Annotated in this window: 54 protein-coding genes (2 of these 54 running past the window's edge); 23 read left to right on the forward strand and 31 right to left on the reverse strand. The window is 69.8% G+C overall.

What is annotated here, in order from left to right; all coding sequences use genetic code 11:
• A protein-coding gene (locus ABZU72_RS14820; protein WP_355019601.1) for a HAMP domain-containing sensor histidine kinase crosses the window boundary here: on the forward strand, window positions 1-113 show its final stretch. The gene continues 1,729 nt to the left of window position 1, outside the view; only the last 113 of its 1,842 coding nucleotides appear in the window; the start codon falls outside the window, past its left edge; the stop codon is at window positions 111-113.
• A gap of 209 nt (window positions 114-322) precedes the next feature.
• Window positions 323-2,056, forward strand: coding sequence for an ATP-binding protein (locus ABZU72_RS14825; RefSeq protein ID WP_355019602.1), 1,734 nt, complete (start codon window positions 323-325; stop codon window positions 2,054-2,056).
• Here ABZU72_RS14825 and ABZU72_RS14830 read toward each other — a convergent pair.
• Window positions 2,053-3,402, reverse strand: coding sequence for a dipeptidase (locus ABZU72_RS14830; RefSeq protein ID WP_355019603.1), 1,350 nt, complete (start codon window positions 3,400-3,402; stop codon window positions 2,053-2,055). The genes ABZU72_RS14825 and ABZU72_RS14830 overlap by 4 nt on opposite strands.
• Before the next feature lie 9 nt (window positions 3,403-3,411).
• Window positions 3,412-3,768: a sterol carrier family protein gene (locus ABZU72_RS14835; protein WP_355019604.1), complete on the reverse strand. Its 357-nt coding sequence runs from the start codon at window positions 3,766-3,768 to the stop codon at window positions 3,412-3,414.
• 63 nt (window positions 3,769-3,831) lie between these two features.
• Here ABZU72_RS14835 and ABZU72_RS14840 point away from each other — a divergent pair, with 63 nt between their 5' ends.
• Genes ABZU72_RS14840 through ABZU72_RS14850 form a run of 3 tightly spaced genes read left to right on the forward strand, consistent with a single transcriptional unit; the run spans window position 3,832 to window position 5,928 of the window.
• Window positions 3,832-4,560 (forward strand): hypothetical protein, encoded by a 729-nt coding sequence (locus ABZU72_RS14840; RefSeq protein WP_355019605.1) that lies wholly within the window; start codon window positions 3,832-3,834, stop codon window positions 4,558-4,560.
• A gap of 10 nt (window positions 4,561-4,570) precedes the next feature.
• Window positions 4,571-5,359 carry a serine hydrolase gene (locus tag ABZU72_RS14845; RefSeq protein WP_355019606.1) on the forward strand — a complete coding sequence of 263 codons (789 nt, stop codon included), beginning with the start codon at window positions 4,571-4,573 and terminating at the stop codon, window positions 5,357-5,359.
• 8 nt (window positions 5,360-5,367) lie between these two features.
• The gene (locus ABZU72_RS14850; protein ID WP_355019607.1) at window positions 5,368-5,928 is read left to right on the forward strand and encodes a GNAT family protein; all 561 of its coding nucleotides are present in this window, start codon (window positions 5,368-5,370) and stop codon (window positions 5,926-5,928) included.
• Here the strand turns inward: ABZU72_RS14850 and ABZU72_RS14855 are convergent.
• On the reverse strand, window positions 5,908-6,864 hold the full coding sequence (locus ABZU72_RS14855) for a YafY family protein (RefSeq protein ID WP_355019608.1): 957 nt from the start codon (window positions 6,862-6,864) through the stop codon (window positions 5,908-5,910). The genes ABZU72_RS14850 and ABZU72_RS14855 overlap by 21 nt on opposite strands.
• A gap of 212 nt (window positions 6,865-7,076) precedes the next feature.
• Here ABZU72_RS14855 and ABZU72_RS14860 point away from each other — a divergent pair, with 212 nt between their 5' ends.
• The 3 genes from ABZU72_RS14860 to ABZU72_RS14870 are packed head-to-tail and all read left to right on the forward strand — an operon-like array spanning window position 7,077 to window position 10,462.
• A complete protein-coding gene (locus ABZU72_RS14860; RefSeq protein ID WP_355019609.1) occupies window positions 7,077-8,102 on the forward strand; it encodes an ATP-binding cassette domain-containing protein in 1,026 nt (341 codons plus the stop codon).
• Window positions 8,099-8,905, forward strand: a complete 807-nt coding sequence (locus tag ABZU72_RS14865; protein ID WP_355019610.1) for an ABC transporter permease — start codon at window positions 8,099-8,101, stop codon at window positions 8,903-8,905. The genes ABZU72_RS14860 and ABZU72_RS14865 overlap by 4 nt, the downstream gene beginning before the upstream one ends.
• A 54-nt stretch (window positions 8,906-8,959) precedes the next feature.
• Window positions 8,960-10,462 (forward strand): DHA2 family efflux MFS transporter permease subunit, encoded by a 1,503-nt coding sequence (locus ABZU72_RS14870; protein WP_355019611.1) that lies wholly within the window; start codon window positions 8,960-8,962, stop codon window positions 10,460-10,462.
• A 3-nt stretch (window positions 10,463-10,465) separates the two neighbouring features.
• On the opposite strand, the gene ABZU72_RS14875 is transcribed toward ABZU72_RS14870, so the two are convergent.
• The gene (locus tag ABZU72_RS14875) at window positions 10,466-11,521 is read right to left on the reverse strand and encodes a CAP domain-containing protein (protein ID WP_355019612.1); all 1,056 of its coding nucleotides are present in this window, start codon (window positions 11,519-11,521) and stop codon (window positions 10,466-10,468) included.
• Window positions 11,522-11,541: 20 nt separating this feature from the next.
• Complete coding sequence (locus ABZU72_RS14880) at window positions 11,542-12,273, reverse strand: TetR/AcrR family transcriptional regulator (RefSeq protein WP_229788632.1); 732 nt, start codon at window positions 12,271-12,273, stop codon at window positions 11,542-11,544.
• A 103-nt stretch (window positions 12,274-12,376) separates the two neighbouring features.
• Here ABZU72_RS14880 and ABZU72_RS14885 point away from each other — a divergent pair, with 103 nt between their 5' ends.
• Window positions 12,377-13,126 carry a DUF2306 domain-containing protein gene (locus ABZU72_RS14885; protein ID WP_355019613.1) on the forward strand — a complete coding sequence of 250 codons (750 nt, stop codon included), beginning with the start codon at window positions 12,377-12,379 and terminating at the stop codon, window positions 13,124-13,126.
• On the opposite strand, the gene purL is transcribed toward ABZU72_RS14885, so the two are convergent.
• Both purL and ABZU72_RS14895 read right to left on the reverse strand, forming a co-directional pair.
• On the reverse strand, window positions 13,045-15,333 hold the full coding sequence (purL, locus tag ABZU72_RS14890) for a phosphoribosylformylglycinamidine synthase subunit PurL (protein WP_355019614.1): 2,289 nt from the start codon (window positions 15,331-15,333) through the stop codon (window positions 13,045-13,047). The genes ABZU72_RS14885 and purL overlap by 82 nt on opposite strands.
• A 41-nt stretch (window positions 15,334-15,374) precedes the next feature.
• The gene (locus ABZU72_RS14895) at window positions 15,375-16,043 is read right to left on the reverse strand and encodes a hypothetical protein (RefSeq protein ID WP_355019615.1); all 669 of its coding nucleotides are present in this window, start codon (window positions 16,041-16,043) and stop codon (window positions 15,375-15,377) included.
• 182 nt (window positions 16,044-16,225) lie between these two features.
• Here ABZU72_RS14895 and ABZU72_RS14900 point away from each other — a divergent pair, with 182 nt between their 5' ends.
• Together ABZU72_RS14900 and ABZU72_RS14905 are read left to right on the forward strand one after the other, a co-directional pair.
• A complete protein-coding gene (locus ABZU72_RS14900; RefSeq protein WP_355019616.1) occupies window positions 16,226-17,617 on the forward strand; it encodes a sulfatase-like hydrolase/transferase in 1,392 nt (463 codons plus the stop codon).
• A gap of 59 nt (window positions 17,618-17,676) precedes the next feature.
• Complete coding sequence (locus ABZU72_RS14905; RefSeq protein WP_355019617.1) at window positions 17,677-19,029, forward strand: glycoside hydrolase domain-containing protein; 1,353 nt, start codon at window positions 17,677-17,679, stop codon at window positions 19,027-19,029.
• A 44-nt stretch (window positions 19,030-19,073) separates the two neighbouring features.
• Here the strand turns inward: ABZU72_RS14905 and ABZU72_RS14910 are convergent, their stop codons facing one another.
• From ABZU72_RS14910 to ABZU72_RS14930, 5 genes are all read right to left on the reverse strand, one after another.
• Complete coding sequence (locus tag ABZU72_RS14910) at window positions 19,074-19,682, reverse strand: hypothetical protein (RefSeq protein ID WP_355019618.1); 609 nt, start codon at window positions 19,680-19,682, stop codon at window positions 19,074-19,076.
• Window positions 19,669-21,465, reverse strand: a complete 1,797-nt coding sequence (locus ABZU72_RS14915) for a M91 family zinc metallopeptidase (RefSeq protein WP_355019619.1) — start codon at window positions 21,463-21,465, stop codon at window positions 19,669-19,671. Before ABZU72_RS14915 ends, ABZU72_RS14910 begins: the two co-directional genes overlap by 14 nt.
• Before the next feature lie 10 nt (window positions 21,466-21,475).
• Window positions 21,476-21,895, reverse strand: a complete 420-nt coding sequence (locus ABZU72_RS14920; RefSeq protein WP_355019620.1) for a hypothetical protein — start codon at window positions 21,893-21,895, stop codon at window positions 21,476-21,478.
• A 101-nt stretch (window positions 21,896-21,996) separates the two neighbouring features.
• The gene (locus tag ABZU72_RS14925) at window positions 21,997-22,503 is read right to left on the reverse strand and encodes a general stress protein (protein ID WP_355019621.1); all 507 of its coding nucleotides are present in this window, start codon (window positions 22,501-22,503) and stop codon (window positions 21,997-21,999) included.
• A gap of 24 nt (window positions 22,504-22,527) precedes the next feature.
• A complete protein-coding gene (locus tag ABZU72_RS14930; RefSeq protein ID WP_355019622.1) occupies window positions 22,528-23,079 on the reverse strand; it encodes a TetR/AcrR family transcriptional regulator in 552 nt (183 codons plus the stop codon).
• A 187-nt stretch (window positions 23,080-23,266) separates the two neighbouring features.
• On the opposite strand from ABZU72_RS14930, the gene ABZU72_RS14935 reads away from it, so the two are divergent.
• A complete protein-coding gene (locus tag ABZU72_RS14935) occupies window positions 23,267-24,709 on the forward strand; it encodes an MFS transporter (protein ID WP_355019623.1) in 1,443 nt (480 codons plus the stop codon).
• A 66-nt stretch (window positions 24,710-24,775) separates the two neighbouring features.
• Here ABZU72_RS14935 and ABZU72_RS14940 read toward each other — a convergent pair whose 3' ends face one another.
• Window positions 24,776-28,267: an alpha-N-acetylglucosaminidase TIM-barrel domain-containing protein gene (locus ABZU72_RS14940; protein WP_355019624.1), complete on the reverse strand. Its 3,492-nt coding sequence runs from the start codon at window positions 28,265-28,267 to the stop codon at window positions 24,776-24,778.
• Window positions 28,268-28,413: 146 nt separating this feature from the next.
• Between ABZU72_RS14940 and ABZU72_RS14945 the strand changes: the two genes are divergently transcribed.
• Complete coding sequence (locus ABZU72_RS14945) at window positions 28,414-29,664, forward strand: ROK family protein (RefSeq protein WP_355019625.1); 1,251 nt, start codon at window positions 28,414-28,416, stop codon at window positions 29,662-29,664.
• On the opposite strand, the gene purQ is transcribed toward ABZU72_RS14945, so the two are convergent.
• Window positions 29,630-30,301, reverse strand: coding sequence for a phosphoribosylformylglycinamidine synthase subunit PurQ (purQ, locus tag ABZU72_RS14950; protein WP_355019626.1), 672 nt, complete (start codon window positions 30,299-30,301; stop codon window positions 29,630-29,632). The two genes, ABZU72_RS14945 and purQ, sit on opposite strands and share 35 nt — an antisense overlap.
• Window positions 30,298-30,549 (reverse strand): phosphoribosylformylglycinamidine synthase subunit PurS, encoded by a 252-nt coding sequence (gene purS / locus ABZU72_RS14955; protein WP_179659934.1) that lies wholly within the window; start codon window positions 30,547-30,549, stop codon window positions 30,298-30,300. The genes purQ and purS overlap by 4 nt, the downstream gene beginning before the upstream one ends.
• A gap of 79 nt (window positions 30,550-30,628) precedes the next feature.
• On the opposite strand from purS, the gene ABZU72_RS14960 reads away from it, so the two are divergent.
• Window positions 30,629-31,879: an MFS transporter gene (locus ABZU72_RS14960; protein WP_355019627.1), complete on the forward strand. Its 1,251-nt coding sequence runs from the start codon at window positions 30,629-30,631 to the stop codon at window positions 31,877-31,879.
• A gap of 43 nt (window positions 31,880-31,922) precedes the next feature.
• Here the strand turns inward: ABZU72_RS14960 and ABZU72_RS14965 are convergent, their stop codons facing one another.
• Window positions 31,923-33,485: a long-chain fatty acid--CoA ligase gene (locus tag ABZU72_RS14965; RefSeq protein ID WP_355019628.1), complete on the reverse strand. Its 1,563-nt coding sequence runs from the start codon at window positions 33,483-33,485 to the stop codon at window positions 31,923-31,925.
• A gap of 117 nt (window positions 33,486-33,602) precedes the next feature.
• A complete protein-coding gene (locus ABZU72_RS14970; protein WP_355019629.1) occupies window positions 33,603-34,511 on the reverse strand; it encodes a phosphoribosylaminoimidazolesuccinocarboxamide synthase in 909 nt (302 codons plus the stop codon).
• Window positions 34,512-34,594: 83 nt separating this feature from the next.
• Here ABZU72_RS14970 and ABZU72_RS14975 point away from each other — a divergent pair, with 83 nt between their 5' ends.
• Window positions 34,595-35,581 (forward strand): sulfotransferase, encoded by a 987-nt coding sequence (locus ABZU72_RS14975; RefSeq protein WP_355019630.1) that lies wholly within the window; start codon window positions 34,595-34,597, stop codon window positions 35,579-35,581.
• Here ABZU72_RS14975 and ABZU72_RS14980 read toward each other — a convergent pair.
• Entirely contained in the window at window positions 35,565-36,461 is an 897-nt protein-coding gene (locus ABZU72_RS14980; RefSeq protein ID WP_355019631.1) for a hypothetical protein, read from the reverse strand. The two genes, ABZU72_RS14975 and ABZU72_RS14980, sit on opposite strands and share 17 nt — an antisense overlap.
• 159 nt (window positions 36,462-36,620) lie before the next feature.
• Here ABZU72_RS14980 and ABZU72_RS14985 point away from each other — a divergent pair, with 159 nt between their 5' ends.
• Window positions 36,621-37,217: a hypothetical protein gene (locus ABZU72_RS14985; RefSeq protein WP_355019632.1), complete on the forward strand. Its 597-nt coding sequence runs from the start codon at window positions 36,621-36,623 to the stop codon at window positions 37,215-37,217.
• On the forward strand, window positions 37,217-37,816 hold the full coding sequence (locus ABZU72_RS14990) for a nucleoside deaminase (protein WP_355019633.1): 600 nt from the start codon (window positions 37,217-37,219) through the stop codon (window positions 37,814-37,816). The genes ABZU72_RS14985 and ABZU72_RS14990 overlap by 1 nt, the downstream gene beginning before the upstream one ends.
• Window positions 37,817-37,827: 11 nt before the next feature.
• Here ABZU72_RS14990 and ABZU72_RS14995 read toward each other — a convergent pair whose 3' ends face one another.
• Window positions 37,828-39,036 carry an MFS transporter gene (locus ABZU72_RS14995; protein ID WP_355019634.1) on the reverse strand — a complete coding sequence of 403 codons (1,209 nt, stop codon included), beginning with the start codon at window positions 39,034-39,036 and terminating at the stop codon, window positions 37,828-37,830.
• A gap of 85 nt (window positions 39,037-39,121) precedes the next feature.
• Between ABZU72_RS14995 and ABZU72_RS15000 the strand changes: the two genes are divergently transcribed.
• The gene (locus ABZU72_RS15000) at window positions 39,122-39,454 is read left to right on the forward strand and encodes a transcriptional regulator (protein ID WP_355019635.1); all 333 of its coding nucleotides are present in this window, start codon (window positions 39,122-39,124) and stop codon (window positions 39,452-39,454) included.
• Here the strand turns inward: ABZU72_RS15000 and ABZU72_RS15005 are convergent.
• A complete protein-coding gene (locus tag ABZU72_RS15005) occupies window positions 39,451-40,029 on the reverse strand; it encodes an antibiotic biosynthesis monooxygenase (RefSeq protein ID WP_355019636.1) in 579 nt (192 codons plus the stop codon). The genes ABZU72_RS15000 and ABZU72_RS15005 overlap by 4 nt on opposite strands.
• 58 nt (window positions 40,030-40,087) lie before the next feature.
• Between ABZU72_RS15005 and ABZU72_RS15010 the strand changes: the two genes are divergently transcribed.
• The gene (locus ABZU72_RS15010) at window positions 40,088-40,405 is read left to right on the forward strand and encodes an antibiotic biosynthesis monooxygenase (protein WP_355019637.1); all 318 of its coding nucleotides are present in this window, start codon (window positions 40,088-40,090) and stop codon (window positions 40,403-40,405) included.
• Here ABZU72_RS15010 and ABZU72_RS15015 read toward each other — a convergent pair.
• The 3 genes from ABZU72_RS15015 to purB are packed head-to-tail and all read right to left on the reverse strand — an operon-like array spanning window position 40,392 to window position 43,172.
• The gene (locus tag ABZU72_RS15015; protein ID WP_355019638.1) at window positions 40,392-41,291 is read right to left on the reverse strand and encodes an oxygenase MpaB family protein; all 900 of its coding nucleotides are present in this window, start codon (window positions 41,289-41,291) and stop codon (window positions 40,392-40,394) included. The two genes, ABZU72_RS15010 and ABZU72_RS15015, sit on opposite strands and share 14 nt — an antisense overlap.
• A 40-nt stretch (window positions 41,292-41,331) precedes the next feature.
• Entirely contained in the window at window positions 41,332-41,706 is a 375-nt protein-coding gene (locus ABZU72_RS15020; RefSeq protein ID WP_355019639.1) for an NUDIX domain-containing protein, read from the reverse strand.
• Window positions 41,707-41,741: 35 nt separating this feature from the next.
• On the reverse strand, window positions 41,742-43,172 hold the full coding sequence (purB, locus tag ABZU72_RS15025) for an adenylosuccinate lyase (RefSeq protein ID WP_355019659.1): 1,431 nt from the start codon (window positions 43,170-43,172) through the stop codon (window positions 41,742-41,744).
• Window positions 43,173-43,211: 39 nt separating this feature from the next.
• Here purB and ABZU72_RS15030 point away from each other — a divergent pair, with 39 nt between their 5' ends.
• From ABZU72_RS15030 to ABZU72_RS15040, 3 genes are read left to right on the forward strand one after another with little or no spacing between them, the layout of a single operon-like run.
• Window positions 43,212-44,426, forward strand: a complete 1,215-nt coding sequence (locus ABZU72_RS15030) for a DUF4032 domain-containing protein (RefSeq protein ID WP_355019640.1) — start codon at window positions 43,212-43,214, stop codon at window positions 44,424-44,426.
• A 25-nt stretch (window positions 44,427-44,451) separates the two neighbouring features.
• Window positions 44,452-45,738, forward strand: a complete 1,287-nt coding sequence (gene purD / locus ABZU72_RS15035; RefSeq protein WP_355019641.1) for a phosphoribosylamine--glycine ligase — start codon at window positions 44,452-44,454, stop codon at window positions 45,736-45,738.
• 22 nt (window positions 45,739-45,760) lie between these two features.
• A complete protein-coding gene (locus ABZU72_RS15040) occupies window positions 45,761-46,045 on the forward strand; it encodes a hypothetical protein (protein ID WP_355019642.1) in 285 nt (94 codons plus the stop codon).
• A gap of 4 nt (window positions 46,046-46,049) precedes the next feature.
• Here the strand turns inward: ABZU72_RS15040 and ABZU72_RS15045 are convergent, their stop codons facing one another.
• The 5 genes from ABZU72_RS15045 to ABZU72_RS15065 form a co-directional block, all read right to left on the reverse strand.
• Window positions 46,050-46,295: a DUF559 domain-containing protein gene (locus ABZU72_RS15045; RefSeq protein ID WP_355019643.1), complete on the reverse strand. Its 246-nt coding sequence runs from the start codon at window positions 46,293-46,295 to the stop codon at window positions 46,050-46,052.
• A gap of 782 nt (window positions 46,296-47,077) precedes the next feature.
• Entirely contained in the window at window positions 47,078-48,376 is a 1,299-nt protein-coding gene (locus tag ABZU72_RS15050) for an adenylosuccinate synthase (RefSeq protein WP_355019644.1), read from the reverse strand.
• A gap of 157 nt (window positions 48,377-48,533) precedes the next feature.
• Window positions 48,534-49,487 carry a helix-turn-helix transcriptional regulator gene (locus tag ABZU72_RS15055; RefSeq protein WP_355019645.1) on the reverse strand — a complete coding sequence of 318 codons (954 nt, stop codon included), beginning with the start codon at window positions 49,485-49,487 and terminating at the stop codon, window positions 48,534-48,536.
• 186 nt (window positions 49,488-49,673) lie between these two features.
• Window positions 49,674-51,140, reverse strand: coding sequence for a lysine--tRNA ligase (gene lysS / locus ABZU72_RS15060; RefSeq protein ID WP_355019660.1), 1,467 nt, complete (start codon window positions 51,138-51,140; stop codon window positions 49,674-49,676).
• Window positions 51,141-51,235: 95 nt separating this feature from the next.
• A complete protein-coding gene (locus ABZU72_RS15065; protein ID WP_355019646.1) occupies window positions 51,236-51,649 on the reverse strand; it encodes a DUF3151 domain-containing protein in 414 nt (137 codons plus the stop codon).
• A gap of 87 nt (window positions 51,650-51,736) precedes the next feature.
• Here ABZU72_RS15065 and ABZU72_RS15070 point away from each other — a divergent pair, with 87 nt between their 5' ends.
• Complete coding sequence (locus ABZU72_RS15070) at window positions 51,737-53,215, forward strand: DHA2 family efflux MFS transporter permease subunit (protein WP_355019647.1); 1,479 nt, start codon at window positions 51,737-51,739, stop codon at window positions 53,213-53,215.
• Here ABZU72_RS15070 and ABZU72_RS15075 read toward each other — a convergent pair.
• The 3 genes from ABZU72_RS15075 to ABZU72_RS15085 all read right to left on the reverse strand — a co-directional run.
• Entirely contained in the window at window positions 53,207-53,866 is a 660-nt protein-coding gene (locus ABZU72_RS15075) for a cache domain-containing protein (protein ID WP_355019648.1), read from the reverse strand. The two genes, ABZU72_RS15070 and ABZU72_RS15075, sit on opposite strands and share 9 nt — an antisense overlap.
• Window positions 53,863-54,585: a GntR family transcriptional regulator gene (locus tag ABZU72_RS15080; RefSeq protein ID WP_355019661.1), complete on the reverse strand. Its 723-nt coding sequence runs from the start codon at window positions 54,583-54,585 to the stop codon at window positions 53,863-53,865. Before ABZU72_RS15080 ends, ABZU72_RS15075 begins: the two co-directional genes overlap by 4 nt.
• A 330-nt stretch (window positions 54,586-54,915) precedes the next feature.
• Window positions 54,916-55,597: the final stretch of a fibronectin type III domain-containing protein gene (locus tag ABZU72_RS15085; RefSeq protein WP_355019649.1), read on the reverse strand. The gene runs 992 nt beyond the window's last position; only the last 682 of its 1,674 coding nucleotides appear in the window; its start codon lies beyond the right edge, outside the window — the gene reads right to left on this strand; the stop codon is at window positions 54,916-54,918.

Below are 55,597 nucleotides of genomic sequence, written 5' to 3' on the forward strand. Positions count from 1 at the left end.
ACCGGGTCGCGCGCCGCCACGACGGCCGCGTCACGCTGCGCTCGGAGCCCGGCACCGGCACCCGCGTCTCCCTCGTCCTTCCGTTGGCCAACGACGCCACCTCGCATGGTTAACCAAACGTCACAATCTGGTCGAGACGGTCGCCTACGGCTGCACAGCGCGCGCGTTTCGTGCAACACTCCGTGGTGCCCAGGTCCTCAGGACTGCCACGCAGTTGCAACACCCTCCCTGACCGACCTACCCGAGAGCAAGGATGCCCCCACCACAGTCAGTCGATGCCCTCGACGTGCCTGCGAGCACGCCGAGCAGGACGTCGCTGCCGGTGGCAGATCCCGCACTCCAGATGATCTCCGAAGGCATCTGCGAGCTGCTCGGCTTCGGCATCTCCGCGATCAACGTCGTCCGCGGCGACGAGCTCGAGGTGGTCGCGGTCCACGGCTTCACCAGCGGTCTGAACGCACACGGGCGACGGCAGACGGCCGAGGAGATCCTCGGCACCCGGTGGGCGCTCTCCGACCTGCGTGACAACCTCTCCCGCGGCGAGAACTGGGGCTCCTGGCGGTTCGTCCCCCAGGAGCGGGTGAACCTTCACGAGGGCAGCTGGGTCTCCACCACCAACATGATCGACGCCCCCGACGCGTGGCACCCCCACGACATGCTGATCGCGCCGATCCTCGGTGACGACGGCTCCATCCAGGGCTGTCTCTCGGTCGACATGCCGGTCAGCGGCCGACGGCCCGACTTCACCCAGCGCCGGGTGCTCAACCGGTTCGCGAAGCGCGCCCAGCGGGTCGTGCGCGGCTACCTCGAGCGCGAGCGGCTCTACGAGCGCGCCGCGAACCTCGAGACCGCCAAGGAGTTCCTGCGCGACGCCAGCTCCAAGCTCAGCCTCGCCGACGTGCTCGACGCCAGCCACGACGCGCTGATCCGCGGTCTGGGCGCCGACGGGATCTGGATGGCGACCAAGGGCCCCCACAACGAGATGGTCGTGCACGCGACCCCGGGCCTCGACTGGGACCCCGACCCGGGCCTGGCCGCGCTCACCTCGCGGAACACCTCGCGTTACTGGGCGGAGGGCACCTACTCGATCCTGTGCCGCGAGCGGATCGCGGACTCCTCGGAGTGGAACGAGCAGGCCACCGTCGCCAACAAGTTCTTCGAGACCCTGGGAGCGGAGAGCGCCCTGGTCGTACCCGTCGGCGCCGACCATGAATGGCTCGGCCACATCGTCCTGCTCCGCTCGCCCGGGCGGCCCACCTGGACCGACGCCGAGGGCCGGCTGGCGATGGAGCTGGGCCGCGACTTCGGACGCATCGTGCTCACCGCCAACGCCTACACCCAGGAGCGCGACCTCGCCCAGCAGCTCGCCCACGCCGACCGCGAACGCAACCGGCTGATCGAGGCCGTCGCCCGCGAGCTCCGGATCCCGGTGAACGCGCTCGGCACCTCGCTCAACGCGCTGGCCGGCGAGCACGCCAACACCCTGCCGTGGATCGTCCAGGTGGAGACGCTGACCGTACGCAGCGCCCAGATCGAGGGCATCGTCAGCGACCTGCTGCTCCTCTCCCGAATCCGCGACCCAGCCAACGCCCCTGGCGAGACCACGATCGAGGTCTCCGAGATGCTCGACGACGTGCTCGACGAGCTCGATCCCGACGCAGCGCAGAAGGACATCGAGTGCGTCCTGACGACCCCGACCGGACCTGCGTACGTCGTCGGTGACCCGCGCGAGCTTCGTGCGGCCTTCCTGCACCTGGTGAAGAACGCGCTGACCTACAGCTACCGCGGCTCGCGGGTGCAGGTGATGCTCTACAGCGCCGGCAGCGAGGTCACGATCATCGTCGCCGACGCCGGCGTCGGCATCGCCTACGAGGAGCAGCCGGAGGTCTTCGACCCGTTCTACCGAGGCTCCAACTCCGCGCTGGGTGGTTCACGCGGAGCTGGGCTCGGGCTGACGTTGGTCGAGCAGATCACCAGGCGCCACCACGGGTTGGTCGAGCTCGACTCACGCCCTGGTGAGGGCACCCGGGTGGCGCTGACGCTGCCTGGGAGCTAGGAGCTTCCCAGCTTCTGGAGCAGCAGCGCCTCGGCGACGACGACCCTCCGGAACTCGGCGAGGTGGAGCCCCTCGTTGGCACCGTGGGCGCGGGTGTCGGGGTCCTCGACGCCCGTGACCAGCACGCTGGCCTGCGGGAACGCCTCGAGGAACTCCGCGATGAACGGGATCGAGCCGCCCACGCCCATGTCGATCGGGGCGGTGCCGTCCCAGGCCTCGGTGAAGGCGGCACGGGCCGCGTCGTAGGCGGGGCCGGTCGCGTCCAGGGCGATCGGCTCACCGGTGTCGACGACCTTGGTGGTGAGCTCGGCGCCCCACGGGACGTGCTTCTCCAGGTGCTGGGTGAGGGCGGCGACGGCGTTCTCGCCGGTGTCGCCGGGGGCGATCCGGATGGTGACCTTGGCGCGCGCGGTCGGGGACAGCGTGTTGGAGGCGCCGTCGACCTTGGGGGCGTCCAGACCGGTGATCGTGATCGCCGGCTGCGTCCACATCCGCTCGACGGCGCTGCCCTTGCCGACCCACTGCAGGCCGGCGAGCGCCCCGGACTCGGCGCGGAGCCGCTCCTCGGGGTAGTCGACGTCGGCCGCCGGACCCGAGACGAGCCCCTCCACCGCGGGAGCGCCGTCCTCGTCCCAGAGGGTGTTGAGGAGGCGTACGAGGGCCATGATCGCGTCGGGAGCCAGACCGCCCCACATGCCGGAGTGGACCGCGTGACCCAGGGTGCGGAGCTCGACGTCGACGCGGATCAGACCGCGCAGCGACGTCGTCAGGGCCGGGACGCCGATGTCCCAGTTGCCGGAATCGGCGATGACGATGACGTCGGCCCTCAGCTTGTCCTGGTGCTTCTCGAGCAGCTGGGGCAGCGTCGCAGAGGCCACCTCCTCCTCGCCCTCGATGAAGAGGCGCACGGTGACCGGGAGGTCGTCACCCAGAGCCCGGACCGCGCCGATGTGGGCCGCGATGCCGGCCTTGTCGTCGGCCGCACCGCGCCCGTAGAGCCGGTCGCCGACCTCGGTGGGCTCGAACGGCGGGGTGTCCCAGTCGGCGTGGTCGTTCTCCGGCTGGACGTCGTGGTGGGCGTAGAGCAGCACCGTCGGGGCACCCTCGGGGCCCTTCTTCTCACCGACGATGGCCGGCGGGGCGCCGTCGAAGGCGCGTACGATCTCCACGTCGAAGCCCTCGGCCGCGAAGAGGTCGCGGGTCTTCTCCGCGCTCTTCTCGACCTCGCTCAGGCGCTCGGGGTCCGCGCTGACGGACTCGATCCGCACCAGGTCCTCGAGGTCCTTGCGGATCCCGGGAAAGAGGTCGTCTACACGGGCCTTGATGTCTTCGGTGGAGAGGGTCATAGGGTGAGATTACAAGGGGAGGTACGGCGACAGGTCGGTGCGTTCTCCTGAGGCCCTTACCCGGCCCTGATCGACGGCATCGGACCAGGTCATCGCCCCGGTGGCGAGGGTGATCCAGGTGACCGCGTCGGTCTCGATCACCGCCGGCGGCGTGCCGCGGGTGTGCCTGACCCCTTCGATGCACTGCACCGCGGCGTACGGCGGGACGCGCACCTCGACACTCCTGCCCGGCGCGCGCTCCTCGAGCACGGCGAGGAAGTGCTTGGCGAGGAGGCGGAGATCTGCCTTGGCGGGCTCGTCGGCGCGTACGCGATCCAGAGCATCGGCCACGTCGGCGGCGGCCGCGGGCTTGAGTCGTGCTGGCACATCGACACCCTATCTGCGGCAGTTGCCCACCGCGGCGGCGCGCGACCACTACGCTCCGTTGACGTGGGACTGGAGAGACTCGAGTCGGAGATGGTGCTGAAGACCGTCGAGACGCTGCACGGACGGATCGCGGCACGCTTCCCCGACCGCGGTCTGGTGAAGGTCGCCGAGGAGCTGGCCGGCCTGATCAGGGAGTCCTCCGGCGTCGGGGACCGGCTCCGGCAACGGTTGGTGTGGACGCGCGCGGCCTCCCGCGTGCTGATCGTTGCGGTCCTCGCGCTGACGCTGGCCGCCATCATCTGGGGCCTGGCGACGGCGTTCGGCGACGAGACGCTCACCGGGGTCCAGTGGCTGCCGCTGATGGAGAGCACCGTCAACGACCTGATCTTCGCCGCGGTCGCGATCTTCTTCCTCTACACGATCCCGGAGCGGCTGCTGCGGTCGCGCGCGCTGAAGCTGCTGCACCGGCTGCGCTCGCTGGCCCACATCATCGACATGCACCAGCTCACCAAGGACCCCGAGCGGCTGCGTACGGGGTTCAAGGAGACCTCGGCCAGCGTCCAGTTCACCCTCGACGCCGACCAGCTGATCCACTACCTGGAGTACTGCTCCGAGCTGCTCAGCCTCGTCGGCAAGACGGCCGCGCTGTGCGCCGAGGACTCCCAGGACAACGTCGTCCTGGACACGGTCAGCACCGTCGAGGGCCTCACCGTCGACCTCTCCCGCAAGATCTGGCAGAAGATCCAGGTCGTCGGCGAGCTGCGCGAGGACCAGTCATCCTCAGCTGTTTAGGCTCCGTTGCATGAGTTCACGGACGGAATGGTCGATCCTCGCGGTCGACACCGGCTCCGGTGAGACCCTGGTCGAGTCCACTCCGGACCTGCTGCTGCCGGCCGCCAGCGTCGCCAAGATCTTCCTGCTGCACCACCTCGCCGAGCTGCTCGACGATGACCCGTCGCTGGGGCAGCTGCTGCTGCGCAAGGACAGCGTCACGCCGGTCGCCGACAGCGGCCTGTGGCAACACCTCGACGCCCCCTCGCTGACCATGAACGACTGCGCCCGGCTGGTCGGCGCGGTCTCGGACAACCTGGCCACCAACGTTCTCCTCGACCACGTCGGCCTGGCTCCGGTCCAGGCCGTCGCGCGGCGGCTGGCCGCGGGCGGGTCGATGCTGAACGACTCGGTCCGGGACGTACGCAGGCCCGAGGACCCGCCGATGCTCTCCGTCGGCTGTGCCGCCGACTGGGTCGCCTACTTCCGTACGCCGCACCCCACCGTCTTGTCCTGGCTGGCGCCGTCCACCGACCTGTCGATGGTCTCCGCGGCCTTCGGCCTGGACCCGCTGTCCCACACCGACCCTTCCCCCACCGATCTGGGCGACCTGCGGGTATGGAGCAAGACCGGCACCGACGACGGCGTCCGCGCCGAGGTCGGGCTGCTCGACGTCGGTGGCCGGCAGGCGGCGTACGCGGTCATCTGCCGTTTCCAGGGTGAGGTCATCCCGGTGCTGGCTCAGATGCGGGCGTACGGCACGCTGATCCTGGATGCGTTGCAGGGCGGCTACGCTCCAGGTCCCGGTCCGGCACGGTAGGAGATCAGTTGTTCAGCATCGACCTCGGGAACGGCGCGGAGATGGTCCTGCGTGACCGATCGACCGACTTCGCCGTCCACAAGCTCATCAACGCCAACCTCGACCACCTCCGCGAATGGGAGCCGTGGGCTCACGGACAGCAGACCATGCTCAGCGTCGCCGGGTTCGGCACCTACCTGCTGGGCCAGTGGGTCCAGGGCGAGGCGATCCCGTGCGTCATCCGCCAGGACGGCGAGGTGGCCGGGGCCACGACCGCGCGGATCAACCTCTACGAGAAATCGGCCACGATCGGCTACTGGCTGGGCGAGGCATACGAGGGCCGCGGCCTGATCACCCGGGCCGTCTCGGCGCTGCTGGACACCCTCTTCAACGAGTACGACATCGCCCGGGCGATCATCGACACCTCGGTCATGAACAAGCGCAGCCGTGCGGTCGCCGAGCGTCTCGGCTTCACCCACGAGGGCACCATGCGCGGCGCGCAGGCCTATCCGGGCGGGCGCCGGGACCTGGTGGTCTACGGGCTCCTGCGCGAGGAGTGGCCGGCCCGATCAGGACGTGACGGGGCCTGAGCGGACGAACCGCTCCCCCGCCTGCTTGACCAGCTCGGCCAGCTCGGCGGGCTGCTCGACCGTGAAGTCGGCCTCGACGCCGGCGAGGATCATCATCGGCCAGCTCAGATCGTCGACCTGCATCCGCAACCGGCAGCCACCCTCGGCGGGCTCGACCTCGCCCCAGCGCCCCACCCGCCGCGCGACCACGTCAGGCTCGATGCCGAAGAGGACGCAGACGTCGTGGGCTGCCGGGCGGGCGCGGATCCCCGCCTGCACGTACGTCGCCGCGTCCCCGCCCGGGATCTCGCGGGGACGGAACATCTGGCCGGTGGTCATCGGGTCGCTGACCCGGTCGACGCGGAAGGAGCGCCAGTCCTGGCGGACCCGGTCGTAGGCGAGGAGATACCAGCGGTTGCCGAGCGTGACCAGCCGGTGCGGCTCGACGCGGCGCTGGGTCGGCTCGGCCTCGGGCGCCTGATAGGTGAAGGTGAGCACCTCGTCGTCGCGGCAGGCCTGCGCCAGGATCCCGAGCACGCCGGCGTCCAGCGGCACCCGGCCGCCCCACGGGATGGAGTCGGTCTGCGAGGTGACCGCGTCCATCCGCCGTCGCAGCCGCGGCGGCATCAGCGCGACGACCTTCCCCAGCGCCTGGGCGGAGATGTCCCCCATCCCCGCGACCATGCCGGCAGCCGCGGTGCGCAACCCGACCGCGATCGCGACCGCCTCCTCGTCGTCGAGCAGCAACGGCGGCAGCGCATTACCGGCCCTGAGCTGGTAGCCGCCGGCCACTCCTCGGGTGGCGTCGACGTCATAGCCGAGGTCGCGCAGCCGCTCGATGTCGCGCCGCAGCGTACGGTCGCTGACCTCGAGGCGTACGGACAGCTCCGTGCCGGGCCAGAAACGGTGGGTCTGCAGCAGGGAGAGGAGCTGCAGCATCCGGGCGCTCGTACTCATGAGTCCGACCTTAGATGCCATTCCGGTCAGTTCGTGGCCTGATTTCCCGGGAACCTGGTCGAGCCCGCGGGACGGTCGGCTCGCCCCCTCCTCGAGCCGACCGACGCCGCGCTACCCCTTTCATACCCACTCGTCGGACTTCTAAACCGGAACTCGGAAGAAAGTTTCGAAAGAGGACAGAAGCTGACCGGATGACTTCAGAGACTGGAGACATGACGAACCACAGCAACCAGCGGCCGGTGATCCGCACTCAGGCGCTGACCAGGCACTTCACCCGAAGCAAGAAGACCGTCGAGGCCGTACGCGGGCTCGATCTCGAGATCCACCAAGGCGAGCTCGTCGCCTTCCTCGGCCCGAACGGAGCGGGCAAGTCCACCACCTTGCGGATGCTGACCACCCTCATCCCGCCCACCTCCGGCACCGCCGAGGTAGCGGGCCACGACGTCGTCCGCTCACGCGGCGCCGTCCGGCGCTCGATCGGCTACGTCGGCCAGGGCAACGCCGCCGCGTTCATCCAGCGCGGCCGCGACGAGCTGATGTCCCAGGCTCGCGCCCACGGCATCCCGCGCGCCGCCGCGAAGGCGCGCATCGAGGAGCTGCTCGTGGCCTTCGACCTGCAGGAGTACGCCGACCGCCCGGTCCAGACGCTCAGCGGCGGCCAGCGGCGGCGGCTCGACATCGCGATCGGGCTGCTCAACCACCCCGAGGTGCTGTTCCTCGACGAGCCGTCGACCGGCCTCGATCCGCAGAACCGCGCCAACCTGCAGGAGCAGATCCGCCGACTCCACGAGGACGGCACCACGATCGTGCTCACCACCCACTACCTCGAGGAGGCCGACGCGCTCGCCGGACGGGTGATCGTCATCGACCACGGCGTGGTGATCGCCGACGACACCGCCACCCGGCTCAAGGAGAGGCTCGGCGACCTGGTGCTCCTCGGTTTCGGCACCGAGGCGGACGCCACGGCCGCCGCGGCCCGCGCCGAGGCGGCGCTGTCCGGTCCGACCGTCATCGAGCGTGCCGGGACACAGGTCTCGATCCGCACACCGCGCGGTGCCGACAGCGCGCCGGCGTTGACCATCGACCTGGCCGCCCACGGCACCCCCGCGATCCGGATGGAGGTCCACACCCCCACCCTCGACGACGTCTTCCTCGACCTGACCGGCCGCAGCCTGCGCGAGTCGTCCCAGTCCACCTCCCAGTCCGCCACCACCCAGACCGAAGGAGCAGCAGCATGACCACCCTCACCGTCCCGACCGCACAGGTACGGAGCACCACCCGAGTGCCGAGCCGCCCGACCGGCTTCCTCACCGACACCTGGACCGTGCTGCTCCGCGAGCTCACGCCCAAGCTGCGCCAGCCCGCCTCCATGCTCTTCGCGATGATGCAGCCGCTGGTCTTCCTGGCCCTCTTCGCGCCACTCCTGCCCGCCGTCGAGAGCGGCAGCGCGCTGCAGTGGTTCGTGCCGGGCATCGTCGTCATGACCGCGCTGATGGGCGCCTCGATGACCGGCGCCGACCTGACCGCCGAGATCCGCTCCGGCTCCCACGAGCGGCTGCTCGTCTCGCCTCTCTCACGGCCGTCCCTGCTGGTCGGGCGGGCCCTGAAGGAGGTCGTGCCGGTGCTGTTCCAGACGGTCGTCATCCTCGCCGTGGTGACCCCGTTCAGCTTCGACCTCCACCTCGGCGGAGTCCTGGTCGGAGCCGTCATCGTCTCGCTCTTCGCGATCGGCCTGGGTGCGCTCAGCTTCGCCCTGGCCACCGCCGCGAAGGAGCAGGACTGGGTCTTCTGGACGGTCCAGCAGATGCTGATCTTCCCGCTGCTGCTCCTCTCGGGAGTCCTCCTCCCCCTCGACGGCGCGCCCGGCTGGCTGCGGTTCCTCAGCGACATCAACCCGATGACGTACGTCGTGGAGGCCGAGCGGGCGCTCTTCGCCGGTCAGTTCCAGGCCGATGTCGTCATCGGCGGCTTCGTCGCGGCCGCTGCCGTCGCGGTGGGCGGGGTGCTCGTCGGCGTACGGACGATGGAGAGGTCGAGCTGAGGTCGGGCCGAAACCCCTTGACCTCAAGTTCACTTTAGCTTCCACACTGGACGCATGACGCCCCAATCCCGCACGGCCCCGAGCCCGACAACGATCGTGCTCACCGTCATCGCCGGCACGGTGATGATCCCGATCGACATCACGATCGTCGCGGTCGCGATCGCCCGTCTCTCCCAGGAGACGGGCGCTTCGCTACCGGTGATCCAGTGGGTCGCCACCGGCTACACGCTCGCCCTGGCAACGGTCATCCCGGCCGCGGCCTGGGCGATCAGCCGGTTCGGCGCCCGCCAGGTCTTCCTGACCGCGATCGGCGTCTTCACGATCGGATCCGGCCTGGTCGCGGCCTCGTGGAACGTCGAGTCGCTGATCGCGTTCCGGGTGCTCCAGGGGCTCGGCGGCGGATTCGTCATGCCGGCCGCGATGACCCTGACGCTGCGCTCGGCGCCGCCCGAGGAGCGTGGCCGGCTGATGGCCCTGATGGGCCTGCCGGTGCTGGTCGGTCCCGTCTTCGGGCCGGTGCTGGGCGGCTGGCTGCTCGACACGATGTCGTGGCGGTGGATGTTCCTGATCAACCTGCCGCTGGGTCTGATCGGCCTCGTCCTCGGGATGCGCAACCTGCCGCGTCTGGAGCGCGGCCCGAGCGCCCGCCTGGACGTACGCGGCCTGCTCCTGCTTCCGCCCGCGATGGCTCTCCTCGTGCTGGGCACCTCGTTCGCGGAGGGCACGCTGTTCGAGGCTCAGGTGCTGGTCCCGATCGGGGCCGGGATCGTCCTGGTGGCGCTCTTCGTCCGGCACGCGCTCCGCGCCGCCGCTCCCCTGCTGGACATCCGGCTCCTCGCCCGACCCCTGACCGGCGGCAGCGCCGCGCTGCTGGTCTGCTTCGCCGGCGGCTACTTCGGCTCGATGATCCTGGTGCCGCTCTACTGGCAGGTCGTACGCGGCGAGTCCGCGACCACCGCAGGACTGCTGATGGCTCCGGCCGGCATCGCGGCCGGGATCATGATCCAGGTCTCCGGCCGCCTCATCGACCGTTTCCCGCCGCTGCCGGTGATCGGCTCGGGCATCGTGATCTCCACCCTGGGCTTCGGCGCCCTGGCGCTCCAGCTGAGCGCGGACGCGCCGATGCTGGCCCTGGCCACGACCCATGCCATCGCGACCGCGGGCGCCGGGTTCGTGATGCTGCCGACCATGACCATCGCCACCCGTTACCTCGAGGACAGCGCCATCCCGGCCGGCTCGACGATGATCAACGTGCTGAACCAGGTCGCCACCGCCCTGTGCACCGCCGGCGTCTCGGTGCTCCTGGCCGCCGCGCTCTCGTCCCGCCTTCCCGGACTGGGCAGCGACGGCATCGGAGCGCTCAGCTCCCTCGCTCCCGCCGAGCGAGCAGCGGTCGCGCCACTGGCCGCCGAGGCCCTGCAGGTCGCGTTCTGGCTGCCGGTCACGATGATGGCGATCTCGGGCGTGGTCGCATTCCTCGTCTTCCGGCGTACGCCGTCGGCTCGGAGCGTCTCCGTCGGCAGCCCGCGGCCTGTCCCCGCCGCGGTCGCCGACTAGTTCCTACCAGGGGCGGCGGTCGCCGGGATACTGCTTGGGGCCGCCCGGGTTGGGGCGACCAGGGTTCGGGCGACCAGGGTTCGGGTAACCCGGGTTGGGGTGACCGGGACCGGGTCCGGCGGGATGGACCTGGCCCCGATAGACCGGTCCGCCACCGGGGTACGGCCCGACGGGCCGGGCGTGCCGAGGGCCCTGCATGTCAGGCCGGGGCGGTTCGCGGCGCCGGCGCCGGGCCAGAAGCAGAGAGATGAGCAGCCCCAGCCCTGACAGCGCGAGCAGCCCGACGGCGATCTCGACAAAGCCGATCCCGAACAGCCCGCTGGAGGCAGGGGTCGGACCGTCCGAGGCGTCGGTGAACGTCACCGGGCCCGCCGTCTCCGAGTCGCCCACGGGCGGGGCCGAGGAAGACTCCGACTCGGAGGCTGACGCCGAAGGCGACGTCGACGGAGACGCGGAAACGGACGCGGAGGGCGTACGCGAGGGGGTGGGCGAAGCCGTCGCCGACTTCTTGGGCTTCGCGGTCTGCCGGGGAGTCGGGGCCTTGGTCTCCGCTGGGGCGGTCGGCGCCGGCGCACCGGTGGCCTTCGGCTTCTCGGTCGGCCGCACGCCCGGCGGGTACTTGGCGAAGACCTGGACGCCCCAGGTGGTGTTGTCGACCTCCACGAAGGAGATCCCGATGTGGGTGTAGTCGCCCAGGATGTTGGCCCGGTGCCCATCGGAATTCATCCAGCCCCGGTGCATCTCCGCGCCGGTCCGATAGCCCATGGCGACGTTCTCCCCGACTCCCTGCCACCCCTCCGGCACCTGCTCGGCGAGGTCGGGGTTGTGCGAGAGCGCCCGGTCGGCAGCGATCTTGTAGGCCCACTTCCGCGCCAGACCGTCGAGTGCGGAGTCGCGCGTCAGCGGGTCCAGGCCCGCGTCGGCACGAGCGGAGTTCGCCAGCCGCTTGATCGTTCCGCCCTCCCCCGCGGACGCCGGACCAGCGCTGACGAGCAGCGCGGCAGCAGCCAACAGCAGAGCGAGGACATAGGACACGGGGCGATGCAGGTGGGGGAACATCCCCGCCAGGGTATCTACCTTTACTTGGGAGTGCTGCGCCCGAGGTGGCGCTCGATGTGGGCCGCGATCCCGGCCATCAGCAGGCTCTGCCCAAAAGCCGACGGGTCGTCGGAGTCGGACTCCGCGCCAGGCCCAGCAGGCCGCCAGGCGGCCATCGACTCCATCAGGTTCGGGAAACGCTCCGGATCCGCGTACGTCACGAGCATCTCCTCGAACCTCGCATAGGGGTTGTCCTCGAACCGGGCAGACTCGACCTCGATCCTCGCCTCACCCAAGGCGTACTGCGAGATGATGCCGAGAATCGCCATCTTCTCCTCCGGGGGCAACGTCACCTCTCGGAGGTAGTAGAACCCGAGATCGATCCAGGCGAGGCGGTTCGGTCCGGGAAGCGTGCCGACGAGGGGCAGATCGAGGAACCACGGCCGACTCAGAGACAGGTCGACCTGCGCGCGCATCCAGGCCGCCAGACCATCGCGCCAGCCCAGGTCGCGCGCCGGCTCCACCAGCTCCGCACAGAGCCGGTCGGCGAGCAGGATGAGCAGCTCGTCCTTGTTCTTCACGTGCCGATAGAGCGCCATCGGCGAGCAGCCCAGCGCCTCGGCGACCCGAGCCATCGAGACGGCAGCAAGACCCTGCTCATCAGCGATGACGTACGCGGCCTCGACGATCTGGGCGGCGCTCAGCGCCGGCTTGGGGCCGCGCCGGCCGGGCGGGGACTTGCCCCACAGACGAGGGATCAGGTCGGAACTCATCACCTCCATCATGCCCTGCTCCCTCCAGAAACGGGTTGACCGGCCCTTTCTTCTGCGTACTCTATAAACTGTTAATCACGTACGCTATTAGATCGGACGGCTCATGAGCACTTTGAAACGACCTTTGGCGCGCCAGTGGTGGGTCTTCCCGCTGGCCGCCGCGACGGTGATCTTCCTGGTGACGGCGCTGCCGCGGTACGTCGGACTGGACCCGTCACAGTCGCTCGTCGAGACCGACCGCGGGCCGGCCTTCTACCCCGCGCTGGTGACGCACATCTTCTTCGGCTCGGTGATGCTCTGCTGCGGCGTACTCCAGCTGTGGCCGTGGTTGCGCGCCAACCATCCAAAGGTGCACCGCTGGACCGGTCGCACCTATGTCGTCACCGCGATCCCCACCGGCGTGGGTGCACTGGTCACCAGCCAGTTCCCCGCCGCAGGACCGTCCCAGCAGGTCGGCAACACGTTCCTGGCCGTGCTGTTCCTGCTGTTCACCGTGCAGGGCTACCGGGCCGCGCGGCAGCGTCGCTTCAAGGACCACCGCGAATGGATGTACCGCAGCTATGCGATGGCGTTCTCGATCATCGCCAACCGCTTCTGGGGCACCGTCCTGATCATGATCTTCGTGCCGGACCTCGCGAACGGCGCCGACCTCGGCACCGACGACCCCACCCTCGCCAGCGCCGCCGCGGCCTCAGCGTGGGTCAGCTGGGTCGTGAACCTGCTGATCGCCGAGTGGATCATCCACCGCAAGCCGCGCCGGCGACGCACCGATCAGGCCAGTGCGTCCCGCAGGGTCGAGCGCCAGACACCGGTGAGCTCCTCGAGCGGGATCTCGACGCTGCCGCCGTCATAGGAGACCGAGTACGCAGCGCCACCCGTCACACCGAGCTGCGTCGACGCGACCCCGTGGCGCTCGGCCAGCGAGGTGAGCCGCTCGACGTCGGCGGCCTTCACGGTGACGATCGCGCGGGCGACCGACTCCGAGAAGAGCGCGACGAACGGGTCGCCGGCGAGCGTGACCGAGACGCCGATGCCCGACGACATCGCCGGCTCGGCCAGCGCCTGCATCAGGCCGCCGTCGGAGAGGTCGTGGGCGGAGGTGACGAAACGCGCCTCCAGCAGCAGCTCGGCGAGCGCCTTCTCGGCCGCCAGGTTCACCTTGGGCGGCAGCCCGCCGAGGTGACCGTGGACGACGTGGGCCCACTCCGAGCCGGAGAGCTCCTCGTGGGTCTCACCGAGCAGGACGACGACCTCGTCGGCCGCCTGGAAGTCCGAAGGCGTACGCGTGGTGACGTCCTCGATCACACCGAGCGTCGCGACCACCGGCGTGGGGTGGATGGCGGTCTCGCCGGTCTGGTTGTAGAGGGAGACGTTGCCGCCGGTAACCGGGATGCCGAGCTCGAGGCAGGCGTCCTTCAGACCGCGGGTGGCCTCGGCGAACTGCCACATCACGTCGGGGTCCTCCGGGGAGCCGAAGTTGAGGCAGTCGGAGATGGCCAGCGGCTTGGCGCCGACGGACGCTACGTTGCGGTAGGACTCGGAGAGGGCGAGCTGGGCGCCGGCATAGGGGTCCAGCTTGGCGAAGCGCCCGTTGGCGTCGGTGGCGAGCGCGACACCGAGGTTGGTCGACTCGTCGACGCGGATCATGCCGCCGTCGGCAGGCTGGGACAGGACGGTGTTGCCGCGCACGTAGCGGTCGTACTGCTCGGTGATCCAGGACTTGTCGCACAGGTTCTCCGAGGCGACCAGCTGGAGGACGGTCGAGCGGAGCTCGTCGGCCGAGGCCGCACGCGGGAGCTTCTCGGCCACGTCGGCCTGCAGCGCGTCCTGCCACGACGGGCGGGCGTAGGGGCGCTCGTAGACGGGGCCGTCGTGGGCCACAGTGGTCGGGTCGACGTCGACGATGGTCTCGCCGTGCCAGTCGACGCGCAGCCGGCCCTCGCCGGTCACGGTGCCGATCACGGCCGCCTCCACGTCCCACTTGGCGCAGATGTCCATGAAGGTCGCCTCGTCCTCGGGCGCGATGACCGCCATCATCCGCTCCTGCGACTCGCTCATCAGGATCTCCTCCGGAGCGAGCGTCGAGTCGCGCAGCGGCACCCGCTCGAGGTGCACGTGCATGCCGCCGTCACCGGCAGCGGCGAGCTCGGAGGTGGCACACGAGATGCCGGCCGCACCGAAGTCCTGGATGCCGCGCACGATGCCGGCGGCGAAGAGCTCGAGGGTGCACTCGATCAGCAGCTTCTCCATGAACGGGTCGCCGACCTGGACGCTCGGGCGCTTGGCCGGACCGTCCTCGTCGAACTCGACGCTCGCGAGGATGGAAGCGCCGCCGATGCCGTCGCCGCCGGTGCGCGCGCCGTACATGATCACCAGGTTGCCGGCGCCCGACGCCTTGGCGAGGTGGAGGTCCTCGTGACGCAGCACACCGACGCAGAGCGCGTTGACCAGCGGGTTGCCGAGGTAGGAGGCGTCGAAGACCGCCTCGCCGCCGATGTTGGGCAGACCCAGGCAGTTGCCGTAGTGGCCGACGCCCGACACGATCCCGGGCAGCACCCGGTGGGTGTCGGGCTCGGACAGGGGACCGAACCGCAGCGGGTCCATGACGGCGACCGGCCGCGCGCCCATCGCGAGGATGTCGCGGACGATGCCGCCGACGCCGGTCGCGGCGCCCTGGTGGGGCTCGACGTAGGAGGGGTGGTTGTGGGACTCGACCTTGAAGGTGACCGCATAGCCCTGCCCCACGTCGAGCACGCCCGCGTTCTCACCAATGCCGGCGAGCATCTTGCCGGCCGGGGTCTCCTGCGGGATCTCGCCGAACTGCTTCAGGTGCACCTTGGAGGACTTGTAGGAGCAGTGCTCCGACCACATCACCGAGTACATCGCCAGCTCCGCGCCGGTCGGCCGGCGGCCGAGGATGCTCTTGATCTCGGCGTACTCGTCCTCCTTCAGGCCGAGCTCGGCCCAGGGCTGCTCTCGGTCGGGATCACCGGCAGCGTGGTGCACGGTGTCCAGGAGCGGAAGATCGGACTCAACGGCAGCGGACGAAGTCTCGGTCACGGGCAGAAATCTACGTCAGAAGTGCCCAATCCCCCGAGTCCTCAGCGGGGCAGCCCGCGCCACTGCCGCAGGTCGCGGATCTCACCGAACTCATGGAGCGCCTGCCGAGCCACCTCGCCGTCCCCGGCGTAGGCGGCGACGCTCCAGCCGTGACCCTGCACCATCTCGGCGGTGACCCAGGAGGCCTCGCCGTGCGGGGTGGGCAACCGGCGCGGGCGCCAGGAGAGCGACATCGCGCCGTCGAGGCGCTGCTCGATCCTCGGGGTCGAGCCGGTGGCGGCGTACTTCCTCTGACCGGTCTGCCACTCGCTCCAGTAGGCGTAGTGGAGGTAGACCTGGGTGCCGCGCCAGGACATCGAGCACTCCACGAAGAGGCGATGTCCTGAGCTTGTCGAAGGGTCGCCATCGCCGGTCTCCCCCTGGGCGCAATCACCACTCCGGAAGGCGTCCTCGTAGCCCGGGAAGACCCACTTCAGGCCGTCCGCACCGCGCGGGTCCGGGCACCGGGTCAGGGAGCCGGAACCGCTACCGTCCCAGCAGACGTATGGCGTGTTGACCTGCTTGGTGGTCGAGCTGACCTGGTCGGCGACCGCGAAGGGCCCGATCACCTCGCCGCCGTGAGCGACATGGATGATCCCGGCGACCGTCAGCGCGAGCATGACCGTGATCGCGAAGAGGACCGGCGTCACCCGATCGCGTCGCTGCCGCACAGGTCCCCACCCCCTTGGCGATCCATTCCTTTACCAAGGTAACGCCGCCAGGCGGGTTTGGTTAGGGCCCATATGCACCAGGACCAACGTCCCGTCGCGTCCGCCGACCGAGACCTCTGCCCGCGGGCTGGACCAACCCCTAGTCTTCTATTCGTAGTTATTCACTATAGAAAGGCCATTTGGTGTCCTCCCCCAACACGTTCAGCCGACGCAGCCTGCTCGCCACCGGAGCCGGCGCGGTCGCCGCCACCGGCCTCGCCACCCCCGCCAACGCAGCCACCGAGGTTCCGTTCAAGGCCCGTAAGGTCAACCGGCCCAAGCGCAGGCCCAACCTCCTGGTCATCCTGGGCGACGACCTCGGCTGGGCCGATCTGTCCGCCTACGGCTCCCCCGACATCAAGACGCCCAACCTGGACCGGCTCGCGGCCTCGGGCGTGCGGTTCACCGATGCGTACTCCGCCTCCTCGGTCTGCTCCCCCACCCGCTTTGGCCTCTACACCGGGCGCTACCCCGGTCGCCTCTCCGGCGGCCTGCCGGAGCCGATCAGCTCGCCCAACGAGCTGCACGGCATCCCGCTCGACCACCCGACGCTGGCCTCGCTGCTCAAGGACCAGGGCTACGCGACCGCACTCTTCGGCAAGTGGCACTGCGGCTTCCTGCCCTGGTACAGCCCGACCCGGGTCGGCTGGGACGAGTTCTTCGGCAACTTCTCCGGCGGGATCGACTACTTCTCGAAGTTCAGCCACAACGGGGCGTACGACCTCTACGAGGACGAGGTGGAGGTCGAGGACCTTCGCTACTACACCGAGATCGTCACCGAGAAGGCCGTCAGCTTCATCGAGCGCGACCACGACGCCCCGTGGCTCCTCAACCTCAATTTCACCACCCCGCACTGGCCCTGGGAGGGCCCCGAGGACAAGGCGGTGAGCGATGAGCTGACCGCCCGGATCGAGAACGGCGAGAAGGGCGTGCTCTTCCACAACGACGGCGGCTCGCTGGCGACGTACAAGACCATGGTCGAGGACCTCGACCAGTCGATCGGCCAGGTCATCCGGGCGCTCGAGCGTACCGGCCAACTCCGCGACACCGTCGTCTTCTTCGCCAGCGACAACGGCGGCGAGCGGTTCTCCAACGTGTGGCCGTTCACCGGAGCGAAGTCGGGCCTCAACGAGGGCGGCATCCGGGTGCCCACCATCCTGAGCTGGCCCGGCACCCTGCCCGGCCGCCAGGTCAGCGACGAGCCCGCGGTCACGACCGACTGGACCGCGACCTTCCTGGAGCTCGCCGGCGCGACGCCGTCGCCGGAGTATCCGCTGGACGGCACCAGCCTGGTGCCACTCCTCTTCGGCGGCCGGCCGCGCGAGACCCAGGACCTCTTCTGGCGCATGCGCGGCCAGCGGGCCCTGCGCCGCGGCTCGCTGAAGTACCTGCAGCTCGACGGCACCGACCACCTCTACGACCTGAGCGAGGACGTACGCGAGCAGGCCGACCTGGCCCGGAAGCGGCCCGAGGATCTGGCGGAGCTCCGTGCGGCCTGGGAGAAGATCGACGAGACCCTGCTGGCGTACTCCTGACCCGTGGCTGGGCGAGTCCACTGGTAACTAAGTGACGGTTGTGACTACCGTGACGAAATATGGGGGACTTCACCAGGTTCAAGTACGTCAGACGGGCACTCGGCGCGGGCTTGATCTCGGGCGTCGTCGGCGTCGCGGGGCTGGCAACACCCAGCCCCGCGGCGGCCGCGAACCCGGTCACTCCGGGCAACTTCACCGGCTATGGCTTCGACCAGTGCCAGGCGCCGTCGCAGGCGGCGATGGACAGCTGGTGGAAGCACTCGAACTTCGGCGCGGTCGGCATCTACATCGCCGGCAACTCGCGCGGCTGCCGCACCCAGACCAACCTCAGCGCGACCTGGGTGCGCAAGCAGCAGGCCCGTGGCTGGCGGCTGCTGCCGATCACGCTCGGTCCGCAGGCCTCGTGCAACCCGCACTTCCCGCGCTACCGCGACGATCCGCGGATCAGCGCCCGCTCGACCGACCAGTACGCCACCGCCAAGCGCCAGGGCATCAACCAGGCCAACGCGACCGTGGACGCCGCCAGGCGCTACGGCATCGCCGCCGGGAGCACGATGTTCTACGACCTCGAGGGTTTCGACATCGGCAACAAGCGCTGCCGTGAGTCGGCGATGTGGTTCGTCTCGGCCTGGAGCCACCGGATCAAGAAGCTCGGCTACCGCCCCGGGATGTATTCGAGCGCGTCGTCGGGGATAAAGGCGATGTACGCCGTCTGGCACGCCCAGCCGCGCGGCTTCGTCTACCCCGCGGACCTGTGGATCGCCGACTGGGACGGCCGCGCCGGCACCTCGACCCGGTACATCCCCGACAAGCCCTGGAACCCGCACCGCCGCGTCAAGCAGTACCGCGGCCCGCACAAGGAAACCCACGGCGGCACCACCATCGAGATCGACTCCAACTTCGTCGACCTCGGCCGGGGCTCCTACGCGCGGCCGGTGACGCATTGCGGCGGCGTGCCGGTCAGCTTCACCAGCTATCCCGCCCTCAAGCCGCGCACCAGCTCCTACACTCCCTCGCCGATCTACACCAAGGCGCTCGAGTGCATGCTCCGCGAGCGCGGGAACTTCGGCGGCCCCATCGACGGGACGTACGACCGGGGGCTGGTGAGCTCGGTCAACGCCTGGCAGCGCTCGCACGGCCTGACGGTGCGCAAGACCTGGACCCAGGGTGCCTGGAAGACGCTGTGGGCGGCCAACAGCCGCCCGCTCCTGAAGCGCGGCTCCGCAGGCGAGAGCGTCCGCGACCTCCAGCGCGCCCTCAGCGCCACCTCCGCGCCGGAACGCCCGAAGATCACCGGCGTCATGGACTGGAACACCCAGGTCGCCCTCGTCGCCTACCAGAAGCGCCTCGGCCGCACCGCGAACGGCATGGCCACCGAGGTGACCTGGTACGACCTAGCCCACGGCCGCTGACCGAGGTTGTGAAGCTGAGCGTGGCCCATGGACCACGCTCAGCTTCACAACTCCTCGGGCTCTGAGCAGAAGATCTGCTGTGACTCCGCGGCCGAGTCGGAGTGGGCGAGCCCGGTCACCTCGGCCGGGACGCCGTCGGGGTAGAGGTCGCGGAGGTCGAGGACACCGACACAGAAGATGACCTCTTCGACCGGGTCCGGAAGCTCCGGGACGGAATCGTCGTCGAACGGTCGGTACTCCTCGAGCGGCAACGGCACGCGTACGTCCCGCTTCAGCTCCTCGCCCGCCGCCAGCTTGACCCAACCGACCGCCGGCATCTGCGCGAACGACTTGTCGTCCGGCAGCGCGAAGACCCGCTTGCTGACCTCGGCCCGGCTCCCGCCGCTGCCCAGGACGTAGACGGTGTCCGCCGAGGCCGGCTGCAGCGCCCCGTTGGCGTACGTCGGCACCGAGTCGACCACGTAGACGTCGGTGTCCGCGTCGTTGACCACCCGATAGCTCACCTCGAGCGCGCCACCCGTCCGGGTGATCTCGGACTCGAACCGGACCCCCTCGATCTCGCGCTCCCCTTCCGGGGCCTTCGCGCAGCCGCCCAACATCAGGCCTCCCGCCGTCAGCAGCGATGCCAGGAGCATCAACCTAGTAGTGGTCACGGTGCGGAGCTCCCATCTCGTCGCGGAGCCCGTTCTCGGTGTAGACGTACGGGTGGTCCGGGTCGATCTGCTCCGGGGTGCTGGGGTCGTTGTCGTGATCGACGGGAAGACCGGCAGCCTCGCGCTCACGGTTGTTCGTCCCCTGGTTCTCGGGGTCGTCGCCGTGATATTCGCCGGGCTCGAGCGTGTCGTGCATGTAGTCGTAGACGTGCGCCATCTCGTGGTACAGCACCGCGACCGGCGGGCCGTCGACGGGCGTCTGGGGAGCACGGTTGCCGGTGTTCATCGTGTCGATGTCCGGCATGTACTCGATCTCGTTGCCGCCCATCGGTCCGTTGGAGGCCGAGCTGTTCGGTGTGTCACCGACGTACTCGCGGATGGTCAGGTTCTCCTGTCCGATCCCGAACACGCCCGAGTCGTCGTGTCTCCGGTCCAACGCGGCGAGCATCTGCTGGCCCGTCGGCGACGCGGCAAGCATCTCGAGGTCGGCGCGGGTGCGAGCGACGAACTCCGGGGAACCCTCGATCTTGATCCACTCCGGGACCTCGGTGATCTGGACCGTCACGTGCTGCTCGACGTCCTCGTCGGTGTCGCCGGACTCGCTGTGGGCCTTGTCGTCACCCGAGCCTCCGTAGGTGGTGTCGGTCCCCCGCCCGGCGTACGTCACGTCGTCTCCGGCGCCGCCGTGGATCCGGTCGTTGTCGTCACCGCCGGAGGCGATGTCGTTGCCGTCGCCGCCGACGAGCAGGTCGTCGCCATCGGCCCCTTCGAGGTAGTCCTGGCCGCGACCGCCGCTGATCCGGTCGTTTCCGGCCATTCCGTAGACGGTGTCGTCGCCGCCCGCTCCGGTGGCGAGGTCGTTGCCGCCCTGGGCGTCGATGTAGTCGCGATCGGTGCCACCCGAGACCCGGTCGTCGCCGTCGCCGGCGAAGATGTGGTCGCGGCCCTGGCCGCCGAGGATGCGGTCGCTCCCGCTGCCGCCGTTGAGCCGGTCATCACCTCGGCCGCCGAGCAGCGAGAGGTTGACATTGGTGCCCTGCGGGACGTTGATCTCGTCGTTGCCCTCGCCGGCGCGGATGACGATCTCGTTGCCGGGAGGCACGTCGTACATCTGACCGTTGACGGTGACGACCTGCTTGCCGGTCAACGGGTTGATCCCGACCGTGACCACGTCGTCGCCGCTGCCGGTGTTGATGTACGTCTTCCCGTCGACGTTGATCATGCCGACCGAGTCCACGTCGGCGGGGAGGTGGAACGGGTCCTGTCCGGCCTCGGCGATCGCCGCCATGCTCGTCGACAGCCCGTGCCAGGCAGCGGTGGTGTCGACCAGCACCTGCCGGTCGGCGTTGAGGTCGCGATCGAGGCCGGTCCGGATCTCGGAGGCACGCGCGATGGCGTCGGTGACCAGCTTGCTGTCCTCGGGGGTCTCGGGCTCGAACCGGATGTCGCCCGACGGGCTGCCCTGGTGCGGGATGTGGGCCACCGTCGCCCAGGACTGGTCGAGGTGGCCTTGGGCGATGCGTACGGTGCCGGCGATGCGCGCCGTCGACGAGGACGCTTTGTCGGCGAGCTCGCGTGCCTTGTCGAGGTCGGTCAGGAGCGTCTTGCGATGCCCTTCGTAGGACTCGGCCGTCTGGCCCTCCCAGTCGGCGACGACGTCCTTCGAGCCGCTGATGAACGCCTCGGTGACGCCGTCGAGCGCCTTCGCGATCGAGGTCCAGCCACGCGATGCGTCATCGATGGACGCCGCGTCGTCCCACAGCTTCCAGGTGCCTTCGGACATCTCTGGCTCCTCAGCGCGGGGTCGGGGTGGGGCCCGGCGACGGGCTCGGAGTGGGTGAAGGAGGCGGCGGCCCCGGGGTCGGCTCCGGAGGCCGCGGCGTCGGACCCGGCTCCAGCGAGTTGCTCGACTGGGCGGCCCGGGCGACCTCCTCGTCGGTCGCGGAGATGTCGAACGCACACAGCATGAGGGCGTCGGCGTCCGCCTCGAAGACAGCCGCGAACGACTCGAGCGCGCTGGACGCGGCCTCGACCAGCGGCCCGTGCGCAGCCGTGGTGTCGTAGCCGCCCTGGGTGTTGCCGGCGTCGCGTGAGGCGACCACGAGTGCGCCGGCGTTGTCCGTGGTCGCGCCGGTCAGGTCCATCGCCCAGTCGATGCAGCGGTCAGCGAGCTTGACGAGCTCGGCGGGACGTACGTTGATCTGAGATGACATCGGGGCCTCCTTCTCCAACGGAGTTCTTCCCCGGAACACGCGTGGCTACACGCGAACGCCGCGCCTATCTCACGATCCGAGACACTGGAGAACGGTGCCCGTCAGGAGAACGGGTTGGGGAGGGCACCCGGGAGATCGGCGAGGAGCTCGCGGGCACGGGCGGCGACCTTGTGCTCGACGAGGACCTCGTACTTCGTCGGCACGATGACCTTGACGCTCGAGAAGTCGCGGGTGCCGCGGGTGGCGGCATAGCCGATCAGCGACCAGATGAGGCCGAAGACGATGCCGAGGAGCACCGTCGAGAGCAGGACGAAGAGGAAGTTCTCGTTGCTGAAGAGCGACATGATCAGGCCGACGAAGACGCCGAGCCAGGCGCCGGAGAGGACGCCGGCGAGGGCGACCTTGCTCCAGGTGAGGCGACCGGTGATCCGCTCGATCTGCTTCAGCTCGGTGCCGACGATCATGCAGTTCTCGACCGGGAACTCCTTGTCGGCGAGGAAGTCGACCGTCTTCTGCGCGGCGGCGTAGTCGTCATAGGTCGCGAGCGACTGGGGAAACTCCAGCTTCAGCGGGCTCTGCGGGCCGTTGACCGGCGAGGTGAAGGACATAGCCCCAGTGTGCCCCAGCAGAGGTCAGTTCTTGAGGACGCCGTTCGCGATGACGTCGAGCATGGGACGTACGTCCTTGGGCTCGAGCGAGGAGTGGTCGGCCATGGTCGCGACGCCGCCGAGGAGGCGGCACACGTCGAGGTTGTCGACACCCTCCCGCAGCGCGCCATGCTCGGCCATCTCCGTCAGGACGCTCTCGTTGGCGTCGGCGTAGGTCTGGCACTTGGTGCGCAGCGGGGAGTCCTGGCAGCCGAGCGAGGCGGTGATCTTGGCCGCGGCGCCCTGGTGGCGGGTCAGCAGCGAGACGTACTCCTCGAACCAGGCGAGCAACTTCTCCCGGCAACCGCCCTCGGTCGCCATCGCCTTCTCGACGTGGGCGGAGACCTCCTCGATCCAGGTCGCCATGATCGCCTCGTGGAGCGCCTCACGCGTGGGGAAATGGCGGTAGAGGGTGCCGGGACCGACGCCCGCACGCCGAGCCACCTCGTCGAGAGGTGCGTCGAGACCGCGCTCCTTGAACACCACATGGGCGACCTCGATCAGCCGCTCGCGGTTGCGCTGCGCGTCGGCTCTCATCCGGACCTCCTCAGTGGCTCCCGCAGGGCTGCGGGGGCCTCACGTTAACAGCAGCCTCCGCCACATCAGCACTGCACTCGTCCAAAAGGCGTTGCTAACCGGAGACACTCTCCGGTAGTGTTCCAATCAAGCGGAGGCTTCCTCCGCTTCACTGTACTCCTCTTCCGTCTCCAACAGGAGCTCTTGAATGACATCCACCGTGGCACCACCCAAGCCACCCGCGGCCGCCAAGGCCGCCGCCGGCGCCGGGATCGCCCTGGTCCTGGTCGCCCAGCTGATGATCGTGCTCGACGCGGCAGTCGTGAACGTCGCGCTCCCCCGGATCGCCGACGACCTCGAGTTCACCCCGGCGGCACTCACCTGGGTGCTCAACGGCTACACCCTCGCCTTCGGCGGCCTGCTGCTCCTCGGCGGTCGCCTCGGCGACGTCTTCGGCAGGCGGCGCATGTTCGTCGCCGGCCTCTCCGTCTTCACCCTCTTCTCCCTGGCCGGCGGGTTCGCGCCGACCGACGACCTGCTCGTCATCGCCCGCGCCCTGCAGGGCTTCGGTGCCGCGATCGCCGCGCCTCAGGTGCTCGCCCTGCTGACCACGTCGGCGAAGGACGAGGCCGGCCGTGCCCGGGCGATCGCGCTCTTCTCGGCCGTCTCCTCCAGCGGTGCCTCGATCGGGCTGATCCTCGGCGGCATCCTGACCGACATCGCGTCGTGGCGCTGGACGCTGTTCATCAACGTACCGATCGGGCTCGTCGTGCTCGCCCTCGTCGGCCGCCTCGTCGCCGAGACGGCCCCGCGACCGGGACGCTTCGACATCGTCGGCGCCGTGACCGCCACCGGTGGTGCGGCCGCGATCGTCTGGTCGCTGATCGGCGCCCCGGAGCACGGCTGGACCTCCGCGCGCACCCTCGGCGGGATCGCGATCGGCCTGCTCCTGCTGGTCGCCCTCGTGCTCACCGAGCGCCGCGTCGCCCACCCGCTGCTGCAGCTCCACCTCTTCAACAGCCACCGCCGTGTCGCCGCGTTCATCGCCGCGGTCGGCCTGGTCGGGGCTCAGTTCGCGACGTTCTACCTGACCGTGATCTACCTGCAGGGCGTGCTGGGCATGGGGCCGCTCGCCTCCGGGCTGGCGTTCCTGCCGCTCACCCTGATGATCTTCGCGATGTCGCGGGTGGCGCCTCGGATCGCGGCCCGGATCGGGATGTCGCGGGTGCTGGTCCTGGGTGCCACCGGCCTCACGGCGTCGTTCCTGTGGCTGAGCACGCTCTCGGAGACGAGCACGTACGCCGGCGCCGTCCTGGCCCCGTTCCTGCTCAACGGCGCCTTCGCCTCGCTCGTCTTCACCTCCACCACGGCTCTCGGCCTGGAGGGTGTCGACGCCGCCCACGCCGGCTCGGCGTCGGGTCTGGTGCAGACGATGCAGCAGCTCGGCGGCTCGATCGGGCTGGCCGTGATCGCCTCTGTCTACGTCGCCAACGGCACCCCCGGCGAGGTCGTACCCGGGATGCGCGAGGCCTTCTACGCCGCGGCTGCCTTGGGCACTCTCGGCATCATCGCCTCGCTGAGCGTGGTGCTCCGGCGACCCTCCGGGACACCTTCGTACGTCACCGGGCGGGCAGCGGTCGAGGTCGACTGATCCATCGCGTACCGACGTTCGGCCCCGGCTTGCGATCGCAAGCCGGGGCCGATTCGTACGCCGGGGTCAGTCGCCGTAGACGGCCAGCTCCTGCAGGTGCAAGGTGTAGGCGTTGCTGGTGTTGCTCGTGCCGGTCACCCGGACGTATCGGAAGGTCCCGCTCACCGGATACCAGTCCCCCACGTCGGTCTGCGGGGAGTCCGCGGTCTTGGCGGCGATGGGCGTGTAGCTGATGCCGTCGACACTTCCCTCCACGGTGTAGCGGTAGGACCGCCCATCCGCGTAGTAGGGCGTCACCCTGACCCCGGACACCGGGCGTGCGTCACCCAGATCGACCTGCAGCCACGCGGGCTTGCCGGCGCACTGCGCCGGGTCGCACAGCCAGTTGGTGTGCAGCTTGGCGTCGACCGCCCGGTCCGGCTTCGCCGTGCCCTGACTGCTGGACGCAGTGGCTGGCTTGCCCTCGCTGAGCGGCGTGGGAAGCTCGCCGCTGCAGATCAGGGTCGGCAGCCCGAACGAGGCCGCATCGAAGGAACGGTTACCGTCGGACCGATCGATCACGATCCGAAGCTGACGCACTCCGCTGATGTCCACGTCGAGGCGGATCGCCTCGGTGCCAGTGGTGGCCAACCCGCTGCGCAGCACCGGTGTGGCGCGGATCCGCCGGCCGTCGCCCCACACCTCCACCACGACGTCGCCGTCGGCGGCATGATTCATCGCATCGTCGATGCCGACGACGGTGGTGAACCGTTGGCATCCCTGGCCCAGCTCGAACCGAACTTCCCCGGCGGCGTTGGTGCCGAGGCCCTTCGAGTAGGCGACACCGTCCAGCAGGATGGGGGCGCCTGCACCGGACGGGGTCGCAGGGGTCACCGTGTCGCGGGCGACCGGATGTTCCCCGTCGTGGTTGCGTGAGGAGGAGAACGGCAGGTCGCTGAGCTGGATCCGGCCAGGTCTGTCGACCGGCAGCACCGCGCTGGCCGCCTTCTGCTTCGTCCCGGCCTGCTGGTCGTACGTCACCTCGACGTCGACCTCGGCCTCGGTGGTCTCCGACGGCAGATCGGCGCCGGCAGCGACCGTCCAGCTCATCGTCGCAGTGCCGCCGGGCGCGAGTTGCGACGGCAGCTCGCCGGTCGCCGTGGCCGTGATGCCGTCCGGAGCGGTGACCCGGGCCGTCAGGTTCTCCAGCGCGGCGAACGGGTTGTTGTTGACCACCGTCAACGCGACCGTGCCCGGGTTCTCGCCGATCGTCCCGGCCGGACGGAGCGACACCGCCGCACCGAAGTCCGCCGTCGACAGCTGCTGCAGGGCACGGGTGGCTTCGGCGTAGGTGTCACCGGCCGGCTTCGTCGGGTAGCGATCCGTTGCCCGCGACCACTCGTCGGCGACCGCTTGCCAGTTGATCGCTGTCGGCGCCTCACCGGTGCGCAGGGACTCGCGCAGCGTGGCGAAGTAGCGTTCCCACCGAGGTGCGTAGTAGCCGTTGAGCAGGCCGGACCAGTCGCGGTAGGCATAGTCGGTCAGCGACAGGGTCAGCGTCCACGAGGCGAGGACGCGGCGGGCATCATGCTCGAGGGCGGCGGCTTCGTCGGGCGAGGAGGCGAAGGCGCGTGCCGCCGCCAGCCAGGGTCCGACCATCTGATCGGCCCGGGTGGCGCTGACCCGGTCGGCGGTGTCGATGGCCTCGATCCAAGCGGTGGTGAGCCGGTCGAACTCCGCGGCGTCACGCTCGGCGTACGCCTGCCGGATCTGGGTCAGCAACGGGTGGGAGTATTCGACGACCACCTGCCGCGCGATCTCGGCGAGGTCGTGCCGGTAGGTGTCGCTGGCGCGCAGCGAGGACTTCACCTGCAACAGCGACGGGAGTGCCGCCGCGAAGTCCGTCGGGTCGTAGCGATTCCCCGGGGCCGTGTATTGGCTGGGCCGCGTGGCCGTCAGCGACGGTACAGCGGCGAACAGACCGCTGGTTCCAGCCGAGCGGTTGTTGTTCGGAGCGACCGAGTAGGCAGTGTCCTGCAACGTCTTCCACGCGGCGCGCGCTGCCGGGTCGGTCGCGCCGTAGCGCGCGTCCGCGTACTCAGCGAACCAGGCGTCCAGGTCGACCGGCCCGGTCTGCCAGGGCAGCTCGGCCAGGAACTCCATCGCGACGGCATTGTTGTAGCTGGCTTCCGGGAGGATCGCGATGCCGTCCAGCGCGCTGTTCGGGCGGGCTCGGAACTCGAAGAACCGTTCGTTCCAGGCCTTGATCGGGGCGCCGACTGTCGAGTTGCCGCCGAAGTTCCAGATCGACCCGAAGGCGTACGGCGTGCCCTTCCATTGGGTGTCTCGCTGCGGATCGAGGTTCCGGTCGGAGAGCCCGTCCACGATCAGCATCCGGCTGCGGTCCACCGCGTCGAGAGTCTCCTGGCGCGGGTTGCTCTGCCAGCCGAGGGCAACCCAGATGGCACCGGGATGCGCGGCGTCCAGGGCGTCCTGGACCGCCACCGACGCCTGGCCGACCGGGACGGACCCGGCCGACCCGCCCTCGTGCAGCAGGTCCATCTTGTACATCGTCGACGCTCCGACGACGTCGTTCTGGATCTGATAGAAACGTGCGGCCACCTGACCGAAGAGCTCCTGCGTAGGGGCCAACCAGTCCGGCCGCCGCAGACCGGACCAGGTGCCCTGCGGGACGGTGACGGCGCCCGGGTTCCGGTCGGCGAAGTCGGTCGGCACGGTGCCGAAGTAGCCCGGGAGCACCGGTGTGATCCCCATCGAGCGCATGTAGTCGGCGATGCGTCGGCCGAGGTCGGCGCGCTCTTCCAGCAGTGCGGGAGTGACCGGGTCGGTGAAGTTCCACATGTTCTGCATCAGCCACCACTGCTGATAGACCGGCGACGGGATCCAGGCCCGCGCCTCGGTCTCGGAGTAGCCGTAATCCTGCAGCAACCGGTAGTAGACCATCTCGGACCCGACCGGGAGGAACATCTCGTTGACGCCGTGCATGGCGTTGATGTCGACGAGCTCTCGCCAGTCCTTGAAGGTGCGGAACGGCCCCGAGTAGCCGTCCTCGGTGTCGTTGCCGGAGAACCGGTGTGACACCACAGACGTGCCTTCGATGGGGTTCTTGGGCAGAGGCAGGGAGCCGCGGATCGGCACCTGGTTCCCGGTCCAGGAGACGTCCGCCTTGGCGACCTTCTTCAGGTAGGTGTTGACCCCCATCAGGACTGCTGGGGTGTTCGTCCCTTCTACCAGGATCCGGCCCCGGCGGGAACTGACCCGATACCGGTCGCTGTCACCCGGATGCACCGACAGCTCGAACCGGGCCGCGTGCCGGCTGCCGAGGATCCTGACGAGAGCCTCGCGGGCCGGGCGGGTAGCACCTTGGCCCGACGAGGCCGCGAAGCCGGACGGCTGGCCGCGCAGGCCAGCCGGTGCGGCAGCGGCCGATCCGGTGGCGGTGATCAGACCGAGCAGCATCGCCACGACGATGCCGAGGGTGACTCCTCTGATCTGCGTCGGGTGTTGCCGACCGCTCGTCGGATGAGCCTGTTGACTGCGTCGCTGGCGTTTCGGCATCGTGCCTCCAGAATTATGCAGAACATTTTCGTAATGTGGGCTCATACTCCTCCCGGACATGGCGGCGGTCAAGGGGTTTCGGTCGATGCTGACGGGGGAAGGGAAGCCGGTAACTTGTTCGTCATGGGTGGAAATCGGGGTGCGCGATGAGGGGAGAGTCGAGCGGAAACAGCGTGCTGCGGCGGCTCAACACCACCGCGGTCCTCGAAGGCGTCCGGGCGGCAGGCTCGGCCGGAGCGCGTATCACCGAGCTGGCGGCAGACACCCGGTTGACCCGGCCGACCGTCTCGCAGGCGATCGACGAGCTGTCCTCCGCCGCCGTGGTCGAGCCACTGGCACCATCGGAACCGTCCGGAGCCGGACGGCCCGCCACCCGGTACGTTCTGCGCCGCGGGCTGCTGCCCGTGCTCGGACTGGACATCGGACCTCACCGGGTCGCGGCGTCCATCGTCGACATTCAGGGTGACCCGCTCGCGCACGAGTCGATCGGGGTGCCGCTGGGCGCCGACCCCGCCGCCGTCCGACGTCAGGTCGGCACGCTGGTCGACGGCGTACTAGAGGCTGCGGAGCTGCCAGCCGACCGGATCGGAGCGGTGGTTGCCGGGTCGCCCGGTGTGGTCGGCCCGGAGCTGAGCCGAGTGACGATAGCGCCGTCCGCCCCCGGCATCACCGATGCCGGACTGTTCGCCGACCTCGACCGTCGATTCCCGGCGAGGCTGTTGGTGGAGAACGACGCGAACCTGGCTGCCATCGCGGCCAGCGCCGAGCACCCGGGCCGGACACTGGTCGTGATCCACTGGGGTGAGCGCCTGGGGGCCGGCGTGGTGATCGACGGCGCCCTCCATCGCGGGGCGCACCGCGCGGCCGGCGAGGTCGGCCTGATCCCGGTCTCCGACGAGGGCGTGCAGTTCGACGAGCACGGCCGGGGGCCACTGGAGCATGCCCTCGGCGCTGCGGGAATTGCCGAGCTGGCCAGGGCGGAGGCGTCCCGTCACCCCGGCGGAGCGCTGTCTGCCGACCAGCCCCTGACGGCCCAACAGGTCTTCGCAGCAGCCGCCGAGGGCGACCGGGCCGCCGTCGTGGCCGTGTCCACGGTCGCCAAGAAGATGGTGGAACGACTGGCCCCGGTCTTTCTGGCGATCGACCCGGACGTCGTGGTCCTCACCGGAGGCATCGCCAATGCCGGCGACTTCCTGATGGACCAGCTGCGCCTGCATCTGCCCCGGTTCACACTGGTCCCACCGGAGCTTGCCCTGCTGGTCCCTGCCGACCGTGCCGTGCTCGCCGGCGCGCTCACGCTGGCGGCGAGCAGAGCCTGGGACGAGCTGATCGCCTCGGTGCAGCCAGGTCACCCCTGGTCGGTCAGCGGGACAGGACCTTCTCGGCCAGCGAGGTGAAGAAGCCGAGCCCGTCCGTGCCGGAGCCGGTGAGGGTCTCCACGGCGTGCTCGGGGTGGGGCATCAGGCCGACGACGTTGCCGGCCTCGTTGGTGATGCCGGCGATGTCGTTGACCGAGCCGTTGGGGTTCACGTCGAGGTAGCGCGCGACGACGCGGCCCTCGCCCTCGAGCCGCTTGATGGTGTCGGCGTCGGCGACGTACTGCCCCTCGCCGTTCTTCAGCGGGACCACGATCTCCTGGTCCTGGGTGAACGCGGAGGTCCAGGCGGTCGAGGCGTTCTCGATGCGCAGCTTCTGGTCGCGGCAGATGAACTTGAGGTGGTCGTTGCGCAGCAGGCCGCCGGGGAGCAGGTGGGACTCGACGAGCATCTGGAAGCCGTTGCAGATCCCGAGCACCGGAAGGCCCTTCTGGGCACCCTCGATGACCTCGGTCATGATCGGCGCGAAGCGGGAGATGGCACCGCAGCGCAGGTAGTCACCGTAGGAGAAGCCGCCCGGCAGGATCACCGCGTCGACGCCCTGCAGGTCATGGTCGCCGTGCCACAGCGCAACGGCCTCGTTGCCGCCGACACGGACGGCGCGCTGCGCGTCGACGTCGTCGAGCGTGCCCGGGAAGGTGATGACGCCGATCTTCACTTGGCGGGCTCTTCCACGCGCACGACGAAGTTCTCGATCACCGTGTTGGCCAGGAAGGTCTCGGCGAGCTTCTCGATCTGCGCGAGCGCGTCGTCGGTGACCTCGGGGATCTCCAGCTCGAACCGCTTGCCCTGACGGACCTCGGTGACCCCGGTGAACCCGAGCCGCGGCAGGGCGCCGAGTACGGCTTTCCCCTGCGGGTCGAGAATCTCGGGCTTGGGCATGACGTCGACGACAACGCGAGGCATGGCTGCAGTCTAGGTGGGCCATACGCCGCTCACCTAAACCGTTGGCCCCCTCCCTGCCCGGTCTTTACGATCGCTCCTCGTGCGCCATCTGCTGATCGACATCACCCCGTTGCGTACGTCTCCTGCTTTCCGCCGTTTCTTCATCGGGCGGGCGGTGTCGGGGCTGGGTGGGCAGATCTCGGTGGTCGCGGTGATGTACCAGGTCTGGGAGGCGACCCACAGCCCGTTCTGGTCCGGCAGCGTCGCGCTCGCGCAGCTCGTCCCGATGCTCACGATCGGGCTCTGGGGAGGCGCGGTGGCGGACCGCGCGGACCGGCGCTCGATCCTGCTGGTCACCACCCTCACCCAGCTCGTGCTGGCACTGCTGCTGATGGTGCAGGCCCTCTGGCTGGGCACCTCGCCGTCCTCGCTCGGGACCGTCCTGGTGCTGGTCGCGCTGATGGCCGCCGCGGGCTCGGTCGCCGCCCCCGCGAGCATGGGCGTGATCCCGCGGCTCCTCGCCAGCGACCAGGTCGCCGCCGGGCTCGCCCTCAACCGGCTGAGCTTCCAGGGATCGATGCTCCTCGGCCCGGCGATCGGCGGACTGATCATCGGCTACGCCGGTCTCGAGATCGCGTACGCCGTCGACGCGGCCTCCTTCGCCGCCGGGTTCCTCGGGGTCGTCGGCCTCCCGACTCTCGCGCCGGTGACGAGGACGAGCGGCGGCGGAGTCCTCGAGGGCCTGCGCTTCGCGGCCACCCAGCCGGTCGTACGCGGCGTGCTCCTCGTCGACCTGGCGGCCACCGTCCTGGCCATGCCGGTGAGCCTGTTTCCGCTGGTCAACGAGGCCCGGTTCGGCGGCGACCCGCGCACCCTCGGGCTGTTCCTGACCGCGATCGCCGTCGGAGGTGTCGCGGCCTCGCTCGTCTCGGGCTCGTTCACCAGACGCAGCCGCCCGGGCCCGATCACGATCGGCGCCGCAGCCGTGTGGGGCGCCAGCCTGGGTGCCGTCGGGCTCGTCACCTCACCGTGGCTGTGCCTCGTCCTGCTCGCCGTCGCCGGCGCCGCTGACTCGGTCAGCGTCGTCACTCGCGGGACGCTGATCCAGCTCGCCGTGCCCGATGACCTGCGCGGCCGCACCGCCGCGATCGAGATGATCGTCGGCGCCGGCGGGCCGGAGGTCGGCAACCTCCGCGGCGGCGCTGTCGCCCAACTCACCTCGGGCTCGTTCGCCCTGGTCAGCGGGGGCATCACCTGCCTGCTCGCCCTGGCCGCCGTCGGCGCCACCTCCTGGCCGATGCTCACCTTCCGGACAGGGCCTACAAACTCGAAGATCGCAGCCACCCAGTGACTGCGATCTTCGAGCTACGGCTGCTGCCGGCGTACGAAATCCCTTACTTGAGCTCGCGCTTGAGGATCTTGCCGGTGGCGGTCATCGGGAGGGCGTCGACGATCTCGACGATGCGCGGGTACTTGTAGGCCGCCATCTGCTCCTTGCTCCAGGCGACGATCTCCTCGGAGGTCGCGGAGGCGCCGGGCTTGAGCACGAGGACCGCCTTGATCTCCTCACCGTGCGAGTCGTGCGGGACGCCGATCACCGCAGCGAGAGAAACCGAAGGATGGGTCAGCAGGACCTCTTCGATCTCACGCGGGTAGACATTGAAGCCGCCGCGGATGATGAGCTCCTTGGCGCGGTCGACGATGTAGTACCACCCGTCCTCGTCGCGCTTGGCGAGGTCGCCCGAGCGGAACCAGCCCTCCGAGGTGAGCACCTCGGCGGTGGCCTCGGGGCGGTTGTAGTAGCCCTTGAAGATGTTGTGGCCCTTGATCGCGATCTCGCCGATCGCGTCGGCGGTCCACTCGACGTCGTCCCACGACGCCGGGTCGATCAGGCGCATCTCGACACCCGGGATCGGGACGCCGATCGAGCCCGGACGCACCGGCTGGCCGTAGAGCGAGAACGACGCCACCGGCGAGGTCTCGGAGAGGCCGTAGCCCTCGAGGATGGTCACGCCGAAGCGCTTCTCGAACTCCTTGTGGATCTCGACCGGGAGGGCCGAGCCACCGGCGGCGGCGACACGCAGGTTCTTGGCGAGCGTGGCCACGTCGGTGTCCTCGGAGAGGGCACCGAGCAGGCCCCAGTACATCGTCGGCACGCCGGCGAAGAAGGTGACACTCTCCTTGAGCATCGTCGCCAGCGCGGCCGCGGCGTCGAAGCGGGGCAGCAGCACGACGGTGCCACCGAAGGCGATCGCGCCGTTCTGCACCACGGTCTGGCCGAAGGCGTGGAAGAGGGGCAGCACGGCGAGATAGGTGTCGGGCTGCTCGGCCGAGGCACCGAAGAGGTCGGCGCCGGCCAGCGCGTTGTCGCGCATGTTGCGGTGACGCAGCTCGGCGCCCTTGGGCTGCCCGGTGGTGCCGGAGGTGTAGAGGATGACCGCGGTGTCGTCCTCGTCGGTGGCCACGGTCTCGAAGGTCGGCGGCTGGGTCCCGATGCCCTGGCCGAGCGTGGTCACGCCCTCGATCGGCGACGCGGCGGTCGGGTCGGCGGTGATCAGGAAGAGGTTCTCGACCCCGGCCTCCTGCGCGCCGGCGTGCGCCTCGGCGCCGATGGCGAGCTCCGGGGTGCCCTCGAAGGCGAAGAGGGCCTTCGCGTCGGAGTCCTTGAGGTGGTAGGCCACCTCGCGCCCCTTGAGCAGCACGTTGAGCGGCACGACGGTGGCGCCAGCCTTGAGGATGCCGAAGTAGACCATCGTGAAGTAGGGCAGGTTCGGGCTCATCAGAGCGACCCGGTCACCAGCACCGATGCCCTTGCTCGCCAGCAGGTTCGCGACCTGGTTGGCGGCACCGTTGATCTGGGCGTAGTTCAGACGGATGTCTCCCAGCACGATCGCGGTGCGCTCGGGATAGTTCGCCGCGGAGTCTTCGAGCAGCGAAGCGAGGTTGTACGTGGACACATGGCCTCCAGTGGTGTGCGTGTTACGCGTCACAACCTACCCGTGCGTAGCTTCTCGCGGAACACGGTCTCGGTTTTTACTGCGACACGTGTCCCTGAAACTTTGCCTGGCGTTCTATCAGAAGCGGTGGCCGGTGAGCTTCTCGTACGCCTCGACGTACTTCGCCCGCGTGCGCGCGACGATCTCCTCGGGCAGCTCCGGCGGCGGACCACCGGCGGCGCGGTCCCAGCCGGACTCGGGCGAGAGCAGCCAGCGCCGGATCACGTCCTTGTCGAAGCTGGGGATCGCGGCGCCGGGGTGCCACTGGCTCGCGTCCCAGTAGCGGGAGGAGTCCGGGGTGAGCACCTCGTCGGCGAGCACGATGGTGCGGATGCCCAGGTCGTCCTGGCGTACGCCGAACTCGAACTTCGTGTCGGCCAGGATGAGGCCACAGCCGCGGGCGATCTCGTCGGCGCGCTGGTAGACCGCCAGGGTCAGCCGGCGCACCGCGGCGGCGTCGTCCTCGCCGATCAGCTTGGAGATGTATTCGTAGGTGACGTTCTCGTCGTGGTCGCCGAGCTCCGCCTTCGTGGCCGGGGTGAAGATCGGCGGGGTGAGCCGGGAGCCGTCGACCAGACCGGCCGGCAGCCGGATGCCGCAGACCTCGCCGGTGGCCTCGTACTCGCGCAGACCCGACCCGGTCAGGTAGCCGCGCGCAACGCACTCGACGGGCAGCATGTGGAGCTTCTGGGCGACCACCGCCCGACCTTCGACGGCCGCAGGGACGTCGGTCGAGAGCACATGGGTCGGCACCAGGTCCTCGAACTGCTCGAACCACCACAGCGACAGCCGGGTGAGGATCTCGCCCTTGTCCGGGATGACCGTGTCGAAGACGTGGTCGAAGGCCGAGATGCGGTCGCTGGCGACCATCAGGAGCTGACCGGCGTACGGACCCTCCTCCAGCTCGTAGAGGTCGCGCACCTTGCCGGAGTGGAGGTGCTTCGCGCCCGGGATCGCCGGCGCCGGCGGGATGTTGAGTTCAGCCACGGGATCAGCCTAAGAGATAGTCCTCCTGAACCGTTTCTCGCTTAAGTAGACTGTTTCGAGCGATTTAAGCGGAAGGGCCGCCCATGGAGCGACGACCACAGCCAGACTTCTTGATCATCGGGGCACCGAAAGCAGGGACCACGGCACTGCACTCGGCACTGGCGAGGCACCCGCAGGTGTTCGCCACGACACCGAAGGAGCCGAAGTACTGGCTCTGCGACGACGCTCCGCCGCCGCACTGGCGCGGCCCCGGCGACAAGCACTCCCAGCAGGAGTGGGTCTGGCGGCGTACGGACTACGACCGGCTCTTCGCCGCCGCCCCCGAGCACGCGATCAGAGGTGAGAGCACGCCGTTCTACCTCTACTCCACCAGCGCCCAGCGGCGGATCGCCCAGGAGCTTCCGGACGTGAAGCTGATCGCCGTCGTGCGCGACCCGATCGACCGCGCCTACTCCAACTGGATGCATCTGTGGTGCGACGGGCTGGAGCCGGTCGCCGACTTCCCCACGGCGTTCCGGCTCCAGGACCGGCGCGCCCACGACGGCTGGGCACCGTTCTGGCGCTACCGCGAGCTGGGGCTCTACGGCCGGCAGCTCGACCACCTCTACGGGCTGGTCGGCGAGGACCGCGTGCTGGTGGTGCGCTACCGCGACATCGTCGACGAGCCCGCCGCGACCGTCGACCGCGCCTGCCGCTTCCTCGGCATCGAGCAGGGCCATGTCGGTCACATCCCGAAGGACAACAGCAGGACGTACGTCGAACCCGGCTGGCGCCCGAAGGTGCTCGGCCCCGTGGTCAGGGGCGGCGCCTGGCTCGCCCAGTTCGCGCCGCCGGAGGTCTGGCGCAGGAGCTACCCGCCGTTGCTGCGCCAGCTGGCAGGACCGGGCGACCACCACCGGCCCCGGCTGACCCCGGAGCAGCGCGAGCAGCTGCTGCCCGCCTTCGCCGAGGACATCGAGCTGCTCACCAAGGTGAGCGGACAGGACTTCTCCGACTGGCTCTCCACCTCGAGCCGGGGATCGTTCCAGGAGCGCGCGAGACTGGCGGAGAACCTCAGCGAATCAGCGTGATCAGGTCGTGGGCGCCGTCCTCACGGGCGGCCTCCACGTAGTAGCGGATCCGGCCGTCGGGCAACGCCACCGCGCTGGCGTAGCGGAAGGCGCCGTCGGAGTGGGGGCTGGCGACCGGGGCCGCATCGGGGTCGGCGACCAGACGGGTGCCGTCCCAGCGGGCGACGCCGGTGGTCTCGTACCAGTTGGACGCGGCGTCGGCGCGGCCGTCATAGAGGACGACGAGCGGGTCGTGGGAGACGACCGTGGTGACCCGGGCCCCGCGGGCGTCCCACCGGCCCGGACGTCCGGCGAGGACCTCGCCGTCGTCGTGCCACTCCAGGCCGTCGGTCGAGGTGAGATAGCGGGTCGTCATCCGGTCCTCGTGGCCGGGCTCGGTGAGCGGGTGGCAGCACAGCCACATCTGCCAGGTCTGGGTCACCGGGTCGATCGCGATCACCGGGTCCTTGACCGCGACGGTGTCGCTGCCGGGGTGGACGACCTGGCGGTTTCCCTCGGGGAGCCCGGCTACGGTGTCGGCGGTGAGGCTGTCGACCCACCAGTGCTTGGAGTCCCAGGTGGCGCAGGAGAGGTAGAGCCGCCAGCCGCCCTCGGGCAGCGGCACCAGCACCGGCCGCTCCAGCGACTCGCAGCCGAACTGGTCGCGGTGGACCTCGGTCACGGTCTCGAACCGCACCCCGTCGGTCGACCGGGCGACGGTGACCGTCACCCCGCGGCCGTCCGAGAGCGGGCGCCGGTTTCTCCAGGTCAGCCAGAAGACCCCGTCGACCAGGACCGCGCTCGAAGCGCCGGCCCAGTTGCCCGGACCGTCGCCCGGCGCCGGGATCACGAGCTCGGCGCCGTCGTAGGACGGGAGGGACGGAAGCACACCGGTGGTCATAGAGTCATCTTAGTCAAGTCACTCACTCGCCTAAGGATCCACGCCGCGGCGCCACTTGATGTAACACGTCGTTCGTAGGACTACTCGCCCTACTGGAACGACCGGTTAGTCCTACGAACAGCGTGTTACATCTCCGCCCGCTGTGGCATCGTTCGAGCCATGGCCGAGACAGCTGATCAGATCTACGCCCGCGTCCAGGCCGGCGGTGACCTGCCCGCTCCGAGGGTGACCGAGTGGGACGTCTTCCCGTGGGTCGTCCGCGACGGCGAGATCGCCCCCAAGCCTCTCGCTCCCCCGGCTCCCGAGGAGCCGCGCAGCGGCGAGGACGGTGTGGACTGCAACCTGTGCGGCACCGACCTGCCGGGCGTGATCTGGCAGGACGAGAGCTGGCGGGTGAAGCACCTGGAGCAGTCCGGGCTGCCGCTGGTGCTGATCCTGGAGCCGCTCGAGCACTACGACCTGCCCGACCTCGACGAGCACCAGGCGGCCGAGTTCGGGGTTCTCACGGTGCGGCTCGCCAGGATCGTGGAGAGCCTGCCAAACATCGCCCGCTGCCACGCGATGCGGATCGGCGACGGTGCCGAGCACCTGCACATGTGGTTCCTGGCCCGCCCGAAGGACCTGCTCTCCGTACGCGGCAGCTTCTCGCCCGACTGGGACGACATCCTCCCGCCCGGCCCCGAGGAGATCTGGCGCGCCGACCTCGCCGAGGTCGCCCGCAAGCTCGCCACCCACGGCGGCGAGGCCCTGGTCTGATGGACCTGACCGACGAGGCGGACGTACGCCGCCTGCTGGATGTGATCGAGCAGGAGATCGTCCCGCTGACCCGTGCCGGCGTGGAAGCGGGAAACAAGATCTTCGGCGCCGCGATCGTGCGCCGCGCGGACCTCTCGACGGTGGTCGCCGAGACCAACAACGAGACCGAGAACCCGCTGTGGCACGGCGAGATCCATGCCATCAAGCGCTTCTTCGAGCTGCCGGCCGCGGACCGGCCGGCTCCCGCCGACTGCCTGCTGCTGGCGACCCACGAGCCGTGCTCGCTGTGCCTGTCGGGGATCGCCTGGTCAGGGTTCCCCGAGTTCGCCTATCTCTTCAGCCACCAGGACTCGGCCGACTCCTTCGCGATCCCCTACGACCTGGCGATCCTGAAGGGCGTCTACGCCGTCCCGGACCCTGATCGCGACGAGGTCGCCCCGGGGCGAGACCTCTACAACCGCGCCAACGCCTACTTCGTCAGCACCGGGCTCGGCCCGCTCGCCGACCCCGAGCAGCTCGCCCGGATCACCCGGACCTACGACGAGCTCTCGGCGACGTACCAGGAGAGGAAGGGTGGCGGCGCGATCGCGCACCCCTGACCAGGGCCCTGTCAGTCCCCGCTGCGCCAGCGCAGCAACCCGGCCACTGCTGAGAGCACCGCGACGACGGCGCCGTAGACATAGGTCGTGGTCGTGAGACCGATCTGCGGCGTCAGCAGCCCGGCGACGACCGCCGGGATGCCGAAGGCGAGGTAGGACACGATGAAGATCACCGCGAAGACCTCCGCCCGCTCGTGGGCCGGCAGCAGCGGCATGATCGAGCGCAGGATGCCGAAGAAGGCGGTCCCGAAGCCCGAGCCCGCGACGACCACGGCGACGAGGTACGCCGCCGCCGAGCCGGTCGGGAGCGCGAGCAGGCTCAGCACCGTGCCGCCGGCCAGCGCGGCCGTGCCGTAGAGCGTCGTCGCCCGGGCCGAGCGGTTCCGGAAGAGGTACGCCGCCACCGCCCCGGACCCGGCGAGGGCACCGATCGCGAGCCCCTGGAGGACATGGCTGCTGGCGCCCAGCTCCGTGCGTACGATCGCGGCACCGAGGGAGAGGAAGAGCCCACCGGTCGCCCAGCCGGCGAAGATCGCCGGGGCGCTGCGGCTGAGCAGGCCCCGAATGGCCGGCGGGACGGCGATCCGCGGACGCAGCGAGGCGAGCAGGCCTTCGTGACGGGGCGCGGTCTCGGGGACCAGCCACACGCCGGCCGCGAGGAGGAGGGAGAGCACGACGAGGGCGTCGAACACGATGAGCTGCGCGTCCGCCGCCACCTGCAGGACCACGCCGGCGACGATGGCGCCGATCGCCAGTCCGACCATCGGAGCGACGGCGTTGACCACCGCCGCGGAGCCCGGCCGCGAGGGCCGCTCGAAGTCTGCGATGGCGGCCGAGAGCGTCGAGAGCAGCAGGCCGCTCGCGACCCCCTGCAGGATCCGCGCCTCGAAGAGGACGGCGGCGGTCTCGGCGCCCTGGAAGAGCGCGAAGCTGGCCGCCAGCAGGAGGAACCCGATGGTCACCACCGGACGCCGACCGACGTGGTCGGAGACCGAGCCGAAGACGAGCAGGGTGCCCAGCAGAGCGACGGCATAGACGGCGAAGACAGCCGTCATCACCCACGGCTCGAGCCCCAGGCCCACCTGGAGGTCGGGATAGAAAGGCGAGGGCGCGCTGGCCCCGGCCATCATCAGCACCACCGCCCCGAGGGCCACCCCCGCGCCGAGTCGCCGCCCGACGACGGCGTCCGTCGTCGTACCGCTCACTACGTCTGCCGACATCACCACTCCATCCATCGTTCGAATTTTTTCGAACCTTTTAGGGAGAGTACGTGCCTTCCGCTGACTGTGCAACTATTATCGAACCATGAGTTCTTCCCCGGACCTCCCGCATCCCGAGCGGTCGGAGATCTCGCTGACGACCGTGCTCTTCGCGCTCAGCGACCCCGAGCGCCTGGCGATCGCCCGCCAGCTGGTCGACGGACCTCTCGACATGGCGGAGTGCCACCTGAGCAACCCGGACGTGCCGAAGTCGACCAAGTCGCACCTGATGAAGGTGCTGCGTACGTCGGGCGTGGTCCGCAACGAGGCCAACGGGCGCGCCCGGCGCCTCTCGCTGCGCCGCGAGGACCTCGACGCGCGGTTCCCCGGGCTCCTCGACTCGGTGCTCTCCGCCGATGACGGCGGCCAGAAGCCCTAACCTCGGCGCCAGGGCGCCGGGCGGCCGTGCAGGAACCACTCCATGTTGCGGGTGATCCACGGCAGCCCGAAGTACGTCATGAACGGCAGCGTCACGACCATCACCCCGAGCACCTTCAGCGGCAGCGCCCACTCCCCGACGACCGGCCCGAGCACCCAGTTGGCGAGCAGGCTGACCGGGAAGAACATCAGGAAGATCGTGATCGTCTGCTTCCACCGCGGCGGGGCGGTCGCGACCCCGGAGACCTGCTCGACGTCGTACGTGCTCGGCGGGTCGAACCAGCCCTCGATGCCGGTACGCCGCTCGATCCGGGTCTCCTCGACGAACGGCTCCCCCGCACCCAGCCACCAGCCGCGCTGTCGGCTGTTGTCCCAGCTGCCCAGGGTCTCGTGGGAGTCGAAGCGGTAGAGCAGGTGCCACTGGTCGGAGTCCGGTGACGGCCGCACCCAGCCCGCTCCGAGGAAGCCGGGGAACTCGCTGGCCAGCCGGATCCCCGCCTGCATCCAGGCGACCATCTCGTCGCGACGCTCCACGGAGACTCGACGGGCGATGGTCACGGTTACCGGGTCGGACATGCGATCCATCGTCGCAGGCCCGTACGCCACCTCCCCAGCCGTCGCATACGTTTGCGGCATGACTGTGGTGAAGATCAATGCAATCCAGGTGCCGGCCGAGGCGGGTGCGGAGCTCGAGAAGCGGTTCGCGGCGCGGGCCGGGGCGGTCGAGAAGTCACCGGGGTTCCTCGGCTTCCAGCTGCTGCGGCCGGTCGCCGGCGACGATCGCTACTTCGTCGTCACCCACTGGGACTCCGAGGAGTCCTTCGCGGCCTGGCGCGACGGGGATGCCCGGGCCGCGCACGCGACGCCGCCGGGCGAGGCGCCGCGCAAGCCGGTCGCCACCGGCGCCGACCTGTTGGAGTTCGAGGTCGTGCTGGAAGTCAAGCCCGCCTGACGTCGGAGACGCCGGGGATGCTGACGCCTCCTCGGCGCACCAACGCCTGCTCACCCTGCTGGACGACCTCGTAGAAGTGCTCGCTCCGCCCGCGCAGCAACGGCGTGGGCCCGAGGAGCGAGAGGCGGCCGTGGGCGAGACGGCTGGCGGTGCGTACGGACCGCCATCTCCTCTCGGCAGCCGCCGACCACGGGATGCCGTAGTGCTCGCGGACGACTGCCGGGAGGCTGCCCTGGACGACGGTCCGGAGCGTCTCGGAGGTCGGCGGCCCGCCAGGGAGGTGGTAGCCGGCGGTGCCGGCGATGTGGCGGCCGACCAGGCGCGCCTCGTCCACGAGATACGGCTCGTCCGAGGCGAGCCAGGCGTCGAAGCGGCGGCGGAAGTCGGGATAGGAGGCGGGCGCGGCCGAGGCCGGCATGCCGAAGAGACCGGCCCAGGTCACGAACCCGTCGAAGAGCTCCTCGCGTTCGTCCGGGCGGAGCGGGCGGACCAGGGCGTCGTACATGAACTCGACGGAGTCGAGCGCGAACGCCGCCGTCCACCACATCAGCCCGGGGTCGGCGGCCGAGTAGGGCGACCCCTCGGGATGCGCGGGGCCGCCGGGGACCTCCATCGTCCCCGCGACGGGCACGTGCCGCCTCGCCGTGAACGCGAGCGCCCGGTCGGCCTCCTCCTTGGTGCCGAGGAAGACCGTCTCCATCAACCGAGCGGTCAGCGCGAGCCGCGTGTAGGGCGTCGCCCGGTGCGCCGTGTGCTGCGCGGTGCCGACGAAGAGCCGTGGGTGCAGGCCGCCGATCACCAGGGCCCGCTGTCCCCAGCTCAGCCCGACGACCCGCTGACGCATGGCACGGACGACCATCGAGTCGGCGGCGAAGTACCCGGGCACACCGACAGTCTGACACCGCGCCGCGGCCGGCCGCGAGGGTTCAGGCGGGCTCGAGGGCGGGGACGACGTACTCCCTCGTCAGCGGGGCGAAGTCGGCTCCGTCGGTGATCTCGGCGAGCGCCGCCCAGCGCAGCTCCGCGATCTCGGCAGCGGCGTCCGGGGCGACCTCGCCGGGCCAGGTGAAGACCGTCGAGCGCACCAGGTGGCCCGGCTCGTTGGCGGCGTCAGCCTCGAACTCGCCGAGCAGCGCCAGGTCCTCGACCCGAAGCCGTACGCCGAGCTCCTCCGCCACCTCGCGGACGGCCGCCTCCGCGGCCGACTCCCCCGGCTCCAGCTTTCCGCCGGGGAGCATGAACTTCGCCGTGCCGTTCTTGCGGACGGTCAGCATCCGCCCGTCACCGTCACGGAAGACCACGGCCGCGACGGTGATGACCGGCCCGGCGTTCGGGCTCAGAGGATCTCCCCCGGCGCGTAGGCGGCGGCCTCCGGGTGGCGGGCGGTGACGGCCTCCACCCGGCGTACGACCTCCTGGACCTGCGCGACGGCGGCACCGGTGAACTCGATCGGCTCGGCGACCAGCGACTGGATCTGGTCCTCGGTCAGCCCGAGACGGGAGTCGGCGCCCAGCTTGGCGAAGACGTCGTTCTCGGCCTGGCCCTTGCGCATCGAGAGCGCGGTGCCGACGGCGGCCTCCTTGATCGCCTCGTGCGCCTCCTCGCGGCCGACACCGTTGCGGACGGCGGCCATCAGCACCTTGGTGGTCGCCAGGAACGGCAGGTAGCGGTCGAGCTCGCGCTGGATCACGGCCGGGAACGCGCCGAACTCGTCGAGCACGGTCAGGAAGGTCTGGAAGAGGCCGTCGGCGGCGAAGAACGCGTCCGGGAGCGCGACGCGACGCACGACGGAGTCGGAGACGTCGCCCTCGTTCCACTGGTCGCCGGCCAGCTCGGAGATCATCGAGAGGTAGCCGCGGAGCACCACCGAGAGGCCGTTGACCCGCTCGGTGGAGCGCGAGTTCATCTTGTGAGGCATCGCGGAGGAGCCGACCTGGCCCTCCTTGAAACCCTCGGTGACCAGCTCGTTGCCGGCCATCAGCCGGATCGTGGTCGAGAGGTTGGAGGGGCCGGAGACCAGCTGGACCAGCGCCGAGACCGCGTCGAAGTCGAGGGAGCGCGGGTAGACCTGGCCGACGCTGGTGAAGACGTTCTCGAAGCCGAGGTGGGACGCGACCCGCTCCTCGAGCGCGGCCAGCTTGTCGGCGTCACCGTCGAGCAGATCGAGCATGTCCTGCGCCGTGCCCATCGGACCCTTGATCCCGCGCAGCGGGTAGCGGGCGATGAGCTCCTCGACCCGCTGGAGCCCGACCAGCATCTCGTCGGCGACCGTCGCGAACCGCTTGCCGAGCGTCGTCGCCTGGGCAGCGACGTTGTGCGACCGACCGGCCATGACGGTGGTCTCGTGCTCGGCCGCGAGCCGCGCCAGGCGGGCCAGCGTCGCGACGGCACGGTCGCGGATCACCTTCAGCGAGGAGAGCACCTGGAGCTGCTCGACGTTCTCGGTGAGGTCCCGCGAGGTCATGCCCTTGTGGATGTGCTCGTGACCGGCCAGCGCGGCGAACTCCTCGATCCGCGCCTTCACGTCGTGGCGAGTCACCCGCTCGCGCGCGGCGATCGAGTCGAGGTCGACGTCCTCGACGACCTTCTCGTACGCCTCCACCACCCCGTCGGGGACGTCGATGCCGAGATCCTTCTGGGCCTTGAGCACCGCGATCCAGAGCTGACGCTCCAGGACGATCTTGTGCTCGGGACTCCAGATCCCGGCGAGGTCGGCCGCGGCATAGCGGTTGGCGAGAACGTTGGGCACCACAGTCACGGCGGATATTCTCCCATGCTCCGTGCCCACCCCCACTAACGTGGCGGTATGGCCTTGCGGATCCTCGCCAGCCGGCCCGATCCGGCGATCTACACCCTGCCCTGGTCACTCCCCCTGGAGGACTGGCCGGATGATGTCGTGGTGCCGCTGGCCCGCGGGCTGAGTCGCCATGTCGTACGCATCGTGCGGGTGCGCAACAACATCTACGCGGTCAAGGAGACCCAGGCCGACATCGCCCGGCGGGAATACAACATGCTGCGCGAGCTGCAGCGCCTCGGCCTGCCGACCGTGGTCGCCAAGAGCGTCGTCACGGGTCGCAAGGACCGCGACGGCAACGACCTCGGCGCCGCGCTGATGACCGAGCACCTCACCTACTCGCTCCCCTACCGCGCGCTGTTCGAGCGGGGCCTGGCCGCCGACCGGCTCCCCAGCCTGATCGACGCCCTCGTCGTCCTGCTCGTACGCCTCCACCTGGCCGGCTTCTACTGGGGCGACGTGTCCTTGTCGAACGTCCTGTTCGTGCGCGACGCGAACGGGTTCGCGGCCTACCTGGTCGATGCCGAGACCGGGGAGCTGAAGCCGGAGCTCTCCGACCGGTTGCGGGAGTACGACCTCGAGGTCGCCTACCAGAACATCTACGGCGAGCTGCTCGACCTGCAGGCGAGCGAGTCCCTGCCCGAGGCCTTCCCGATCGACGCGATCGTCGAGCGGCTGCAGAGCCGCTACGACGCGCTGTGGCGTGAGCTCACCGAGGAGCAGGTCTTCTCCGCCGAGGAGATGTGGCACATCGAGCAGCGCATCGAGCGCCTCCACGACCTCGGCTTCGACGTCGAGGAGCTCGACATCACCACCAGCGAGGACGGCGACACCGTCGCGCTCCGCCCGCGGGTGGTCGAGCTCGGCCACCACCGCCGCGAGCTGCGTACGCTGACCGGGCTGGACGTCCAGGACGCCCAGGCACGGCGGATCCTCAACGACATCTCCGCCTTCCGCGCCACCCGCGACCTCGGCGACCGGCCGATCGAGGTCGCGGCGAGCCGCTGGCTGCGCGAGGTCTACGAGCCCATCGTCGCGATGCGCCCGCCCGGCGCCGCCGCCAAGCTCACCCCGGCGCAGATGTTCCACGAGATCCTCGAGCACCGCTGGGTGCTCTCCCAGTTCGCCGGCGAGTGGGTCAAGCTCATCAACGCCGCCGAGTCCTACTACGAGGACGTCATCCAGCACCGGCCCGACGAGGCCGTCACCCCGCCCGGCGAGGAGTGAGCCGGGCCCGTCATAAGGTGGCCACGTGAAGATCCTCGTCGTCGGCACCGGTGGTCGTGAGCACGCGCTCGCTCTGAAGCTCTCCCAGGAAGGGAACGAGGTGTACGCCGCGCCCGGGAACCCGGGGATCGCAGAGTTCGCCACGCTCCGGGACGTGGACATCATGTCCGGTCCCGCGATCGCCTCCCTGGCCGGCGAGCTGGGCGCCGATCTGGTCGTCGTCGGGCCCGAGGCGCCGCTGGTGGCCGGGGTGGCCGACGCGGTCCGTGAGGCGGGGATCCCGGTCTTCGGACCGTCGGAGGCTGCCGCGCAGCTCGAGGGTTCGAAGGCGTTCTCCAAGGACGTGATGTCGGTGGCCGGCGTGCCGACCGCGGGCTCGCGGGTGGCGACCACGCCGGAGGAGGCTGCCGCCGCGCTGGACGAGTTCGGCGCTCCGTACGTCGTCAAGGACGACGCTCTCGCCGCGGGCAAGGGTGTCGTCGTGACGCGTGACCGCGAGGAGGCGCTGGCCCACGCGGCCGCGTGCGAGCGGGTCGTCATCGAGGAGTTCCTCGACGGCCCCGAGGTCTCGCTGTTCGCGATCTGCGACGGCACGCGGGCCTACGCGCTGCAGCCGGCGCAGGACTTCAAGCGGATCTTCGACGGCGGCAAGGGCGGCAACACCGGCGGGATGGGTGCCTACTCGCCGCTGCCGTGGGCGCAGCCGGACCTGGCCGACGTCGTGCTGACGACCGTCGTCCAGCCGACCCTGGTCGAGATGGAGAAGCGCGGCGCTCCCTTCGTCGGGTGCCTCTACGTCGGGCTCTCGCTGACCGCCAAGGGTCCGAAGGTGATCGAGTTCAACTGCCGCTTCGGTGACCCCGACATCCAGCCGGTCCTCGCTCTTCTGGAGTCCTCCCTCGGCGACCTGCTCCTCGCGGCGGCCACGGGTGCGCTGGACACAGTCGAGGCGCCGACGTTCTCCGACGGTGCCTCGGTGACCGTCGTGCTGGCCTCGGCCGGCTACCCGGAGTCGTCCTCGAAGGGCGACGTCATCACCGGCGCCGGCAACGCCAACTCGATCAACGACGTGGACGTGATCCACGCCGGCACGGCGATCGTCGACGCCTCCACTCCCGAGGAGCCCGACCACCGCCACCTGGTCACCGCGGGAGGCCGGGTGCTGGCGGTCCGCGCGAAGGGCTACGACATCGACGACGCGCGCTCGAGGGCGTACGCAGCTGCCGACCTCGTCAGCTTCGACGGTCTTCAGCGGCGCTCCGACATCGCGGCCGAGCCGCTCGGCGTCGTCGAGGGCGCCTCGCTGCTTTGAGCATCGGCGTACCCTGCCGAGCATGACCTGGGTCGTGTTCGGCGTCGCAGTCGTTGTCGTGCTCGGCCTGATCATCGCGGCCTGCCACAAGGCCCTGCGCTCCTCGCGCCGCGGCGTCTCGTCCGGGATCGGCGACGGTCTCGGCAACTTCATCGACGTCTTCGACCCGGGCAACGCCCGCGCCGCGCGCGACCTCGAGGAGCAGGACAACGTCGTTCACGTGGTCCCCTCGCCCGACGGCGACGACCCGCCCTACGGGGTCGACCTGAAGGCCGGACGCGTCACCATCCGCCGTTCGGTGACCTGACCTCTCACGCCGCGGCTGGCACTCCCAGCGCCAGCAGGTCCCGAGCCACCCGCTCCGGCTCATCACGCAGTTCGCGGGCTGTGCACCTGACGATGATGCGGTCGGTTGCTGCCAAGGCACGTTGCCTTGCCAGGTCGTCCTCCCAGTGCTCGGCCTCCATGTGGAAGCCGCCGTCCACCTCGAGCACTAGAGTGCGTCCGTTCCGGGAGCTGCCACTCGCAGTCGGTGTAGCGGGTCCGTCCGTCGGCATCTCTGCGCTTCACCTGGCGCGTGGGTTTCGCCAAGCCGAAACTCCGGCACATGCGTTTGACGTCCATCTCCGCCAGCGACTGAGCGCCTCCCCCGATGTCCTCGATCGCCCGCCGCAACGTCGCGGCGCGTCTCAGCGGAGCCAGCCTCTCCAACCACTCGAGCAGATCCTCAGGGCTGGCCAGCTGTTGCTGGATCACGGCCGCGAGCACCCCCTGAGCCGTCCGCTCTGACCGATCGGCGGCCGCGAAGAGGAGAACCGCCGGCTCGATGCGACACCGAGGCGGTGAACCCACCTCACGCAGCGATCGCCGGATCCTGACAAAGCGAACGTCGGAGAGCGGGCTGGGCCGCCCACGTGCGTACGGAACGAGGACCGTGACCTCGTCCCGGTGCCAGTTCTTCAGGCCGGCGAGCGTCGCCGCCGTGAGTCCTCCGGCCATCGCACCGTCACCGGCGTGCAGGACCGCATGCCAGATCCGCTGCTCGTCACTGAGCTCCCCGGTCGTCGTCGCGATCACGGTCGGCGACAACAGCTGCCACCGCTCCGACTCGATCCTGTGCGCCACGCTCCAACGGGTCATACCCGCCTCGGCCAACTGCGCGCGAGTGATCAGTCCACCCTGCTCATCAGCAACGCCTCGCCAGCGTCCAACTCCGCTCCCCATGGTTGCTACCCCAACCCACCCGGCCACGCCGGGCAACAGCAACAGGTGGAGGTTGTGGATAACCACGAGTTGTGAAGCTGAGAGTGACCTATAGGCCACTCTCAGCTTCACAACGTCAGGTCAGCGAGTTGATGATGACGGTCTCGTCGCGGGCCGGGCCGACGCCGATGACCGACATCGGGGCGCCGGAGATCTCCTCGACGTACTTCACGTACGCCTGAGCGTTGGCCGGGAGGTCGGCGAACGACCGCGCGCCCGAGATGTCTTCCTTCCAGCCCGGCAGCATCTCGAAGATGGGCTTGGCGTGGTGGAAGTCGGACTGGTTGACCGGCATCTCGTCGTGGCGGACACCGTCGACGTCGTACGCCACGCACACCGGGATCTCCTCGAGGCCGTCGAGCACGTCGAGCTTGGTGAGGACGAAGTCGGTGACGCCGTTGACGCGGGCGGCGTAGCGGGCGATGACCGCGTCGTACCAACCACAGCGGCGCGGGCGTCCGGTGGTCGTGCCGAACTCGTGGCCGTTGTCGCGCAGGTAGTCGCCGGACGGGTCGAAGAGCTCGGTCGGGAACGGCCCCTCGCCCACACGGGTGGTGTAGGCCTTCACGATCGCGACGACGCGGTCGATCCGGGTCGGCGGGATGCCGGAGCCGGTGCAGGCGCCGCCCGAGGTGGCGTTGGAGGAGGTCACGAACGGGTAGGTGCCGTGGTCGACGTCGAGCAGGGTCGCCTGGCCGCCCTCGAGCAGCACGGTCTCGCCCCGGTCGAGCGCCTGGTTGAGCAGCAGGCCGGTGTCGCAGACCATCGGCGCGATCCGGTCCGCGTAGGACAGCAGATCCTCGACGACCGCGTCGACGGTGAAGCCACGACGGTTGTAGACCTTCGAGAGCAGCTGGTTCTTCAGCTCCAGGGCGCCCTCGACCTTGCCGCGCAGGATCGACTCGTCGAAGAGGTCCTGGACGCGGATGCCGATGCGGTTGACCTTGTCGGCGTAGGTCGGGCCGATCCCGCGGCCGGTGGTGCCGATCTTGCGCGAGCCGAGGAAGCGCTCGGTGACCTTGTCGAGCTGGCGGTTGTAGTCGGCGATGACGTGGGCGCTGGCGGACAGCTTCAGCTTGGAGATGTCGACGCCGCGCGCCTCCAGACCGGTCAGCTCCTCGAAGAGGACCGCGAGGTCGACGACCACGCCGTTGCCGATCACCGGCGTCACGCCGGCGGTCAGGATGCCGCTGGGCAGCAGGTGGAGGGCGTACTTCTCGCTCTGCCCGTCTTCTTGGCGAATGACGACGGTGTGGCCGGCGTTGTTGCCGCCGTTGAACTTGACGACGTAGTCGACGTGCTCACCGAGCAGGTCGGTCGCCTTGCCCTTGCCTTCGTCGCCCCATTGGGCACCGATGATCGTGATCGCGGGCATGTGTGTCGCTCCTTCGCTCCGGACGGAGTCCCTCCGGGCGTGCCCGGCTGCTCAACGCACCAATATCTCGTGTGTGTTGGATCCATCTACAAATGCAAAAAACCCTGGCAAGACCAGGGCTCTTGCGACCACACGCTAGCAAATTCAGGCGCGTACGTCACAGCCAGGCTCGCCGGGCGGCCTCTACACCCGCCTCGAACCGTGAGGTCGCACCGAGCTCCTCGAGCAGTTCGGCGACCCGTCGCCGGACCGTACGCAGCGAGACTCCCAGCCTCCGGGCGATCTGCTCGTCCTGGGCTCCGCTGGCCAGCTCGGCGAGCAAGAGGCGGCGCTCGGCGTTCGGCAGGTCCTCGAGCTCGGCCGCCGGGAGGGCGCGGCGCCACAGCTCCTCGAAGTAGCTGGTCACCACCTCGACGATGCCCCGCTGGCGTACGTTGATCATCGGCTGCTCCACCGGGCCGAGCGGGTCGGGGAACATCGCGTGCGTGCTGCCGACCACCATCAGGTGGGTGCCGACGCGCGGCAGGATCCGGATCTCCTCACCGATCTCGATCCGCATCCGCAGCACGTCGGGCGCCTGCTTCAGGGCGGCCACCGGGTAGATCCCACGACACCGGCGACCCGACTTGATCGTGGACTCGATGACCGAGATGAACCGCATCTCCGAGGGATGCACGGTCACCGCCGGGCGCAGCCACATCATGTCGCCCGATGTGGTCGAGACCAGCCGCTCGAAGGTCTCCGGCGTGAACTCGGTCGCGATCACCTCGCCCTCGATCGGGTGCTCCTCGCCGATCTGGGCCGGGAGGCGTGCGGCGGTGCCTGCGACGTACGGGACCGACTGGGAGATCTTCAGCAGATGGTCGTGGGCGTCCTGGGCTCTGGTCGCGGCCCGCTCCAGCATGTGGGCGACCACGGCGGTCGGGCTGAGCACGGTCAAGGTCTCGCCGATGGAGACGACACCGCTCTCGACCAGCGGCGCGGCCTCCTCCTTCAGCTCCTCCTCGGAGGTGGACAGCGTCGCCGCCACCACCATGCACGGCCACCCGGTGAGCGGAAGGAGGCGGCTGTAGAGCTGAGCCGCGCCCGGGTCGAACCCGAGCGCGGTCATCAACGTTTCCGACCGGCCGTTCTCCATACCCGGCACTTTAGTCTCAGGTACGGAGGTGGGCCTTGATCAAGGTATGCAGACGAGGTCTCGCTTCTCCTGCGGAGCTCCGCAGGAGAAGCGTGCCTTCGGCTGCATACCCTTCGACAGGCTCAGGACACCGCCTTGACGAAGGGACAAGCCGCCGCGTCAGGCCTCGGGCTTCAACAAGGGGAAGAGGATCGTTTCGCGGATCCCGGCACCGGTGAAGAGCATGATCGCCCGGTCCAGGCCGAGCCCGAGACCACCCATCGGCGGGGCGCCGTACTCCAGCGCGCGCAGGAAGTCCTCGTCGAGCTGCATCGCCTCGGGGTCGCCGCCGGCGGCGAGGAGGGACTGGGCGGTGAGGACCTCGCGCTGCACGACCGGGTCGATCAGCTCGGTGAACCCGGTGCCGCGCTCGACACCGCCGATGATCAGGTCCCAGGCGAGCACCTTGCCCGGCTCCTCGTCGTTGATCCGCGCCAGCGGCTGGGCGATCGCCGGGAAGTCGCACAGGAAGGTCGGCTGGATCAGGTGGGGCTCGACCAGCTCGCCGCACAGCTCCATGACGATCTTGGCCGCGTCCCAGGCCGGGTCGAGCTCGACGTCGTGCTTGTCGGCGAGCGCCTTGAGCGTGTCGACGTCGGTGTCGGGGGTGACCTCGACACCGACGGCCTCGGAGACGCCCTCGTAGACCGGCAGCCACTTCCACTCGCCGTCGAGGTCGATGACCCCGGCGTCGGTCTCGACCTGGCGCGAGCCGACCGCGTCGGCGGCGGCGAGGTACATCTGCCGCATCTCCTCGGCGATCGTGAACTGGTCGCCGTAGGCCTGGTAGGCCTCGATCATCGTGAACTCGGGGCTGTGCGTGGAGTCGACGCCCTCGTTGCGGAAGATCCGGCCGATCTCGTAGACCTTGTCGACGCCGCCGACGACCGCCTTCTTGAGGTTGAGCTCGAGCGCGATGCGCAGGGTCATCGGCTGGTCGAACGCGTTCATGTGGGTCTTGAACGGCCGCGCGTGCGCACCACCGTGGATGAGCTGGAGGACCGGCGTCTCGACCTCGAGGTAGCCGTCGTCCTCGAGACGGCGGCGGATCGCCTGGGTGATCTTCGCGCGCGTACGCACCATGTCGCGCGCCTCCTGGCGCACGATCAGGTCGGCGTAACGCTGCCGGACCCGGGCCTCCTCGGAGAGGTCCTTGTGGAGCACCGGCAGGGGCCGCAGCGCCTTGGACGCCATCTCCCAGCTCGAGGCCATGATGGAGAGCTCGCCGCGCCGCGAGGAGATCACCCGGCCGGTCACGGCGACGTGGTCACCGAGGTCGACCAGGCTCTTCCACTCCGCGAGCGACTCCTCCCCCACCTCGGCGAGCGAGAGCATCACCTGGAGCCGGGTGCCGATGCCCTCCTGCAGCGTCGCGAACGCGAGCTTGCCGGTGTTACGGACGAACATGACCCGACCGGCAACGGTGACCACGTCCTGGGTCTCGTCACCGGCCTCGAGCTTGTCCTCGTAGGCCTCGCGCACCTCGGCGAGCGTGTGGGTGCGGCCGACCCCGATGGCGTACGCCTTCTTGCCCTCGGCCAGCAGGCGCTCGCGCTTCTCGCGCCGAACGATCATCTGCTCGTTCAGGTCAGGCCCATCACTGGGCTCAGCGGGCGCGTTGGTGGTCTGCTCAGTCACGGGTCAAGGCTAGGCGAAATCGCTGGTCCGACGCGATTCGGTATTCACCCCAGAAGCGTGTCGTACGCCGTCGGGCTGCTGTCGCGCAGGAACTCGCTGCAGCGCTCCCACTCCTCTGTCTCGCCGATCGCCTTGGCCTGCTCGGCGAGAAGGGCAAGGCTGGTCAGGAAGCCGCGGTTGGGCTCGTGCTCCCACGGCACCGGGCCGTGGCCCTTCCAGCCGTTGCGGCGCAGCATGTCGAGCGAGCGGTGGTAGCCGACGCGGGCGTAGGCGTAGATGGTCACGTCCTCGGCGCCGGTCTCCTTGGCGGCCGTGGCGAGAGCGGCCCAGGCAGAGGGCGAGGCGGGGTGGCGGCGTACGACCTCGGCGGGGTCGGTGCCGGCGGCCAGCTCGTCGGTCGCGGGGTCGGCGGGGAGGTGGGTCGGCGGCGGTCCGGCCATCAGGTCCTGGTGGGTCATACGCACCATTGTGCCCGCAGCCACCGACCGTCTTTCCCCGGGCAGACCGATCAGGGAGATGTCGGCGCGCGGGTGTTGACTGTGGCCATGACCCAGCCCGTGACGCAGACGACCTCAGCGCAGACGACGGAGCACCCGTGGCGGGCGCTGTTCGCGCTGTGCATCGGCTTCTTCATGCTGCTGGTCGACATGACGATCGTGACCGTCGCGACGCCGGACATCATGGCCGAGCTCGACGCGAGCGCCAACGCGGTGCTGTGGGTGACCAGCGCCTATCTGCTGGCCTACGCCGTGCCGGTCCTGATCATGGGCAGGCTCGGTGACCGCTTCGGGCCCAAGTGGATCTACATCGCCGGCCTGGCGGTCTTCACGGCCTCGTCGCTGTGGTGCGGGCTCGCCGGCAGCATCGAGTCGCTGGTGGCCGCGCGGGCGGTGCAGGGTCTCGGCGCGGCGATGATGACGCCGCAGACGATGGCGACCATCACCCGGATCTTCCCGGCCGAGCGGCGGGGCGCGGCGATGGCGCTGTGGGGCGCGACGGCGGGCATCGCGACGCTCGTCGGCCCGCTCGCGGGCGGGGCGCTGGTCGCGATCGGCGGCTGGGAGTGGATCTTCTTCGTCAACGTGCCGATCGGCATCATCGCGATCGTCCTCAACTGGCTGATGGTGCCCGCGCTGGAGACCCACGCGCACGTCTTCGACTGGCTCGGCGTGGCGCTCAGCGGCGTCGGGATGTTCTGCGTGGTCTTCGGCCTGCAGAACGGCGAGCAGCGCGGCTGGGACGCAGTCACCTGGGCGCTCGTCGCCGGCGGCGTCGCGATCATGGCGCTCTTCGTCTGGTGGCAGGCGCGCAACCGCAAGGAGCCGTTGGTGCCGCTGTCCATCTTCACCGACCGTAACTTCTCCGTCTCCAGCCTGGCGATCTCCTGCATGGGCTTCGCGGCCGTCGCGCAGGGCTTCCCGCTGATGCTGTACGCCCAGCTCGTTCGCGGCTACACCGCGCTCGAGGCGTCGCTGCTGATGGTCCCGATGGCGCTGGTCTCCCTCCTCGCCGCGCCGCTGGTCGGCCGGCTGAGCGACCGGATGCATCCGCGGCTGCTGACCGGCGTCGCCTTCTTCCTCTGCTCCGTCTCGCTCTTCTGGCTCGCGGTGCCGATGACCGTCGACTCCCAGCTGTGGCAGCTGCTGGTGCCGATGGCCGTCTTCGGCCTCGGCTCGGCCGCCGTGTGGGCGCCCCTCGCGGCGACCGCCACCCGCAACGTGCCGATGCGGCTGGCCGGCGCGGGCGCCGGGGTCTACAACGCCACCCGGCTGGTCGGGTCGGTGATCGGCTCCGCCGCGGTCGCCGTGCTCATCGACCTCCGCCTCAACGCCCACGGCCTCGGCGGATCGCTGGCGGGCGGCCACGAGACCGTGGCGGGCTCCTCGGTCCCGCCCGCAGTGGCTACGGAGTTCGCCGAGGCGATGTCCGAGGTGATGCTGCTGCCGGCGGTCGCGCTGGCGGTCGGCTTCGTGGCGGTGCTCTTCTTCACCACGCCGCGTCACATGGTGAAGCCGTCAGCCTAAGGCGACGGAGAGCGGCAGCCCGCGGCACGGGATCATGTCCCGGGCAGTGGTGAGCGGGGCGCCGGTGGCCAGCTGCGGGTCGGCGGAGACGATCGCCTTGCCGTGGCCGTTGACCAGCGTCGCGCCGGCCTCACGAAGCCCCGGCAGCAGCATCGTCTCGAGCGTCTCGACCAGGGTGTCGGCCCCCGCGACGCCGACCATGCGGCCCCCGGCATAGACGGGCATCGTCGTGGTCATGACGTACTCGTCGGTGCAGACGAAGTCGACGTACGGCCCGACGAGGGTCAGCTCGCCGGTGCGTTCCGGCGAGCGATACCAGGGCTGGCGGGTGTAGTCGATCGCCTCGCCGGTGCCCGGCGCATCGGCGTCGCCGAGGAAGTCACGCTCCTCGCCCTGCCACCAGACGAGGTAGAGCCGGCGGTCGCTCAGCACGCCCGGGGCCACGACGAAGCCACCACCGATGAGGTCGGGGTTGCGCAGGAACTCCAGCGAGCCGGGCTCGAGCCGCTCCCGCAGGGATGCGGTGGTCACCGGGCCGGACTCGAAGAGGGCGGCCACCTCGCTGCGTACGCGCTCGAGCTCGGTCACGATCGGCCCGAAATGCTGCTCGACCTGAGCCACACAGTCGAGGGGAGTCATCGTGTTAGTCATCGTCGCACCGCCTCATGGATCTCGGCCAAGCGTTCAAGGGAGTGGGCGACGTGCTCGCGTACGCTCTCCCGTGCCCTGACAGCATCTCCTGCTGCGAGGGCTTCGACAAGCTCCTGGTGGCGGGTCGCCGTGGCCTCCCGGAACCCCGGCTCGTTGAGCGGGATCCGGAGCAGCGCGCCGAAGTCCGCCTCCTGACGCACCACCTCGCGGGTCATCCGGGCCGACTGGGTCAGCGCGGCCACCGACAGGTAGAGCTCGCTGTCGGCGCTACGCCAGCGGGCCACGTCGCTGACGTTGAGCGGGATCAGCAGGTCGCGCAGGTCCTCGACCTCGTCAGGGTCCGTACGCTCCGCCGCGATCTCCGCACAGCCGGTGAGCACCACCAGGTAGACCGTGGCCCGGTCACGCAGCTCGACCCGCGACATCGAGGCGAGCCGTTCCTCGACGAGGTCGCCGCTCTCGGGGGCACGTACGAACGAGCCACCGCCCCGCCCCCGTGTCGTCACCACCAGGCCCTTGGCGCGCAGCGCGACCAATGCCTCCCGTGCGGTGACCGTCGCGACGCCGAGCATCTGGGCCAGTTCCGGTTCGCTGGGGAGCCGCTCGCCGTGTGCGAGCACGCCGGAGCGGATCGCCTCCGCGAGCCGGTTCTCGACGCGCGCAGCCCGGCCTTCGTCGCCGATCGGGGCGAAGATTGCCGCGCGAGCTCGGGAGGTCATCACACGCACACCGAAATCCTAATGTATGGATCTAGATGATTCGGCCCTCAGATCTGTTCGAATCTGTTCGAATGCGCACGGAAACTTCATGAATTTCGTCTTAACCATCTGGCCCCATGGGCGTTTCTATGCCTAACCTGTGCGCACGGCTGACGCACACTGGTGTCGGTCACCCAAGAACGTCGGATGTCCAGGGCTTGTGGGGGGCGCTGGGCATCCGACTCCTTGGTTTTGCGGCCGTCGCGCCGCCGCTCGAGACCCAGCCGGAAAACGCAACAGGGCGGGGAGAGCCTCTCGGCTCTCCCCGCCCTGTTTCTCGGCGTGCGTCGGCTAGAACACCGCGGCCACGGCGCTGGTCAGCGCGTCACCGATGTTGTCCAGCAGGCCACCCTCGTCATCTTCGGCGGGAGCTTCCTCGGTCGCCTCGTCAGCAGGCTCCTCGGTCGTCGGCCGCGCAGCCGGGGTCTCCGACTCGCTCGGCGTCGCCTCGGGCTCCGCCGGCTCCTCAGCAGGAGCCTCAGCAGTGTCCTCGCCGCCCGGGAGGATGTCATCCAGACCCGGCAGCAGCGGCGAGTTCTCCTCGGTCGGCTGCTCCTCGGCAGGAGCGTCCTCGGCCGGGGCCTCCGGCGACGCCGGCTTGTCGGCCGGAGCGTCGGACTTGTCCTCGCCCGGCGTGTTCGAGCGGAGCGCGGTGTTGCCGTTGAGCTCCCTGGCCTCGCTACCGTCCGAGTTCACCGTCAGCGTCCGGCTGGCAGCCGACTCGTTGCCGTCACCGTCGATCGCCGTCACCGTGACCCTGGTCGTGTCCCACAGCAGGACACAGGTCGCCTGGAACGTGGTCTCACCGGTGACCGTGCCACCGAAGCACAGTCCACCGTTGACGCTGATCCGGTAGTCGATCTCCGCGGCCGGCGTGACGCCGTCCTCGTCCACCGACGGATTCCAGGTCAGGGTGAAGCCGAGCGGACCCTCGGCGCTCGCGTCGAGGCCGGTCGGGACCGTCGGCGCGATC

This window comes from Nocardioides sp. NPDC004968 (assembly GCF_040608935.1).
Classification (GTDB): domain Bacteria; phylum Actinomycetota; class Actinomycetes; order Propionibacteriales; family Nocardioidaceae; genus Nocardioides.

What these genes read in the sequence shown, in the direction of transcription:
- purS (WP_179659934.1), bottom strand. Translation starts at nt 30,549, where the DNA reads ATGCCTCGCGTTGTCGTCGACGTCATGCCCAAGCCCGAGATTCTCGAC.
- ABZU72_RS14845 (WP_355019606.1), top strand. Translation starts at nt 4,571, where the DNA reads ATGAGTTCACGGACGGAATGGTCGATCCTCGCGGTCGACACCGGCTCC.
- ABZU72_RS14830 (WP_355019603.1), bottom strand. Translation starts at nt 3,402, where the DNA reads ATGACCCTCTCCACCGAAGACATCAAGGCCCGTGTAGACGACCTCTTT.
- ABZU72_RS15050 (WP_355019644.1), bottom strand. Translation starts at nt 48,376, where the DNA reads ATGCCCGCGATCACGATCATCGGTGCCCAATGGGGCGACGAAGGCAAG.
- ABZU72_RS14875 (WP_355019612.1), bottom strand. Translation starts at nt 11,521, where the DNA reads ATGTTCCCCCACCTGCATCGCCCCGTGTCCTATGTCCTCGCTCTGCTG.
- ABZU72_RS14975 (WP_355019630.1), top strand. Translation starts at nt 34,595, where the DNA reads ATGGAGCGACGACCACAGCCAGACTTCTTGATCATCGGGGCACCGAAA.
- ABZU72_RS14945 (WP_355019625.1), top strand. Translation starts at nt 28,414, where the DNA reads ATGAGGGGAGAGTCGAGCGGAAACAGCGTGCTGCGGCGGCTCAACACC.
- ABZU72_RS14980 (WP_355019631.1), bottom strand. Translation starts at nt 36,461, where the DNA reads ATGACCACCGGTGTGCTTCCGTCCCTCCCGTCCTACGACGGCGCCGAG.
- ABZU72_RS15070 (WP_355019647.1), top strand. Translation starts at nt 51,737, where the DNA reads ATGACCCAGCCCGTGACGCAGACGACCTCAGCGCAGACGACGGAGCAC.
- ABZU72_RS14915 (WP_355019619.1), bottom strand. Translation starts at nt 21,465, where the DNA reads ATGTCCGAAGGCACCTGGAAGCTGTGGGACGACGCGGCGTCCATCGAT.
- ABZU72_RS14905 (WP_355019617.1), top strand. Translation starts at nt 17,677, where the DNA reads ATGGGGGACTTCACCAGGTTCAAGTACGTCAGACGGGCACTCGGCGCG.
- ABZU72_RS14925 (WP_355019621.1), bottom strand. Translation starts at nt 22,503, where the DNA reads ATGTCCTTCACCTCGCCGGTCAACGGCCCGCAGAGCCCGCTGAAGCTG.
- ABZU72_RS14990 (WP_355019633.1), top strand. Translation starts at nt 37,217, where the DNA reads ATGGACCTGACCGACGAGGCGGACGTACGCCGCCTGCTGGATGTGATC.
- ABZU72_RS14870 (WP_355019611.1), top strand. Translation starts at nt 8,960, where the DNA reads ATGACGCCCCAATCCCGCACGGCCCCGAGCCCGACAACGATCGTGCTC.
- ABZU72_RS15065 (WP_355019646.1), bottom strand. Translation starts at nt 51,649, where the DNA reads ATGACCCACCAGGACCTGATGGCCGGACCGCCGCCGACCCACCTCCCC.
- ABZU72_RS14930 (WP_355019622.1), bottom strand. Translation starts at nt 23,079, where the DNA reads ATGAGAGCCGACGCGCAGCGCAACCGCGAGCGGCTGATCGAGGTCGCC.
- ABZU72_RS14920 (WP_355019620.1), bottom strand. Translation starts at nt 21,895, where the DNA reads ATGTCATCTCAGATCAACGTACGTCCCGCCGAGCTCGTCAAGCTCGCT.
- ABZU72_RS15040 (WP_355019642.1), top strand. Translation starts at nt 45,761, where the DNA reads ATGACCTGGGTCGTGTTCGGCGTCGCAGTCGTTGTCGTGCTCGGCCTG.
- ABZU72_RS15055 (WP_355019645.1), bottom strand. Translation starts at nt 49,487, where the DNA reads ATGACCGCGCTCGGGTTCGACCCGGGCGCGGCTCAGCTCTACAGCCGC.
- ABZU72_RS14985 (WP_355019632.1), top strand. Translation starts at nt 36,621, where the DNA reads ATGGCCGAGACAGCTGATCAGATCTACGCCCGCGTCCAGGCCGGCGGT.
- ABZU72_RS14865 (WP_355019610.1), top strand. Translation starts at nt 8,099, where the DNA reads ATGACCACCCTCACCGTCCCGACCGCACAGGTACGGAGCACCACCCGA.
- ABZU72_RS15005 (WP_355019636.1), bottom strand. Translation starts at nt 40,029, where the DNA reads ATGTCCGACCCGGTAACCGTGACCATCGCCCGTCGAGTCTCCGTGGAG.
- ABZU72_RS15010 (WP_355019637.1), top strand. Translation starts at nt 40,088, where the DNA reads ATGACTGTGGTGAAGATCAATGCAATCCAGGTGCCGGCCGAGGCGGGT.
- ABZU72_RS15030 (WP_355019640.1), top strand. Translation starts at nt 43,212, where the DNA reads ATGGCCTTGCGGATCCTCGCCAGCCGGCCCGATCCGGCGATCTACACC.
- ABZU72_RS14880 (WP_229788632.1), bottom strand. Translation starts at nt 12,273, where the DNA reads ATGAGTTCCGACCTGATCCCTCGTCTGTGGGGCAAGTCCCCGCCCGGC.
- ABZU72_RS14860 (WP_355019609.1), top strand. Translation starts at nt 7,077, where the DNA reads ATGACGAACCACAGCAACCAGCGGCCGGTGATCCGCACTCAGGCGCTG.
- ABZU72_RS14855 (WP_355019608.1), bottom strand. Translation starts at nt 6,864, where the DNA reads ATGAGTACGAGCGCCCGGATGCTGCAGCTCCTCTCCCTGCTGCAGACC.
- ABZU72_RS15080 (WP_355019661.1), bottom strand. Translation starts at nt 54,585, where the DNA reads ATGACCTCCCGAGCTCGCGCGGCAATCTTCGCCCCGATCGGCGACGAA.
- ABZU72_RS14940 (WP_355019624.1), bottom strand. Translation starts at nt 28,267, where the DNA reads ATGCCGAAACGCCAGCGACGCAGTCAACAGGCTCATCCGACGAGCGGT.
- ABZU72_RS15075 (WP_355019648.1), bottom strand. Translation starts at nt 53,866, where the DNA reads ATGACTAACACGATGACTCCCCTCGACTGTGTGGCTCAGGTCGAGCAG.
- ABZU72_RS14885 (WP_355019613.1), top strand. Translation starts at nt 12,377, where the DNA reads ATGAGCACTTTGAAACGACCTTTGGCGCGCCAGTGGTGGGTCTTCCCG.
- ABZU72_RS15000 (WP_355019635.1), top strand. Translation starts at nt 39,122, where the DNA reads ATGAGTTCTTCCCCGGACCTCCCGCATCCCGAGCGGTCGGAGATCTCG.
- ABZU72_RS15045 (WP_355019643.1), bottom strand. Translation starts at nt 46,295, where the DNA reads ATGCCGACGGACGGACCCGCTACACCGACTGCGAGTGGCAGCTCCCGG.
- ABZU72_RS14935 (WP_355019623.1), top strand. Translation starts at nt 23,267, where the DNA reads ATGACATCCACCGTGGCACCACCCAAGCCACCCGCGGCCGCCAAGGCC.
- ABZU72_RS14995 (WP_355019634.1), bottom strand. Translation starts at nt 39,036, where the DNA reads ATGTCGGCAGACGTAGTGAGCGGTACGACGACGGACGCCGTCGTCGGG.